Here is a 57,671-nt window from a genome sequence, read left to right on the forward strand (position 1 = left end):
TTCCAAAAGAAAGACAGTATCTCCTTCATGGAAATTATACTTTTCCAGAAGTACTTTAGGAATTGTAGCCCCAGCGGAATTCCCTATTGCCCGAATTGTTGTCTTTTTTACTGATGAAGCATCCATGTTATAACAATAGTAATAACTGAATAATTTTCAAGTATTTTATCTGAAAAAAATCAAAAAAGTAACTGAAATAGAAGCTTTTCGAAAAAGAACAAATGTTGTGCTCGATGTTCGGCTAACGACCAGTAATTGTCGAAGTTCCGCGAGTCCGAAGGACTTGGCGCGAGACTTGCTTTGCAAGGCGAGTGACAAAGCGGAATTTGGCGAAGCCCAAGCAAGGGTCGCAAAGCGATCCCGAAGCGCCGCGACAATTTTTAGTTATCTGCTGTGCCGCGCCCCGAATTCTAACCGGCGTAGCCAAGGAAGGCTAAGCCGGTTAGGGAACGCAGATAGAATTACGATTTTCAGATATCCAATAAGTCTTTGGGCTTAACCTTTAATCGTTTAGAAAGCTTGAAAATTGAGTTAGCAGTAAAATTAGCCCTGCCCGCTTCAATGTCTTGTAAAGTTCTTACAGGAACAGCGTAATCGCCTTCATCCATATTTTCCTGAGTAAGCCCTTTTTCCTTACGAACTTTCTGAATATTTTTTCCGACTTTTACTAAAAATTCTTCGAAATCCACACACGGTATATTGCGGCAGAGTTGACAAAAAGTGAACGCGGTATGCCGTGTGATATGTATTCTTTACACATCTCTGCTCAAAAAGGTTCTTTTATGACGAGAAAATCTAAAAACATTGCCCATAGACGGATTAAATCTAGAATTATAAGGAGAATTTCCGAAGAGGAGAAAAATGCTTTCTATCAGCAGCTAAAAGTTGCAAGAATAGAAGCAAATCTTACTCAATCCCAAGTTGCAAAGATCATCAAAAGGAGTAGGAGTCAAATCTCAAAGATAGAATCCGGTAAATGTAGGTTGTACATGGACGAGTTTTTTAAGTTCATGAAGATTTATAAGAAATCTCCTTTCTTCTTTTACTCTGTATTTACAACCAATGAAGTTATTAAATCACAGAAGAGAGCCCGAGTCAAATCTGCGAAGCAGTTTTAACGAGGGTAGCTAGAACAAGCTAAGGAAAGATTCTGCGTCCCGATCGCGAAGCGTTCGGGTGAATCGGTTCGGAAGAACCGAGACAAGCAAATGCTATCTAATAAGTAACGCTTGAAGTTTCTGCTTCTCATATTCATTTAAATCAGTCTTTTCGAAATCCAAAGCATTTAGAGCATTGATAATATTTGCCTCTGCATCGCGTTCCTTTATATATTTAACAAGTTTTCGAACGGCAGATGAAGGTACATCATAATCAAGTAGCATGGATAAATATTTAGGTAAAAAAGATGACTCTAATTCTGATGCAAAAAAACCATAATCACCAGGCTCCAAATCGTATTGCGGGAATACATATCTTTGCAGTTTATCGATGACCATTAAATACTTTGGTAACTTAAAATCGAACCAAGTTCTTGAATAATTTAGGACGTCGTAAACGATCTTATCAATTCGCTCTTGTTCGTCAGGAATTTTATTTTTCCAATAACTCTGTTCGAGTTGCTTTTTAATTAATCCAGAGATAGATTTGATACGCAAGTAATCCAGAGATACCTTTGCTAATTGAGCAGGGCTCTTTATGCTAGCATCGCTTCCTGGTAAGGTTTTGAGATACTCCCAAATTAGTTCACAAACCGAATTCAACTGTTTATATGAAGGTAATGACCTCCAAGATAATAGTTCATGGTAATAGTCTACGTTACCATCAATCTCCGTGAGAAGATTAAGTTGACCTTCAACAACTATTCCTGAATTTTCTTTTATTATGCTTTTGAGTTCTTCTGGCAATGAAGAATAATCTTTAAGTTTGTCACGAGACTTTTCATCCATTTCTTCCTGATCAACTTGGATTAACAATTCTTCCGGCGCATCTTCGAGAGTGATGATCGGAATATCTAAATCTAATTCATATTGATCTGGCTCGGGATTAAACTTATAAACGTTTCCCGTATAATGTACTTTCATTCTTCCTGATCGACCTGCTATGTTTCTATAGTCAAAGTAATCAATTGGTTTGGGTCCTTTTTTTCTATCAAAAAGTACAATATTTTTCGCGACTGTATTTACGCCTTCAATCAATGTTGATGTGCAAAATAAATATTTAATATTTTCCTCATTAAATCCATCAACAATTGAACTACCCAAATGGCGCGGCAATGCCCCGTGATGAAATGCTATTGAATATTCCAGCAAATGACTTAAACTCCAAGAAGTATGCATATTCTCTTTAACCCATGATATCATTGGATTATTACCATCTGTCTTCAATTGCTGAGATTTTTTTTCTTTGATAACCTCCAAAAATTCACTAGCCAAAGAAGTTGCCCTTTGAGGAGAAGAACAGTAGATTAGCGTAGATTCTTCCTGATCCAAAAGTAATTCGTACAAAATTACTCTCTTTTCTTTATCATTTTTTCTATAAGCTTCCTTTATATCAATTTCATTAACGGCTACAGTTGAATAGTTAGTATGAATCCAATTAAAGGATAAAGATTCGTGAACTTTCTTTGGGATGCTTCTTACAACAGGCCCGAGTAGATAGAATTTTTTTGTCAGCTTTAGAAGTTTGTAAAAAGCGTGGTTTAAAGCAATTGATCGTTCATCATCACGCAATAGACTTAATTTATAGAATTCATCTATAACAAAGAAATCTATATCTGGAAAATCTTTATATTCAACAACCCTTTCTGCTGTAAATAGGAAAAGATTAGATCTATTTTCAATAGGCTTTTGACTAGTTGATACAATGGAATCGTATGTTTCTGAATACTTTCGCAACTTCTTTCTTGTCTCGTCCAGAAGGGCTAAGGTAGGTTGAATTATGACTATGTTTTTATATATCTTACTAGCAACGATTTCTTCTATCAGTATACTTTTCCCGAAACTAGTTGGAGCGCTAATTATTACACTTTCTTTTGATAAAAGTTTTTGCGAAATTTGCAACTGCTCTTCATGCAAGAAGACATTCGGTATATGTCTTGACTTGTGAAATTCATGGCGTAATTGGCTACTCCCAAGAATTTCAAAATCGGATAGATAAGGATACAATCCAGCAACATCCAACAAATCATACCAAATTGCTGATGTAGCCGTGTTCACTTTTTTGAATTTATCGAAAATTCTAATAAGAATTTCTCTGCCTTCACTTTCTTTACCAGGAGTTAATAATTGCTCCGAGCAAAATTTTGCGAGCGAGAAACTATCTTCAAAACTGTATTCTTCTTTTTGATTAATATAATCTAATGCGTTAGAATAATTTTCAAAACTCATATTCCTTGCATCCTTTTTAATCTGGTATCTAATTCTTGATTTAATGCATCTTTGTCCGGCACAGGAAGTAACATTAAAATTAATTCGAAATTGCCAGCGTTTACTTTTGAGCAAAACTCTTTATGTAGGTCTTTTAATTCTCTTTTCAACTCTGTTATGTACTGAGGGGTATTATCATTATGCGACACAATAGTTGGGCTACTATAAGTGCAAACAAGGGCTAATACTATTGTAGAGAAGACAACGTCTAATCTTTGTTTTTTATCTAACAGCTGCCTCCAGTCATTTATGTCCTTGACATCTTGTGGAAGCTTCTTTGCCAGAAGAGAAAATTCAGATCTAATGTAATCGGCTTTCAGATGATATTTAACATCATTTAATAATTCATCAATACCATCTTTGCCGTTTTTATATAATTTTGATTCGCCCAGCCATAATCTTTTTTTTCCTGCTTCTTCACTAGCCTGTATGGCATCAAATCCATGTACAACAGTGTTATTCGAATCCTTAAAATATATTTTGCTAATAAGAGGAGTCGTTCCGCAAAATTCACGAAGCAAGAGGTGAAGGATTAGTTCACCAAACTCTCCTCTCCTTTGATACTTATCGGTCGTATAAACTGCGGTAGCTGCCTCTTGGATTCGATCAACAATATCTTGCATTGGAACGCCAACGCCTTCGTGATATCCGAAGGCAAATTCCGGAATTACTGCCCGAATAATATCAACCAATTCCTTTAAACGAAATTGTTTCTGATCGTATCCCACATTGAAAGCTTTAAGCCCTGTCTCATTAATTAATTCGTCGATTACTAGTTCAGATTTAAATGGTCTTCTCATGATCTTAAGTGTCTCTATGTTAGAAATTATATTTAGCCAGCCAAGGACGGCTGGCGTCTTAATGAGGGGCGCGGCATGGCAGATAACGAACAAGGCTTGACGACGTTTCGCGAGTCCGAAGGACTTGGCGCGAGACTTGCCACTGCAAGGCGAGTGACAAAGCGAAATGTGCCGAAGGCCAAGCGAGAGTTGCGAAGCAAGCTCGAAGCGATGCGTCAGAGCCGAAAGTTATACGCCGTTGTTTATTTGACCTATCTCCGGTACAAATGATATATCAAAGGTCCTTTGATTTTCCATTTCTCACGTGAATTTGCGCGAATTGAAAGAGCATGGAATAGATTAGATTCTACGAATCGATTTAGATTTAAAACTGTATATCTATAGCTAATATAGTGGCTTAGTAACAAAATTGAAAATACGGTTACAGTGATACAAATGAAATTATTATCAAACTGATACCCTCTTTCGATGTATCTTTGATAATAGCTCAAATATATCCAGGAAGTTGCCCCCGATAAAATTATGGCAATGAGTGATGATCCGTTTCCATGCATTAGATCTGTTAATGAATCATTTCTACCATTTATTCTTTCAAGCTCAGGGTCTTCCGCTCGTAATCGATGCCAAATAATATTTATGATACGCCATAGTGACTTTTCATTCAACGCAGAACTATCTCCTAACGTCTTGATAAACCGGAAAACTTTCTTCCATTGACTAAATCCATTATAATTCGGGTACTTTGTAAATTTTATGAGCCTTGCTCTTATCAGGTCCCTTACAAACTTATAATATTCTGTCCTTGGATAAAGCGGAAGATGCCAAAAACATAAATGATGAAGCATACTAATAAGAAAGCCTATGCCACCAACATACGCGATGGATATAGTTAAATCAATCTTGATGGAACCTAACATATTGTAAAAATGCCGGTTCGGCAATAATGCAGTGCTTATGAAGGAGAATGAATATCCAAGATATATAGCTACTGGGAAAATATATCTAATTATTTTATTGAATTCAGTCATACAGAAAAATGATTAAACAATGGCGTATAACGACCAAGGCTTGACGACGTTTCGCGGGTGCACAAGCACTTGGCGCGAGGCTTGCCCAGCAAGACGAGTGACAAAGCGAAATGTGCCGAAGGCCGAGCGAGAGTTGCGTAGCAATCTCGAAGCGATGCGTCAGAGCCGATAGTTAGACGCTGGCGCGGAACTTATTATTTAATCAGTTTCTGATTCGATCGCTTCAACCATCTTAACTTTTATTGTTTTAGATTTCTCAGTAAGCAATTTTCTTTTAGATAAAGCCATGCCAATACTAAGAAGAAATAGTAAACCAAAGACAATAGTTGAAACTAAATTAGAATATTTAGATATTTCCTGAATATAGGCAGTAAGAAAACCAGCCGTAGTAGAAGCAAGAATGGAAGCAATCAAGAACCAAACTTCATAATCAGCTAATGCTGCGGCATTAACCATTCTAATTTCGATCGATTCAGGAAGCGAAATAGCAATATTCATACCCTTGCTAACAGGATTTGCACCAGGATTCTTGAAATCTTTAGTGGTGGCTTCTATATGAATCTTTTTTACATTCTTTTTCATTTAGTTAGCCCGTTAATGCTATTCCACAAATCTTTCGAAAGCAAACCGTTATAATTTCCTCCCTGCATAAGTGGAGTCATAACTAAATTAACAATTTTGTTATTAGCATTATTAACTTTAACTAAGCCATCTAAAATACTGTCCCACTGAGTTTGTCCTTGAACTTTAACGATGTAGAAAGTATTCAAGGGTCTAACCCACGCATAGGGCTTGATAACTAATTTCAATTCTTCAGTAACTTTGTTATGTACCTGCTGATTGGCAGCATGAATATCCCATGAGAGCACAAAATGCATATATCAGTTTTCCTATTAAATTAAAATTTTGAGCGCTTGCGTCTAACTCCAAGTATCCGTATATTCGCCCATGAAATGCATGGGCGAATGTTCGCAAAGTCAGAGATCGTCCAAAGGACTTTTGACCTTAGAAACCATCGGGTCAACAATTCTAGCGTAGATCTCCGTGGTTTTTACGGAAACGTGGCCAAGCAATCTTTGGATCATTTTGATCGAGGTGCCTGACTCCAAGAGATGAATTGCAAACGCGTGTCTCAAGTCGTGGATTGAAACATCCTTAGTGATGCCTGCTTGTTTCTTAGCGGCGGTGAATATTTTTTCCGCGGTTCTAATACTTAGATTTTTTCCGGGGATTTGGCCTGTGAAAATCCAGGAACTTCTGCCTTGGTGTTTCAACAAGTCGCTTAGATCTTCTTTGCAACTATTGGGCAAAAGACTAAAACGGTCCTTCTTCCCTTTACCTTGTCGGATGCGAATGGACTTTTTATCCCAATCTAAATCGTATCCTTTTAACTTTACGAGTTCCCCTACTCTTAAGCCGGATCCATAACAAAGTTTCAATAGAAGTTTATGTTTAGGATTGGAAAGAGATTCTATAATGCGAACGACTTCTTTCCTGGATAAAGATTCTGGGATCTTGTTCTCTCTTTTAGGAAGAGGGTAAGAAGTTAGGAATCTACTACCTATTACAGTATTATAATAAAATTTAAAAGATTGAAGAGCTGATCTTAGAGAATTAGAAGCTAAGTTTTTTTCGTATAAAATCCGGTCCAAGTAGATCTTCAATTCGGACTCTGTAACTGTGTATGGATTTTTTTCAACGGACCTTAAGAAAGCTCGGTTATATAAAAAATAGGACTTCAGGGTTTTCTTGCTATAATTCCGTCTTAACACCTCCGTTTTAAGCGGAATAAGAAGAATATCAGGTTCCGCTTCTATCTTCTCTCGATGAGTAGAAATAAATTCGGATAGAAAAGAATCAGAGAACGGTATTTTCCAAAATTTGAGCTGATGGTTCCAAACTGCATTCGGCATTTTGGACAATTTTTGGAAGAGTTCAATGTCGTAAGAAAACGAAATGGCACTGAAGCAGTGTCCATTCTCCCAGTGTTTCCAAATTTTGACTTTTTGGGGCATAGGGAGAAGATAGAAAAATACTAAATATATGTATAGTAATTATTTTAATTTTAGAATATAGCTCCGCCTCTTCAGTCACACTGAAACAAAAAAAATCCTATTAAAAAGAAATCGTCGGACCTCATTTGACGCTTCTGGGTAGAGTTTTGCCTTTTTTATTCGCGTTTCGACTTATTGCCAGCAAATTCCGAAATTCCAGGAAGGTTACCAGAAAAATATCCGTTATGCGCCCCTTACGGACAATTTTACTGATTAAAAAATGAAAAATTATTAAGAGTGGTCCGGCAGCAGAGAAAGATCGTCTAACATACTTTGTTGGAAGATTTTCTAGAAGTATACTTAAGTGATCCCATCACTCAAAGGACAATTCTGGAATGACAAAACTTCCATAGTTCTTTAAAAACGGAATGGATTCTAATGGAACTTTTTAGGAAATTAGATATTCTATTTTATCCGTATTCTTTAATTTTGAAATGAATTCGTTTATTTTCGGATCTTTCATTTCTATATTAGGCAAACCAGATGGATCATTCTTCTTCCAGCCCTGATTTTCGTCTTCTTTTCGAGAAGGTTCCAGGTTTGTATCTGGTACTTTCTCCCGAGCTTAAAATTATAGCAGTAAGCGATGGATACTGCAAAGCCACTCTAACTGAAAGAGAGAAAATCCTAGGCAGAGGGATTTTCGAAGTTTTTCCAGACAATCCAGACGATCCAGAAGCAACAGGAGTGAGCAATCTTCGCAGTTCCCTTCTCCGTGTTTTGGAAACGAAAGCAATGGATACGATGGCGGTTCAAAAATATGATATCCAACTTCCAGAGGAAGAAGGCGGAGGTTTTACCGTTAAATATTGGAGTCCTTTAAATTCTCCTGTTTTGGATAAAAAAGGAAAGGTAATTTGCATCATCCATAAAGCGGAAGATGTTACAGAATTTGTTCTCCTAAAAGAAAGAGGAGAAAAACAATCAGAGATGACTGAAGCACTTCGTTCCCGTACGGAAGAGATGGAAACAGAGATCATTCGTCGCTCTCAGGAATTGCAGTCCGCGAATAAAAGTTTAAGAGAAACCGAAAAAATTAAAAACGAATTTTTTGCAAATGTCTCTCACGAACTTAGAACCCCCCTTAGTTTGATTTTAGCTCCAGTGGAATCCATTCTTACGGATAAAAAGTCCAATCTCTCTTCCAATAATACCCAAATGTTGGAAACGGTTCACAATAATTCGATCAGACTTCTTCAAATGGTGAACAGTTTATTAGATTTTTCTAAATTTGAAGCAGGAAAAATGAAGGTGGAACTTGAATCCACGAATATAAGTAATTTGATCCAGGCCATTTTGAAAGATTTCGAGCCGAGCGCTTCGGAGAAGAACATACAAATCCAAAAAGAAATACCTCCTTCCGATTTGTATGTTCTGATTGATCGTTATTTATTCGAAAGGATCTTCTTTAATCTTCTTTCTAATGCATTAAAATTCACTCCTAAGGGTGGGGAAGTCTCAGTTACCCTAACTTATTCGGATGATCAACTTTTTCTTACCGTTCAAGATTCCGGGATCGGGATATCGGATGCAGACCAAAAAATTATTTTTAAAAAGTTCCAGCAGGCAGAAGGTTCTTCTACCAGAAAGTACGGTGGTACTGGAATAGGTCTTGCTATGGTAAAAGATTTTTCGGAACTTTTAGGCGGTTCTGTAGAAGTTACTAGCAAACTGGATTCAGGAAGCAAATTTAGCGTCAAAATTCCGGCTGAAAAAGCGGACTCTGATGAAAGGGACCCTTCTTCCAAAATTTTTTCCCATTCTCCTCAATATTCTAGTTTAGAGATCCCTAATAAAGAAGATACGAATCTTTCGGATAAGCCTAAAGTTCTGATCTGTGAGGATAATGAAGATCTTTCTAGTTATATCTATTCACTTCTCTCTCCTTTATACCAGGTCAAGTCTGCTCAGAATGGAAAAGAAGGATTAAAATTAGTCTATCTCTGGGAGCCGGACCTGGTTCTTTCGGATGTGATGATGCCGGAGATGGACGGCGTCGAACTCTGCAAAGAGATCAAAGCAGATCCTAAAATTTCCAAAACAATCGTCGTTCTTCTTACAGCCCTAACCCATAGAGAAGCTATGTTAAAAGGTTGGGAAGCGAAGGCGGATGAGTATTTATGCAAACCTTTCCATCCGGAAGAATTGATCGTAAGAGTGAAGTCTCTTCTTGCAATTGCAGAAGATAGGAAAAAGAATTTAGAAAAATTAGAACAAAAAAACTTCGAACTGGAATTTGCAAATTCTGAGTTAGAAGCATTCTCCTATTCGGTCTCCCATGACTTGAGAGCACCATTGAGAGCAATCCAGGGCTACACTCAAATGATCCTAGAAGATCATAGCTCCGTTTTGGACGCTGACGGGATACGTTTCTTAAATGTGCTGATCGACTCCACAAAAAGAATGGAGAATCTGATCGATAATTTATTAGAATTCTCTAAAGTAGGGAAAAAAGAGCTCAAGGATTCCACTTTCGATCTTACTGAAGTCGCCGAAAATGTAGTAAGTCAGATCAAGGACCAAACAGAACATAACGCTGAAATTATTATTCACCCACTCGCAAACGTAACTACGGATCGAGATATGATGTCTTACGTATTCCAGAACCTGATTTCCAACGCGGTAAAATATTCCGCCAAAAAAGAAAAACCTAAGGTAGAGATCGGAGTTACGAATACAGAAAAAGGTAAAACATTCTTCGTAAAAGATAACGGGGCCGGTTTCGATATGAAATATTATAATCGACTATTCGGTGTTTTCCAAAGATTGCATAGACAAGATGAATTTTCGGGCACAGGAGTCGGTCTCGCAATCGTTCACAGGATCGTCACAAGATACAAGGGTTCGGTTTGGGCAGAAGGTAAAATAGGAGAAGGTGCATCCTTCTTCTTTACCTTGGGAGAAAGAGCAGGAACCGCGGTCGGTTTCCGCAATTGAATAGGCATTTAACTCTATAATTTCTTTACTTAAGAGATAGATTTATCCTCTGAAGATTGAATAGATCCAACTAATACGTCTTATATTTTCAGCTCAGAAACTTTCTCCTTGAGCCGAAGGAGTGGCTTTCGATATTAGTTTGCATGGGAACGGAAGTCCAATCTTTAGCCTGGTTCAAATGGACACCCTACGCAATCCTTCCTTTAATCAGTCTCTCTCTATCTATTCTATCTCTTAAAATAGGATTCAAAAGTAGACAAACTTCCGGCGCTCCGGAATTCATCTTAGTATGCCTTGGAATCATTCTTTATAGTTTCGGTTATTTTTGGGAGATAGTCAGCATAAGACCTGAGAACATTATTTTTTGGGATAATTTCCAATTTATAGGTCCTGATCTTCTGATTGCTTCTCTTCTTTTCCTCTGTTTAAGGGTAGCTAACTTAAATAGATTCATTCACCCAATTAGTGTACTTCTTTTTTCAATCATTCCTATCTGCACCGAAATTGCAGTTTGGTTCGGGCCGGCAGAATGGATCCGCCCTTCTTTCCGATTCGACCCCTCTGCTCCTTGGCTTGCTCTAATCTATGAATATGGGCCTTGGATGCAGGTCTATGTAATCAATTCAATCTCCATATTCACCCTATGTATTATAATTTTAATATACGGCGCCTGGTCTCAAAGAGCGTTCCATAGGATCAGATGTTTGGTATTTATGATCGGGATCTCTCTTCCCTTCGGAAGTCAAGTAATGACTGCCGGAGGTTTTATTCCTTTCGTCCATCCTAAATTGGATATCTTTCCGTTAGCGGCAAGCTTTGCATTGATCGTCTGGATGTACGGTCTTTTCTATTTCAGGATCTTAAACCTGATCCCCTTAGCAAGAAACCAAGTTTTCGAATATATACAAGATGCAGTTTTTGTAATGAATTCTTCCGGCTTTCTTTTGGACTGTAATGTTTCCGCCCTACATCTGCTTGGAACAGCAAGGCTCAAACAAAATTCCAAACTTTCTGAATTTCTTCCCGACCTAGATGTTCTTGTAGAAGAATGTCACACCAACCGAAAGGCGAATACGGAATGGAAAACGAATCACGGAAAATATTATGACGTTTCCGTTCGCTCCCAAAGAGCAGAAGGTTCTCAATTCGCAATTATAGTTTTGAGAGATGTGACCCAAAGGGCAATTTCCGAAAGAAAACTTTCGGAAAGAAGGGATATTCTCCAGAGTATTCTAGATTCCACTAGTATCTTATTTTTGGTTTTAGACGGAGATGGTAAATTAATTTTATTGAATAGAGCCTGTTTAGAGACCACAGGATTCGACCTAATGGAGTTGGAAGGAAAAGTTTTTTGGGAAACGGAACTATTTGCGGAAGAAAGTAAGACAATTGCAAAAGTTTTCGAACAACGTTTTGCAAAGAAAAGGTTCCCAAAACACACAAGTGTACTTCTAAGGACCAAAGATGGAAAATCCAGAAGGACTCTTTGGGAGCATAAAGAAGTTAGAGATAGAAACGGCCATTTACAATATGTGATCTCGACCGGAACTGATGCAACAGGTTTAAAAGAAGCAGAATTCAGAATAGAAACATTACAAAGAGCCAATGAAGAAATTCTTTCCCAAAAGGAAATCATCGAATCCCAAAAATTCAATCTGGAAGATGCTCTTCAAAGCCTAAAAAGAACGCAAGCAAAACTGATCCAAGCTTCCAAACTTGCAGACCTAGGACAATTAGCCGCAGGGATTGCTCATGAGATCAACAATCCCATAGGCGCGATCCAAGCTGCAGGTTTTAATATTCTCTCTTATTTAGAAAGGATAAGAACGGACTTACGTTCTATTCTTCCACTTCTCTCTTCCTTATCTGACAAGGACTGGAATTCATATAAAGAACTTATCTCTTTAGGAGTTTCTTCCAAAGAGATACTGATCGGTTTAGAAAGAAGAAGAATACTTGCAGAGATTAAAACTGAAATGAAATCCGCAAATATTCTCCTTCCCGAAGAAACTGCCGAATTTTTCGTGGATTTCGGAATTTCATCTTCCTGGAAAAATTTTGAAAGAATATTAAAAAATCAGAATACTAGGGAGCTACTTCCCTTCTTCTTAAATCTTTTGGGTCCGGAACAATGTGTGGATACGATCAAAACCGCAGTAGAACGTTCCGCAAAAATTGTATATGCGCTTAGAAGTTTTGCACATTTTGAGTCTTCTCATAAGAAAAGAAAATTTTCCTTAAAAGAAAATATAGATACTGTTCTTACATTGTATCAAAATCTGTTCAAACATGGCGTTGAAGTTTCGACTAACTTGGATGGGATCCCGGAATTTTTAGGTTTTCCGGATGATTTAATGCATCTATGGACAAATTTGATCATGAATTCCGTCCAAGCAATGTCTTATAAAGGTTCGATCGGAATAAACGCTGTCTTGCAAGAAAAGGAAGTAATAGTTTCCATCCAAGATAAGGGGCCCGGAATCCCTGCGGAAGTGAAAGACCAAGTATTCGACGTATTCTTTACCACCAAACCTTTGGGAGAAGGTTCCGGTTTAGGTTTGGATATAGCAAAGCGGATTGTAGAAAAACATAAAGGAAGGATCTGGTTTGAATCTTCTCCTGGAAATACTATATTTTATGTGGGGCTTCCTTTCGAGGTCTGAGTTTTTGTGATCGCATTTTTAGATAATTTTTTCATTTATGATTCTTCCGTAAAACTTCTTACGGCTACGTACAATCCTTGGCTGGTAGTTCTTTCGGTTTTGATGGCGATATTTGCATCTTATATCGCTCTTCAGATTGTAGGACAGAAGGTTCCGGAATCTTCTCCACCAATTACAAAGTATTTAATTTCTTCCGCAGCAAGCTTGGCCTTAGGTTGTGGAGTTTGGTCCATGCACTTTATCGGAATGCTTTCCTTTGAACTATGCACGACCGTTCAATATGATAAAAGCCTAACAATCTTATCTATATTTCCTAGCCTTCTTGCTTCTACCGTCGCGCTTTCTTTCGTGAACAGACCTAAAATTTCAAGCACCGAACTAATATTAGGCGGAGTACTTGTAGGCTCTGGGATTGGAGCAATGCATTATACTGGTATGGGCGCGGTAGAAACCGCCCCATACTTACGTTATGATCCTTGGTTCTTCGCATTGTCCATTATAGTGGCAGTGGTACTTGCAATTTTATCTCTTTGGGTAAGATTCGGTTTAGAAAATTTGAAATTAGGGACTCTCTGGCCTTCTATTATTTCTTCAGTAACCATGGGATCTGCTATTTCTGGAATGCATTATACTGGAATGGCAGCTGCTAGATTTATTGGAGAAGAGACCACCCCCACTCCTCAAACCGCGGATTCTACCTTTCTTGCACTTTCAGTTTCTTTGATAACGATTGCATTCACTCTATTCGCATTCGCGGTTAACTGGTTCTTAAGATATCGTGACCTAGTAAACGATTTAAGGATAAGTGAATCCAGACTTAGGACGATAATCACCACCGCAGTGGATGGTGTAATCACAATGGACTCTCAAGGTAGGATCAGAGAATTCAACCGCTCCGCAGAACTGATTTTCGGCTACACAAACAAAGAAGTGATCGGAAAAAATATCAGAGAGTTGATGCCTGATCCGTATTACACAGTAAGAGATAAAAATTCAGAGACCATGTTAAGTGCAGGTTTTGCTAAAATTATCGGAAGCAGTAGAGAAGTTATAGGTATCAGAAAAGATGGTTCCGACTTCCCAATACGTCTGGCAATTGGACATGGGAAACTCGCTGGCGAAGATCTATTCGTTGGTTTTGTTACTGATATCAGTGACAGAAAAATGATAGAGAACGCTTTAAAACAGAGTGAACAGCAAGTGCGCTCCTTGATTGAAAATATTCCTGGGATCACTTATAGATGTCTTCCAAATAATGACTGGAATATGTTATTCATGAGTGATGCTTCCGAATCAATCACCGGTTATCCTGTCCAAGATTTTATAAGCGCAGAATCTGTACGATCTTTCAAAGATATTGTGCATCCTGAAGATATTAAAATGGTAGAGTCCATAGTTGATTCTGCAGTTGCAGGAAAAAGAGCATTTACTTTAGAGTATAGAATTATCCACCAAAATGGAGAGACCCGATGGCTTTGGGATAATGGATGCGGAGTTTATGGTGGAAATGGAGAAGCAATCTTTATCGACGGAGTTATTCTAGATATCACTGAAAGAAGAATGATAGAAGAAGCATTACGCAAAGAGAAAGAAAAAGCAGAACTTGCTGCGATCACTAAAACTTCTTTCTTAGCGAATATGAGTCATGAGATCAGAACTCCAATGAACGCTATCTTAGGATTTACTGAAGTTCTTCTTTCCGACGAATTAGAAAAAAATCATAGAACCCATTTAGAAACCGTAAAAAGTTCAGCAAAATCTTTATTAAGACTTTTGAATGATATCTTAAACACCGCTAAATTAGAAAAAGGAGCGGTTGAATTAGAAGAAATGGACTTCTCCCTTTTCAAATTGATCGCAGAATTAAAATCCACTTTGGGTATCAGCACTCGAAAGAAAAATTTAGAATTTGAAGTGATACAAGGTCCAGATCTTCCTGAATTTTATAAGGGAGATTCTTTACGGATTAGACAGATATTGATGAACTTAATCGGCAATGCGGTCAAATTCACGGATAATGGAAAGGTTAGTTTAAAAGTTACCAGAGAAGATGGAAAACTTCATTTTGCAGTCCAAGATACTGGGATAGGGATCCAAGCGGATCGACTTGAGAAAATTTTCGAACCATTCACGCAGGCGGATATTTCTACAACAAGACGTTTTGGTGGAACAGGATTAGGAACCACAATCTGTAAACAATTAACAGAATTGATGGGAGGAAAGATCTGGGCGGAGAGTACGCTCAGAAAAGGAAGTACGTTCCATGTTCTTCTTCCTTTAGAACTAGGAAAACCTAGACAAGAAAACCAAATAAAAACAGGGATCAAACTTCCGGCTTTAAAGATCCTAGTTGTGGATGATGTAGAAAAAAATACGGAACTAGTAAGTCTTCTTCTCCAAAACCTTGGGCATCAGGTAGAATCGTCGTATAACGGTGAAGACGCGGTAAAAAAAGTCACGACCGGATCTTTCGATTTGGTTCTAATGGATATACAAATGCCCGGATTGGATGGTCGCCAAGCTACTAGGGTGATCCGAATGCATGAGATGCAAGAAAATGTTTCCAGGACCCCTATTTTAGCATTGACCGCAAGCGTTTTTGAAGAAGATAAAAATGCGGCGACTGCGGCCGGGATGGATGGATTCGTCTCTAAACCTGTGGAGATGGATCAGATGATAGCTGAGATCGCAAGAGTAATCGGTCATTTTGAAATGATCGAAAATCCGGAAATTGATCCTTCCGGACAAGAAGAAGTAGAATGGGATCCTAAAAAAGCCTCCCTTCTAGCAAAAGAACTATCCGACTCTTTCCAAAGAGGTTCGATAGAAGAAGACTACTTAGAAGAATTTTCGGATCTGATCCGAACAAAAGTGGAAAATTCCGATTTTAAATCTTTTCGTTCTAAAATAGAACAATTCGAATTCGAAGAGGCATATACTCTTCTCAAAAAATTCATTACCCAACTCGAATTATAAACGGATTTCGGAAAATAGAATGAGCCATCTACTTGATGATAGACCTAAAATTTTGGTCGTAGACGATGAAGCAGCAAACCTGCAAGTACTCAAACAAATATTACAAGAAGATTATAGACTTTTTTTCGCAAAAGACGGGATCAAGGCCCTAGAATTAGCGATTTCCGAAAAGCCGAATCTTATTCTTTTAGATGTGATGATGCCTGGAATGACTGGGCATGAAACCTGTAAAAAACTCAGAACCGAAACTTCCACTTCAAGAATACCTGTGATTTTCGTGACAGCAATGGCGGAAGAAGAAGATGAGGCAGACGGTTTCGAAGCCGGGGCCGTGGATTATATTACGAAACCTGTAAGTCCTGCAATCGTTAAAGCGAGAGTGAAAACGCATCTTTCTTTGGTTAGAAACGAAGAGCTAAAAGAAACCAGATTACAGATCATCCAAAGATTGGGACTGGCAGCGGAATATAAGGACAACGAAACCGGCCTTCATGTGATCAGAATGAGCCATTATTCTCGAACCTTAGCGAAGGCCTTAGGTTATTCTCAGGATACTGCGGATAAAATTTTGCATGCCTCGCCTATGCACGATATTGGTAAAATAGGGATCCCGGATAGTATATTACAAAAACCTGGTAAACTAGATCCGGAAGAATGGGATATCATGAAAACCCATCCCACTATAGGAGCGGAGATCATCGGAGATCATGATTCTTCTCTTTTGCAAATGGCAAAAAGTATCGCTTTGAACCACCACGAAAAATGGGATGGAAGCGGTTATCCAAACGGGATCAAAGGAGACGACATTCCGGTCGAAGCAAGGATAGTAACGATCGCTGATGTATTTGATGCACTTACCACGGAAAGACCGTATAAAAAAGCCTGGAGTATAGAGGACGCAGTTAATCATATTAGAAAAGGTGCCGGATCTCATTTTGATCCAGGACTTGTTCCGGTTTTCTTAAATCTGATGCCTGACCTTTTAGCGATCAGAGAACGCTGGGCGGAAACCTAGATTCAAAGCACACCCTTAGGTGGAAGAAAAAGTATCTCGTCTTGGTTGAAACTTGCAGGAAGAGAGTATAAATTTTCTAGAAAGATCGCAGCATCCGTCGCCGGTATCATATCTTCTCTTTTAAATCCTTCTCTGCCATCCCAGATTGGAGTGTCAATTGCTCCTGCGTATACTGTAGTCACTCTTATCCCACGATCCTTTACCTCTTCTCGGATTGCTTTTGCGAAACCGGCCAAACCATGTTTAGAAGCACAATAAGGAGAAGATTCAGGAAATCCAAACTTCCCTGCAGTAGAAGAAATATAACATAGAAACGATCCATTTTTCATAGAAGGCAGAAGTTTAGAAGTTAGTAAAATAGGAGCGCTTAAATTTAGGGTAAGATGTTTTTGGAGATCTTCCCATTCTAGATCTTCTATCTTTAAGAATAACCCGTCCCCGGAAGCAAAATAGATTGCATGGATCTCTTTCCAATACTGCAAAAGTGAAGACGTAAATTTGAGGATCTGGTTCTGTTCTCCCAGATCACAGAGATAATTTAGCCCTTTTTCTAAACCTTTTTCCAAAGGGACTCCGCGTCTGGAGATCCCGATCGGAAAATATCCAGGATTTGCATTCAGTTTTTCTAATAAAGATTTGCCGATCCCGGATCCGGCCCCGACTACCAGGATGTTTTTGGGTTCCATGTTCTTACTTGGACATCGCCCGCACTTTTAATAAAAAATCCGCAGCTTCCAGATGACGATTTGCCTGGATCAGATCTTTTCCCCAAACAGTGATCCCATGTTTTTCTATAACGCAGAATGGAACTCTGGGTTTTGCCTGGGTGAGATGTTGTTCCAAATGATCTGAGATATCCTGCACTTTCGGATAATTGTATAGAACAGGAACGGAAACGTTAGGGTTCTCATCCCAAATACCGAATGCTTTTATGATCTCTAAAGGAAGAAGTGGAAGATCCTCGATTGGATTCTCTTTAGAAACCCCTATCTCGATCAGATTGGATTCAGGAGTATGGACATGAAGAGAACATCCCATTTCAGGAAATGCTTTATAAACTGCTCTGTGAATAGAAGTTTCGGCAGAAGGTTTCAGACCTTCTCTTCCTTTCCAACCTTCTAATACTTTTCCGGATTCTATTTCTACAGGAAGAAAATCTTTTCGAGTCAGTTTGTTTTTATCCAAACCGCTTCCACTTACCCAGAATATATTAGGATTTTTTTCGTCTTTGATGGAAAGATTTCCGGCAGTTCCAGGCATCCATCCTTTAGAATGATATAGTACTCCTGACTCCGCAAGGCGGGTCAGGATCTTTTTCTGGGACATTTTTTAAACTAGAGCCGTAGTTTCTTCTACGTAATTAGGGACCCAGCCACTCATGTCTTGGAAATAACGGACTGCTTTGATCCTTTTATTCTCGTCTAGAGTGAACCAGTGATTTGTATTCTTAGGAACGGAGATGAAGTCATCCTTCTCTACTCTTACTAGAAACTTTTCGCCTGCAAGTGCAAATCCGAAAATACCGGAGCCGTCCACGATATAACGAACTTCGTCGTCAGTATGATAATGTACTTTATCAAATTTGGCTAACATCTCGTTCAAGCCGGGAACTTGCGGATGAAGAACGATCAGGTCTCTAGATTGATAACCTTCTTTCTCTTTTAATGTCTCGAAACGATTGTCTAAATTTTTGAGAAGAGCTTCTTTCTCATCATCTACAAGAGTTAATTTATCCGTAAGAGAATTAGAGGCGTTAGGAACCGGCCAATGATCGTACTCGATCCCTCTTTTATTTAGAAAAGATTTAACTTCAGTGTTGTCTTTGATTTCCGGTAGTCCCGGTTTTTGGATAATAGTCGCCATTCGCGTCCTCCTTTAGGTGGTGTCCCTTTTTTTAGCTCCGCACCCTCAAGCGGCAGTCGCGGCCCTTTATGTTTGGAAGGCCGCTTTATAAAACCTTATTTATTGACCCTCTCCACATAGGTAAGATCTCTCAAGTCGATCCGGATAGAATCACCTTGTTTGATAAAAATAGGTACGTTAATCTCTCCGCCAGTTTCTACAGTTACTCTTTTGAGAGCGGTTCCAGAGGTATCACCTTTGAGACCTTCTTCTGCATAAGTTACTTGGAGGATTGCAAAGTTTGGAGGAGTCACTCCGATTGGTTTACCTTCATAGAAAGAAACTTCCATAGCAGTTTCCTCTTTTAAGAATGGTAGGATATCCTCTAAGTATTCTTTGGAAACCGGAAGTTGCTCGAAATCGTTAGTGTCCATGAAGATGATATCATCACCCTCGGAGTAACAGATAGTCATCTGTCTCTTTTCCAATTCTACGGACTCTAATTTTTCCGCAGCCTTGAAGGTCCTTTCGATAGAGCTACTGCGGACCAAGTTCTTTAATTTTGTGCGGATAAAGGCAGAACCTTTTCCCGGATTCACGAATTCGCTTTTTACAACGGAATAAAGTTCTCCTTCTACTTTGAGAACCATTCCTTTTCTAACTTCAGTGATGCCTAAGTTCATAAACGACCTAAATAAAAAATACGCTACTTCTATATCCTTGCGGGAAGGCCGGGTGTCAAGCGATGTACTCCGGCTCTCTCGTTAATTGTAATATTTCAGGACCAAAATCCGTTCGACTTTTACCCTTATAAGAGGAGAATCCCCTTTTGGAAAAGATTTCCGGAGAACCAAAGACTCGATGAAACAAAAATTAACGCTCTTACTCCTTCTGTTTACCGTCCTAACGGTTGCCAATTGTAAAAAAGAACCCTTACTGATTACAGGCTCCGAAACCATGCACACTTTGCTGAACGTGGTAGCAGCTGGATATGCTAAGAAGAATTCTAATGTAGAAGTGACCGTCCAAGGAGGAGGTTCCTTTGAAGGGATTGAAAAATTATTCGATGGCAAGACGGATATAGCCGCTTCTTCCAGACCATTAACTCCGGAAGAACAAACCCAGTTCGAAAGAAAAGGGAGATTCGAAAATGTGCTGATCGGTTATGATGGGATCGCTGTAGTAGTGAATCCAGCAAACTCTGTTTCTAAACTTACCTTAGAACAGATCTCCAAAATATTCTCCGGAGATATAAAAGATTGGTCTCAAGTAGGCGGAAAGCCCGGACCGATCCATGTAGTCCTTCGAAATGATAAGAGCGGAACTGCGGCTTACTTCGAAACTCACATTTTAAGACAGAGAGACTTGGGAGAAAAAGAATACCAAACTTTTAAGAAGAAAGAATTTACGAATGATTCCAAGGTAGTTGCGGATAATGATGAAATGGCAGATCTGATCGAGAAAGATATTGCCTCCGTCGGATTTATGGGAATGGGAAGCGCGCAGATCCAGAACAAAGGAAAAGTAAAAGCGGTTCCTTATTCCAAAACCGGAAAAGATCCTTTTGTGGAGCCGAGCATCCAAAACGTTTCCGAAAGAAAATACAAACTCTCTAGAGGATTGTACCTATTTTATCTCTCCGACAGAGGTAAAAAAATTGATGAGTTCATTACTTATATCACTTCGGAAGAAGGACAGACTATGGTGCTGAAAAGTGGCTATTTAAGAAGTACTTTAAGTACAGTAGAAGTAGAAGCGACCAAGCCATAAATTCCGATTTTCTTTCCGAAAAAAGGTTGCGAAAGCCGTTTTGTTCCGTCTAAGTTTAGATAGATATGAAGCGGCTTTGGCTTTTACCTCTGATCTTATTCATGGTACTCGCCCTCTTCAGTGAGGTCGTGGCCAGAGATTATAGTACCGCCAAAAGTTATTCCTTCCAAAAAAAATCAAGAACCCAATCTTTTAGAGATGGTGATGACCAAGGACTTCCTTCCTTATTCTCAATGAGTGCAGATGATGCAGTCATAGGATTAATCACCAAATTCTCTCAGACAGCATCCGGATCAAAAAGTAGTCTTCTTCCGAATGATTCAGGTCGCAATTTTTACTTTCACGCCCTAGCATATCGTTATCTTTTCCTTCCCCCTCCGGTCTGACCGGTTTTCATTCTGTAAGTCCTCGGGAGAACTTTTCCCCGTAAAAAGCATGAAGTGCGGTTTCGGGCAAAAATTCCGCTTCGGCAAAAATAGAAAACGGGAAATCTAGCTCATCCTTCTCCTAAGTCTCCAACTTTAATAGATGGGCATTCTCCTCGAGGTTATATAAATAAACGACTCGAATGGAAACCTATGTTTGGTTTCCTTCTTTTTTATACGGATACTCGGTTGACTGGAATTGCAGGCATGAGAATCCATCAGTAAGAGGGCTTCTTGGAACTCGTTTCCTCACATTTAAAACAAAAGACTGTTTCCGAGCCGGAATGGTTGGATTGGAAATGGCAAATCCAAAATCGGATCAAAGATGGATCCGAACTGGGAAATTATATCCACATAAGTTCCGAGGAAAAAGAAGCATTGCTCGCTTGCTCAGAAGTGTTCAGCTTCTCCGCTACTCCTTATTATTTGAATCTCGCAGATCCTGAAGATCCAAACTGCCCTATCAGATTACAGGTCTTACCAAGAAAGGAAGAGCTACATACTAGAGCCTGGGATAGAAGAGATCCGTTGGCAGAAGAATCCTATATGCCGGTTAAAGGAGTAACACATCGTTATCCGGATAGAGCACTTTGGTATTTATCTCATGTATGTGCAGTCTATTGTAGATTCTGCACTAGAAAAAGAAAGGTATCTCAATCTGCGGGAACTCCAGGTATTGAAGACTGGAAAGATGCATTACGTTATTTTCGAGAACATACAGAAATTAAAGAAGTGATCCTCTCAGGAGGAGATCCTTTAAATCTTTCTGATTCCAAACTGGATTATCTACTAGGCGAATTAAAATCTATTCCACATATCAATCAGGTTCGTATTCATACGAGATACCCTGTTACACTTCCTATGAGGATTACGTCGGAACTCTGTCAGGTGCTCAAAAAACATTTTCCGATCTATCTGGTAACACATTTCAATCATTCCAAAGAGCTTACTGAGCTGGTAAAAGAAAGGATCGGGATGCTCGTGAAAGAAGGTGCAGTTACTGTCCTAAACCAGGCTGTACTTTTGAAAGGGATCAATAATTCTGTAGAAGCTTTGACAGATTTATTCTACGGACTGACCAAAATCGGGATCAAACCGTATTATTTGCACCAATGCGACGAGGTATTCGGATCTTCTCATTTTAGGGTCCCTATAGAAGAAGGTGTGGAACTCATGAAACAGATCCGGGGAAGTATCAGCGGACTAAGTGTTCCACTATATGTAGTGGATCTAACTGGTGGAGGAGGAAAAGTACCTCTACCTGCGAACTATTTGGAAGAGACCAAAACTTCTTCTTATGTATTCCGAAATTATAAAGGAGATCTGTATGAGATCGGTTTTTAGAATTGCCATTCTACTCTTAGCCACCTTGGCCATCTCAGAATGCAAAAGCCATCAGGAAAATCCGACCTCGGTCGTAGCTGAAAATCCGTCGGCACTTCGACTCAATTACGATGTAGTATATTATACAGGCGGACATTCCGTTTTACTTAACTCAGGAAGATTATTCGCCAGGGGACTATTTTACGAATGTAAAATATCCGACACGAATTCCAGTTTCGAAAGTTTCCGGGCCTCTTCTTACACTGAGGATAATTCCAACGATTTCAGACAATTGGTATCCGAAACAGACCAGTCAAAATTCAATTCCAGACAATTCCAATATTTCCCAATCGGGGAAAATTCCAGGGCCACGGTATTTTCAGGCTGCGTCAAAGGATCCGGAGCGGAAAAATGTTACGTCCGTTGGGAGTGGCAAAAAGAAGCGTTTATATTCGTGTTTGAAACCCAGTTGGAAAACAAAAAAGGACTAGGCACCGCGGAATTAGGAAAAGAATTCCACGAATTCGTAAGCCGGGGAATAAAAGCGTTTTAAAAGTGTATTTTCTTGACCGATTTTGATCCGGAAAGTATGTTATCCGGCGGGGAGAAGAGATCCCGAGGATAAGATAGAATGTGGTTAAAATTGGGGGATACCGAGGTCATTAATCTAGACTATATCTCCTCCATCAAAAAGAACATGGCGGCAAACTCGATAGAGATCACCTACCATGACTTCAATCACGTAAAATCGCTTCCCTTCGGAGATCCGGAAGATAGAGATCGGGCCTACAAAGCCATTTTGGAAAACCTTTCCAGGATGCGTTTGTTTTTCGAATAGTATATCTTCTAATAGTCCTAAGAGCAGAGACCAAAGCGATTCAAAAGCCATGGAACGAATTAAAGAAAATCTATCCAGCGTCTCCTCCCTAAAACCATTCGAACTCATATTTTTCGGTTCCAGACAAAGAGGAGAAGGAGACGAATCCTCCGACTTCAACTTCCTGGTACTTGCAGATCCTTCCGATCAACTCAAAGGAAATTTTATCCGAGAGATCAATCGAGCAATGGAGCCTCTCCAAAGCCAGGGACAGGTAAACTTACTGGCTGCAGACTGGGACGGGTTCCGTACTAGGATGCGAAGTTACGACCCAGGAGCTATCCATATCTGCGAATTGGGCGAACCATACTTCGGTTCAGAATATTTTCCAGTCATCAAAGAAGAATGGGATAAACTTAAATCAGAGCCTATCGACGGAAACACCGCAAGCAAATATTTAAGAAAACGTTATAGATTCTATAAAGGTATTGTTCCTCGCAATACTAAGGAAGACGTAGTCCGGATGGAAAGACTACTAACAGTCTATCTCCAAAATTGGATGTTCCGACATATCGAAGATCTTGGGATCGCAGAGATAGTAAACTCGGATATCCCTTCCAGAATCGGGCCAATGTTTCGTGCGCTTTATTCAAAAGAAGCCAAAGGAAACACTTTGGAACTGCTCGAACTATATGAAGAAGTTCTAAAATTGAAAAAGGAACTACGTTCTCCAGAATCCCCTTTCTCCGTGGAAAGATTCAACCAACTCAAAGAAACTCTCCGCTTCGAAGAAAAAGAGATCCGAATTCTAAAACTGAACTATTGAGATCTGGTTGTTTTTGAAAAACCGCCCCCACCCTGCTTTGGGAGGGGGGAGTGGCCCGTGGGACCGTCCGGGATCTCTAATATCACAAAAACATTATTCTTACAATCGATATTCTTCGGATAATCTTGTAGGAGCTCCTACAAATTTTTCTTAGAAAAATTCTTTACGGCAACAGCCAAGATCGAGTCTGCAATTTCTTCACCCCAAATAGAACAACCTTCTATGGAAGGATGAAATCCATCCGAACAAAAGATCCCTTCCGGAGCAATGGATCCGATCTTTCTCATCGGAATATGAAATACATTTTCTAATTTCGTGGAAAGATAGGAAGAAGCCTGGTCCAAAAGCCTAGCCTTCCAACCTAAAACAAATCTCATAGTCTTAGGCAAGGCTGGGAAAATACCAAGTGGTGGAACTCCTGCAATAAATACTGGAGTGTTCGGATATTTTGCCCTACAAAGATCAATCATATCCTGTAGATCGGAAGACCATTTTTTCTGGGAGTTCAATTTTACTACATCATTCGCACCTAAAGCAAGAACGATCGCATCCGGAAAAGATTCAGGCAAACGAGATCCAAACTTCTCCTTTGCCTCTTCTAAAGTGATCCCACTTTGTCCGATCGCTTTCCAAAAGATCTTTCTTCCACTCTTGTTTTTAAGAGCAGAAGCAATTTGGCCAGTCAGAGAACTTTTATAATCTGGAATTCCTACACCTGCAACGGTAGATTCTCCCAAAACCAAAAGATAGAATGGGTTAGAACCAGGAAATTCCCCGAAGTCAGGGCCAGAAGCTTCCGGCAAACGAGGGATCGTTTTACGAGCCTTCAACCCCTGCCATAAAAGCAGAGGCGATAAGAGAAGGCTCGTAGTATAAAATGGGACCTCTTTCATTAGAATTTTCTAATTTCTTAATTCTCTCAGTAGATTTGCGTTGCCGGTCACTGCCAGAGCAGCGGCTAAGCCTCCCATCATCGCACCCGCAATTCCCGGAGAAGCAGCATCCGCACCGGTTAAATATAAACCTTCAACCGGAGTTCTTACGTCAAACCAAGGACTTTTTTCCTTCTTATATCTTTCCGGCACACAGGCCAAACCATAGATTGCACCGTCCGGGTGAGAAGTAAAATGTTCATTCGTGATCGGAGTAGAAAGTTCCGCAAATTCGACTAACTTAGTAAGACCTGGAAATCTGGACTCCAATGTGGTCAGGATTCGATTAATGATCCTTTCCTTGAAATCTTTATATTCTTCTCCCCTCTTCTTCCAAGGTTCGTCTTTCCATTCTGCAAAATTAGCATAATCTGTGAATGTGATCACATCCATAGTATGAGACTTAGCTTCCGGATTTTTTAAACTCGGGAAAGAAAGATATAGATTCGGTATCTCATCACTTTCAGAAAGCCAATCATTTCTTTCGGAAAAATTCTTATCATGATCAGGAGAAGAGAAGATCCAATAGTTTTCCCCACTAAATCCGAATTTTGCAGGGCTCTCGGAAAGGCCAAGATAGAGGCAAATGCTTGTAGTCATTTTTTCTCTATTATAAAAATCTTTTAAATCCTTTCTGAAAGATATCGGAAATGAATCAGGGATCAATTTTGTATAAGTAGGATAAGCTCCCGCGCATGAGATCACCACCGGAGCGAAAAAGTCCCGCTCATGCCCTTCTCCTCTTAGCGCTTTCGCCTTAACCCCTATTGCCTTTCCATCCTTGATCAGGATTTCTTTTGCTTCAACAGAAGATAGGACAGCACCACCATTTTCTTGAAGGATCGGTTCTATCGTATCGAAAATTTTACCGGCGCCACCTACCGGATAATAGCCTCCGTTAATATAATGCTGCACGAGTGTAGCATGCATCGCAAAAGCAACTTTAGAAGGAGGAAGACCATAATCTCCCCATTGGGCGGCTAAAATCCCCTTCAAGTCTTCGCTCTTGAAATTTTTATCGAAATAATCCTTGAGAGTTACTACATTTCCTTCTCCCAAGATTCCAATAAGAGAATCCAAAGGAGGAGGAGAAAGTCTCATCATGATTGCTTTTCCGAAAAGAACCGAAATTTTTCTAATATCCTTTAAATATCTTTCGATTGCTTCCTCTTCTTCAGGAAATGCATTGATTAGATCCGATCTGAACTTTTCCGGATCTCCATAGATATCGAATTTTCGGGAAGGAAAAACCAAACGTTCGAAAGGATCTGGCATTCTTTTCCAAACGAGTTGGCCGCGAGTGATCTTATCCGAGATCTTCTTACAAAGTCCACCTTCGTGCATATCACCTACATAGTGAATTCCCACATCCCAATGGTATTTTCCCTGCTTTCTTTGAAATTCATGAGTAAAGCCGCCCGGTTGAAAATGTTTTTCCAAAACCAGAACTTTCTTACCGGCAGATTGGGCCAAAAGACTTGCTGTGGTTAGGCTCCCCATTCCGGAACCTATAAATATAATATCGAATTCGTTTCCTACTTGATCAATATTCATTGACAAAACCTCTTATTCGCATTCAATGTGAACACTGAACACATTCAGTTTTATAATTTCACCCTTTAATGTAATACATGTCAACATGAAAAATCCCCAAGAAAAAAATTCATACCACCACGGAGACCTAAAAAGAGCCTTATTGGATGCCTCCATAAAGATCTTAAAAGAAGAAGGTTATAAGGCCTTAAGCCTCAGAAAAGCCGCGACCTTGGCAGGAGTCAGCCAATCCGCACCTTATAGACATTATCCAGATTTAGAATCCTTATACGCTGATATCGCAGAGGAAGGATTTAAAATTTTAGCGGAAAGACAAAAGAGACTGAGAGCAAAATATAAAAAGAAACCTTTGCTTTTATTTAGGGAATCTGGGGTTTCTTATGTGGAATTTGCATTAGAAAATCCTGATCTATTTCGGATCATGTATGGAAACCAGATAGAAAGCCATCTCAAATACGATTCTCTGATCGAAACAGAAGACGAAACGTTTCAGATCATCGTGGATATCATCAAGGATTGCCAAAAAGCAGGATTGATCCCTGAAGGAAATGCAGAAAAAGCAGCCACCTCTGCTTGGACTATGGCTCATGGAGTCGCAGTACTATTGTCAGGTCAACAGATGATGTTTAGATCTATCGAGACAAAACAGGCAAGAAAGATCACTAAGGATTTAATCCAGTTCTTATACACCGGATTGAAAGCTTAATTCGAGGATTATCTCCTTGAGCCTGTGCAACCAACCTATAAGGGAAAATTCAGATCTACAATTCTTCTTATCTTTTATCGAAAAGATAATGTGAGACAATCCATTCTTCCCCTTTTTTGTATTTCCAAAGTTCTGCACATGCCATGAAAAAAGTTTTCCAATAAATAAACCATTTCACTGCTTGTTCTTTACCGTAGGTCTCTCCCAAAATTTGTAAGACTTCCTTTTTATTCTTATACATATTGGAAAGCCAAGCTTCTGACGTAAGAGCGTAATTATTACCGTTTACAACCCATTGATTACGGATCTGAAAATCCTTTTGGAAATATAAGAAGAGATCGTGAGAAGGCATCTGCCCACCCGTAAAAAAATATTTTGCCATCCAATCCGTATCATCAACAATATCAAAAGGATAAGCGAATTTTTTATGTGTGAATATATGTACGAAAAATTTTCCTTTCGGTTTTAAAAAACTCGCCAACTTTCCGAATAAAACTTCGTAGTTTTTCATATGCTCTAACATTTCAATAGAGATGATACGATCGAACTTAAGATTCGTCTTAAATACGTTCATATCGGCGGTTATAATATTCAGGTTTTTTAAACCTCTTTTCTTTGCCTCTGAATCTATGAACTTCTTTTGGCTTTTGGAGTTGGAAACCCCTGTTACTTTGCATTTCGGATACTTCTCCGCTACATAAAGAGAAAGAGATCCCCAGCCGCAGCCCAAGTCTAAAACATTCATCCCGTTTTCTAGTTCAGCTCTTTTGCAAGTCAAATCCAACATTGCCCTTTCAGATTCGTCTATTCCAACTTCGGGAGAAGTCCAGTAACCCGAACTGTACTTCATATATTTTCCCATCACCAATTTGAAAAAAGAAGAAGGGACTTCATAATGTTGCTCATTTGCAGCATGAGTATCAATTGCAATGGGAGATAGTTTTAAGGAATTTACATATTGGATCAGATGTTCCTGATTTTTTTCCAAATTGCCTTTATCTTCCGTGCGAAGTCTGAGACGCAAAAGCTGGCGTATTCTGAATCGAATTAACCAATCCGGGAAAACATCTTTTTCCATTAGAGTATAGATCAGGCTCATTTTTAAGTTTTCCTATATTCTATTTTAGAACTACTTTTTGGGAAACCAAGGGAAGAAGGCACTAGTCCTGGATTTATATTCCAAATATAGATTTCCTTTGGACTTTAATTGCCCTATCTCATTCAAGGGAATACCGGTGATCTTAGTTAAGAGAATAAACATAACTAATGGAGAGATAAGGCCAATCCATCCCCAAGGAGAGGCAAGAGAAACCAAACCGAAAGAAATCCAAATCACCCATTCAAAAAAATAATTTGGATGTCTACTATATTTCCATAGTCCAGCATCACAAACTTTTCCTTTATTCGCCGGATCTAATTTGAATTCCGCTAATTGAAAATCTGCAACTGATTCCCCCCAAAGTCCAATTGCGAAAACGCAAAGACCTATCACTTCCAATGGATGTGTTTGGATAGAAGGATTCAGAGCAGGAAAAAGAAAAGGAAGACTTAAGATCGTTCCAAGAACTCCTTGGAATTGAAATACATTGGTGAAAAATTTTCGATCTACCTGATCCCCGTATTCTTTACGAAATTCAGTATATCTTGCATCCTCATGTCCTGTTAAAACTCTAGTAGTGAATATAAAATAAGAAAGTCTCCATCCCCAAACCGTTGCCATAAAAGCGAAGATAGCTTTTCGTACCGAAAAAGCATCGCCCAATATAAAATATACGATCGCAACCGTGGAAATACAAAGCCCCCATCCCACATCTACGATCGAATAGTTTTTGATCAACTTCCCAATCAACCAAAGAAGACTCATCAAAAAGAATATGACCACCCAGGCGCTGAACATTAAAGACACGGCCTTTTCGTACATTAGAATGCTCCGATATATATGGATTTATTTGTGAACGATCTGGTTTGCTTTTTTAACCAGGATTAATAATAGAAAATAGGAAATTCCCGCAGGGATAGGTACCATACAGGTCCAACCAAGAACGGCATATCCTGCGGAATGAGAAAGACCGTCCCATACTTGAGAACTATCTCCTTCTACAAGTTTATACGCCCAAGTCAGATCAAGTTCCTTATCCAACAAATAGGCACCTAATTTTAAAAAAGGAATAATTAGAAAAACTTGAAATGGATACATTGCATAATTTGCGATCTGTATGGAGACAGGGTTCAGCCTTAAGACAAAACCTAAGAAAGCACATAATGCCATTGTAGTCCCGATCAAGGGGAAAATCCCGATTGCTCCACCAATCGCTAAGGATAATGCAATCTTTTCAGGACTGGTCCCGGTTTTTAATTCTTCTAAGATCCTTTCTTTAGTTTTAGCTAAAAAGGAAGGTTTTGATTCTTGGTTTTCTAATTTTGTCACTGGGAGTCCAATCCGAGATTATTCGGCCTGGTATACACTACCTGCACCACGCTGATATTTCTCATATGGAAGGCTGCAGCGCAATACGAAAAATAATATCTCCACTTGCGTAAAAAGGATTCATCATAACCCATACTTCTGATGGCTGAAAGATTTTCTTCGAACCCCTTATGCCAAGACATGAGAGTTTGATCGTAATATTGGCCTATATCTTCCAGCTCGTGTAAAAACATATCACCTGTCTTATTAATCGCCTCATTGATCCTTGCAATAGAAGGCAAAAGTGATCCAGGAAAAATATGTTTTTGGATAAAATCCACCCCCTTTCTAAAAGACTCATATCTAGAATCCGGGCAAGTAATGATCTGGTGAGCCATAAGCCCGTCCTTTTTCAAAACTCTATGACACATTTCAAAGAAGTCCTCGAAGTATTCGTGGCCGACTGCTTCTAACATTTCCACAGTCACTATTTTATCATAAGTGCCCTGCACTTTTCTGTAATCTTCCAGTCGGACCTCTATCTTATCCTCTAAGCCCATATCGGAAATTTTCGCTTTTGCAAATTTATATTGTTCTTCCGAGATCGTGTAAGAAGTCACCTTGCATCCGTAGTTTTTAGCCGCATAGGTAGAAAATGCACCCCAGCCTGTTCCTATCTCCAAAAGATGATCAGAAGCCTTGAGTTTCAATTTTTTACAAAGATTTTCTATCTTTGCAATCTGCGCATCTTCCAAAGATTTTGACTTATCAGTAAAGTAGGCACAAGAATAAGTCATCGTAGGATCTAAGAATTTTTTATAAAAATCATTTCCTAGATCGTAATGTTCGGAAATATTCTTTTTACTTCCTCGTACTGAATTATTTCTGAACAAATGTAGAAGTCGATTTCCTAAATTCATTAGCGTAAGATGAATGAAATTTTTGCTAGAGCCGCTAACAGAAGGAGTACTTTCTATATTTAGCAAGAACCAACAGATGATCGCACGAATATCGTCCGTGTCCCAGTCGCCGTCCATATACGATTCTGCAAGCCCAAGATCGCCGTACAATACAAGCTTTTTGAAAAACTTTCTGTCTTTCACTTGTAAAATCGCGTGATGAAATTCCGCAGGATCGGAAGAATTCGGATTTCCTAAATATCTTTGCCCTCCGTCCGGAAAAAGGATCCGTAAAGATCCCCTTTGCATTCCTGATAATGCAGAGAAGAAGATCCTTTCATAAAAACCTAAAGTTCCGATCTCGGAACCTGCACTTTCCAACGGTTCTACTTTTGCAATATTATCGCCTTCCAAGATGCAATCCTCTTTGTTTGTCTAATCCTTCGTTCTTTCGAATGAAAGGAAGTTTTTTCAGGTAAAGAAGTAAGGCCTGCCAATGGATGAGTCCGATCACCCTTAATGTTACAAAAGGATATTTTACAAACATCCAGATTAGATTTAGATCAGTAAGATCCGAAACCTTTCCGGTATAAGTTGTCACCATGACCCTTTCTCCATTTTCGAAAGCGTCTATCCTTAAGTTTATCCTTCCACCTTGGGGAGGATTTAAATGAAATTCGAACTCTGAGTCCAAACTGACAAATGGAGAAACATAGAAGAACTTCCCTTCTTTCTTTTTAAATCCTTTTTGATCAAAGGATCCTTTTCCAAGGAAGTATAACTTCATTTCTCCGAATGTATTCCCAACCTCCGCAACGGCACATATTGGATTTCCGCCCTTATCCTCGGCAAAATAAAATGATACCGGGTTAAAAACGTAGCCGAATACTCTTAGGTTGGTGATTAGCGTTACCTTTTCTACCTTCTCTTTGACTCCTTCCTGTTTTAAGTACTCTAAAAAATTTTCTTTTATACCTTCTTTTCCGAAGTTTAAATGATCCTTATCTTTAAAAGAAAATACGCGAAACTTATTATTTCCAACCATCCATAAACGATCGTTTACTAAATCAAGTTCGTCTAGGTCGAGTTGGAATGTAAAAATCCCGTAATTAAACCTATTCGGTTTAGGAATTTTACGATCATGCATTACCCTGGCTTCGACTATTTTGGAATTTAGTCCCATACCTTCCTTCCGAGTAAGGTCTCTGATAATTCTTTAGCGGACCAAAAAGCATCCTCATGGAATCCATATCTAAAATAACTGCCGCAGAAATAGATAGGTCCCTTTTGATTCAGTTCGGATAATCTTCCTTGGGCTTTTAAAGAACCAACGTGAAAAAGAGGATGTTCGTATTTGATCCTTTTCAAGATCTTTTTAGGATCCACAAGCCCAGGGTCTCCTATAGATAGAAAATAATCCTTCTTCTTGGACACTCCTTGCAAACTGTTCATCCAATAAATCGTGTGAGGCCGGATCTGACCTTGGATCCGGTCCATTCTATAATTCCAAGAAGACCAAGTAGTTTTTGTATTCGGCATTACGGAATCGTCCGTATGCAAAGTAGCTATGTTCTCTTGGTATTCAAACTGAGATAATAATTCTTTCTGTAGAGATGTAGGCTTTTTTAAGATTGATAAGGAACTGTCTGCGTGGCAGGCAAGTATGACCTTATCGAATATTTCGGACCTTCTTCCTTTGAAGATAAGTTTGGCTTTTCCAGTTGGAGTAACTTCCACACCTAATACTGGTGAGCTAGTTTGAAATCTATCTTTATTAGGCGACAGCAGCCTTTTAACATATTCAATAGAGCCACCATCGACGGTATACCATTGGTGCTGGGTGTTTAGTCCCAAAAATCCGTGATTTAAGAAAAAACGAACCAAGGAATAAGCTGGGAACTCCAACATCAGATCTTCCGGAGTAGACCAAACTGCAGAACTCATTGGCACAAGATAGTATGTCAAAAGATCAGTATGATACCCTTCTTCTTTTATATATCTATGCAGAGAATAGTCTTTATACTTTGGATCTTGTAATATCTTAGGTGACTCATCATTGAAACGATTTATATTCAAGAGCAAACGTAGAAAACGAAAATTGAATATATTCTTTCTTTGAGCAAATAGGCCGTTCAATCCTGAACCACAAAATTCTAGTTTATCCGGAACATGTTGTACACTGAATGACATGCTGGTCTTTTTTGTAGGCACATTCAATTTTTCGAAAAAACGTTTTAAATTCGGATAAGTGACATGATTGAATACTATAAATCCGGTATCTATAGGGATCTTTTTGTCTTCTTCCGGTACGAATACTGTGTTTGTATGACCACCAACGTAGTCTGCTTTTTCAAAAACAGTAATATCATATTGGTCCCGTAAAAAATAAGAGCAGCCCATTCCTGCAACGCCAGAACCTACGATCGCAAGTTTTTCCTTTTTTCGGTTAGAGGTCTTTGGGGACTTCTTCTTGAGGGGAGAATTCTTTTTCAAAAACTTCCTTCTTCCTTTCTGATTTATATTGTTGGAATTCCCTCTTATAGATAGGTCTCAAGAAGGCTTTTCTATAGACTTGGCTTATACCTTTTGAGTTTGGAAAAATTTTTCCAAAGCTCGGCCATTAAAAGGGAATTGGTAGTTTTAGTAAAACAAATTAGCCGAATCCGAACGCAAGAGCCAGATATCTTAAGATCCTAAGTGAGAATACCACCAAGGCAAAGATCCAAAACTTCTGGCGGAAAAAACCGGAGAGTACAGTGATCGGGTCTCCTATAAATGGTAGAAACGAAAATCCCAGTGCCCAATATCCCCATCTGGACATTCTTTCCGCCCAGCCTGAGTAGGTTTTGGATTCGGTGATCCTTGCCTCTATTTTTTTCCCGAACCAATAGCCTAACGAGTAGTTGAATGCGCAGGCAGCACAGTTTCCGATCGAAGCCCAAAACACCGCCTCACCTGGAGAAAGTCCGGACCAGATCGCTCCCATAAGTGCCGCCTCTGAACTGAAAGGAAGCAGTGTAGCTGCCCCGAAAGAAATCAGGGCCAAACCGGGACCGGCATAGGCCTGTAGGAGTTCAGACAAAAATTTTGAAAGTTCCAACAAGCTCTCCCAATCTCAGTTTTTTTTCAGTATAAATCCAATTTCAAATGACCCTGTTAGGCCTTAGATCGGATATGTAATGTAAGACGATTTTAATACAAGAGCGCCTAACCTTGAAAAAAATAATATCCCTATTTGTAGTTTGTATCTCCTCCCTTATTCCATTTTCTTTATTTGCAGAACCTTTTACTCTAATTGGACAAGGCACTCAAATCTCACCTTTCACAGCAAAGATAGGAATCGGAGCAGGACAGGCAGAATACCAATACGGCCTTGCAGGTAGATCTGAAACTTATAGAGCGGGATTCGAATACAATCCAAGAAACTTTGGCTTCGAAATCGGAGTCAATCGCAGCAGTTATTTTATTCCTCCGGACCGCTCTACGGAAATGTCCTCTGCAATGATACTTTCCGCTCCAACTTTCGATAATTTCGGATATTACTTTGCCGGAGCGTCAATGATCGATAAGATTACATTTTCCAAAACATTCTTAGATTTAGGGCCAACATTCCATTTTCGTCCTGGGTCTAAATTCGATCCCTATATCGGCGCAGGATTTGGTATCGCAGACATAGGCGCAAAACAATCTACATTAAGAGCCTACGGTAAACTCGGTGTCCGGATGAATTTCGAGCGTAGTTTTTTATTTTTAGAATTAGAAGGAGCCTCTATCAACCGCCATTTCCTAGGAGAAAAGTATATCTACGGGGAAGGTTCCGGGATCTTCGGATTCGGCTATTATTTCGGATCTGCTTCCTCTTCGGATAACAAACAAGTAGCTCCCGTAAAACAGAAAGAAGAAGAGCCTGCCCCTAAACAGGAAGAGGTAAAAAAAGAAGAACCTAATCCTTCTAAAACAGAAGAAGTTCAACCTACAGAAGATAAACCTTAAGACAGATTTAGAATTCTTCTTATATTTTATGGGAAAACGACTTAATTTTTCGTTTTACCCTAGACAAAGACCCAAAAACAATACGAAGCAAGCAATGATCGCTTGCTTCGTATGGACATCTTTCAGTTTTCCTACCATTCTATCGGTTATATTTCAGGGACAATTTTCACCGTTTTCCTGATAGTCTCTTTATTAAAATTAAAAAGTAAAACAAGACATGCCTGGATACTAATAGCTTATCTATTGTTTGTTTTGGCTTTGAATTTCGGATTTCTGATCCGGACTTCTTTATTCCTTCCTTCTCTATCCAAACCTGCTTGTTTCCTGATCGCGCTATATACTTCATTCTCCAACTTAGGACTTTTATATTTTGTATATTCCTTTTTTGGAATAGATCGTAAAAAAGAATCTAGAATTACATTACTAGCGATATTTCTCGCGGGAATGTTCGGATTTTTATTCTATGTATTCAAGAATATCAACTCTGAAGTTTCTTATAACTTCAGTATCCAAATGTTCGAATTTCAAGAACCTGAGTCCACGGCTCCGATGGGCTCGATCCATTTTTTAACGTTTATTTGGATATTGATCGTTATCCTAAGACGAAATATACACTTAAGAAGGGAAATTTCTCTCGAGCCAAATACAAATTCAATAGTTGAGAAAAAAAGAGAATTGAGAATGTCACGTAATTTCGGACTGGCCATTCTCCTTCATGCATTATTCTCTCTTACCTATACTTTTTATGGATGGGGTTATCTTTCTTTTTCCAATTTTCAACTTATATTGACTTCCGTCACAAGTTTACAACTTTTCTTCTATACGGTCCTGTATTTAAATTATTTCCCGGAACCTTCTTCTTTTATGATCAAGATACTCGGAGTCTCTTTAGCTACTGTGCTAATCCTATTTTGTGTGGTTGCTCGGATCAGCTTTGTGCTGATCGAGAGTCATTATGATGAAACAAGAAAAACAGAAATAGAGAACCTAAGAGAAAATTTAAAATTAGGCAAAGATCATATTCTACCAAAGGATGTGTTATATCTAATCTCCAGCTTAGATCAAAACAACACTTCTCGGTCGGATTCTTCGGATAGAGACGATCTATTTCCTATTTCTAAAAGAATGTACAGAGTACTTTCTCTTCCGGAAAATAAACCTGTATATATTATTTGGTACACATTCTATTCGGAAGGAAGGATCTACGAAATAGGTTATCCTTATGAATCTTATAGTAGGATGATCCATTCCATTGTTTCAGTCATTGCTTTAATCTTAATTTCATCTTCCATCTTTTTGATTCTTCTACTTCCCTATTTGATCCACAAAGGATTAAGAGATTTGCAAACATATCGAAGTATTCTATAATTCCGAAACGGATCTCAAGCTAGCAGCTTTTTCATTTTCTCAGAGACGGAAGCTGCTGCTTTTCCTGCTGCTTCTGCAAAATCGGCGCGGGAAGAAGAGAAAATAATACTTCTGGATGAATTGATAAGCGAATTTTTTCCGCAGACTGCGATTACTTCTTCTAAAGAAGCACCTTGGGCCCCGTAACCTGGGATCAAGAAGATACGATCCGGATGAGCTTTACGGATTTCTAATAATTCTTTTGGATGAGTGGCTCCTACAACAAGTCCCACATTTTTTGCAGGGAATTTTTCACTCAAAGCAGCAACTTCTCTATATAAGGTCCTACCAGTTTCGGAGAATGTTTTTTGTTGGAGCTCCGCAGAATCCGGGTTGGAGGTCAAACAAAGCAGGAATACCATCCTGGAATCATCCTCAATAAACGGTTTGATCGTATCCGATCCCATGTAGGGAGAAAGAGTAAGTGAATCCACTCCCAATTCTTTAAAAAAGAACTTAGCGTACTGTCTTGCGGTATTATCTAAGTCTCCCCGTTTTGCATCTGCTACGATCGGGATCTCAGGATGATTTGTTTTGATATGAGAAATTAACTTTTCGAACTGCTCTATTCCTTTGGAACCGAACGCTTCGAAGAACGCAATATTCGGTTTATATGCTACTGCATACTCTGCAGTAGCATCCACGATCTCTTTGGAGAATACGTAGAGTTTGTCCGGGACTTTTTCTAAGGAAGGAGGAAGTTTAGAAACATCAGGATCGATTCCAACGCAAAGAAGGGAGTTTAGTTTCTCCCTTCTTTTTACGAATTTGGAATAGAAATCCATTATTTCCTTACGATGTACTCTTGCGCGAACGGAGGAAGAGTAAACGCAGCCTTATGAATTTCGGCAGAGTAATATTTTAATCCTTTAGGAACTCGATTCGGATCTGGTTGGACCTTATAAGGATCCGGACCTTTAGAACAATAAGTGAATCCGATGATCCCGGAAGGATATGTAGGAACTACTGTGAAATAATATCCACAATGATCGAATACCTGAGGAATGAATTGGAATAATTCCTTAATTATCTTTCCGTGATAGTAAAAACTTTCCGCCTGACTTGTGCAGATACCACCTTGTTTTAAGGAAGCAGCCATTGTCTCATAGAAAGGTCTTTTGAATAAAACTTCTGCAGGGCCAACAGGATCGGAAGAGTCAACGCAGATCACGTCAAAGTATTCTTTATAATCCTGAACGTATTTTGCTCCATCTTCGTACGCATGAACGACTCTCGGGTCTTTCATCGCATTTGCGATCTCAGGGAAATATTCGTAACATACGTCTACGACTCCCTTATCGATCTCACAAAGATGTACTTCTTTTACGGAAGGATGTTTGAGAATCTCACGAACAGTTCCACCGTCTCCACCACCAATCACGAGAACTTTCTCAGGATTCGGGTGGCTCATCATAGGAACATGAGCGATCATTTCATGATACGCAAACTCGTCCGCCTCGGTCATCATGACCACTCCGTCCAGAGTGAACATTCTGCCGAAACTTTGAGATTCGAATACGTCTATTTTTTGGAAAGGAGTCTTACGAGAATGTAAGAACTCCTTCACTCTAATCTTGAGAGCCCTTCCGTTAGGTAACTCGAGGGTCTCGTCCAGCCAAAGTTCCAATATGACCTCTTAGAAGCGGTTTGTTACTGTAAGACGCATTGCAGCGCCTTTGAAAAATTTGCGAGTAAACTCAGCCGCAACTTTAGGATCGTATCCTTTACAAGAGAAGATATCGATATAAGAAGTATTGGTATCGTTTGCGAAGTGAGCGGAAATACAAGAAGTCTCGATCAACTGCACCATGGAATATCCAGCTACACGATCGTCTTCTCCGAAGTAAACTACTTGGGTCTCACCGAAACGTTTCATCTCGATCAGATCACAAAGCTCGATCACGTATTGTTTGATAGCGTCCGCGTCGCGGATTAAGCCAGCATCACAATTTTCCAGGTCGATAGAAGTTAAAAGTCCCCAAGCTCCATCTTTGAAAGGCTCGTATACTTTCAATTCAGGATCGGATTCGATCTTGGATTGGATATAAGTAGGGAAACTTCCATTAAAACGTTTGCGAACGATCTCAGCTTCTTCGTTGCGAGCCCATGCAAGTTCTGGGTTTTTCATCGCAGGATGATAAGTGATCTCTTGGCCAGCTTCGATATCACGAAGTGCAACCAGAGTAATATCCCCCTGAAAACCACAGTTTGCATCCGCAGATTGGCGGATATAATGAACAGAGTCGATTCCATCATCATGCAAAGGAGAAACTAAGTAGAAGTCCTTATGCACTCTATGAGGAGAAGAAAGTCCGGAAAGTCCTGCGAGTTCATTCTTATGAACTGCTTTTCCTCCCCAAACTGCTACAACCTCTCCGGCAGAGATAGTTTCCTTAGTGAAAAGGAAAGCTTCGCCCTTGTCGGTAGTAGCGATTTCGATACTGTTTCTTAGATAAGAAAAACGATTAACTATTTTAAGTTGGTCTTGGATCTTTAGGCTCATACTCTGATACCTCTCCTTAAAGTTTGAAAATAAGTGTAGTCGCCCTTTCCTCCCGGAGAGGGGAACTCGTCTTTATCAATTAGGGTGTTTCCGGCTCTGCCGGAGAGAAGATACTTATTTCCCAACTGGTTTGTGAGGTAGGTCTACGCCAAGTTTCAACAAACCGCGCTTCATTTCCACTACGGAGATGCTCTTTGAGCCGAAGCGTTCCTTGAGATATTCCAAAGCTGCCTGATTGTCGATTAGGTCTCCGCAAGTGAAGACATCGATCGCACAATAACCGTATTCGGGCCAGGTATGTATGGCGAAATGGGATTCGCTCACGACAACCACACCGCTCACACCAAACGGGCTAAATCTATGAAAAACAGATTTAACTGTGGTGGCACCGGAGAGGTCGACTGCCTTCAACATGATATCTTCTACCAATTCGTGATTGTTGATGGTCTCGTAATCACACTCATAAAACTCTGCAATTACGTGCTTTCCCAATGCGTTCATCTACTGCCTGACACCTCCGAACCGATTCTGGTTAGTAACCGAGCATGCGTATGACTATGTTTTTTTGTCAACTCTCTACGTAAATTTATATTTATTTTTTCTGTGCAGCTTTTTCTAAGATCGGAAGATCCTACAAAGAGATAAGATCAGAATTTTCCGACGAATAGAGTGAAGAAATCAAATGAGAAGTAAGAACATCAAAGACATACGAATTCAAAAATGGGTCCTTTTGAGCTTTTTCGGGGTTTTTTGGGTTATTTTAGGTACGCTGATTTACATTAACAAAGAGAAGTTTGGCTTCTTAAAAACTTCTTCTTTTGTTTTTCATTCCAAACAAGAAGCGATCGCGAACGCAGAGAAGAATGAAAAAAAAGGAATCATACTTATCTTAACTCCTAAATCTTGCGGAGACTGTGGCGTAAGTACCACACTCCTCGAGGAATTAAATTCTTTAGGTTGGAGTATTCTAAGATTGGAAGAAGAAGATCCTGACTACGAAACGATCCTCTCTGACGATAGATTCTCGGAGATCCTGCCAGCAATACAAGAATCCAAGCCAGCTTGGGGAGTTTTCAATTTAGGAGAAGAACTTTTAATCGCAAAGCCCGGGTTGCCAAGTAAATCCGATCTAGAAACGATTTTGTAATATTAAGAAGAAGCCGGTAAGGCTTCTTCCTTTGTTCAATCTCCCTTTTTCAGGAATTCGGAGATGGAGTTTTTATCCTTCTCCAAAGAATGTCTATGGATCTCTTCGATGACTGTTTCAATCACTGAGCCCATTAAGAATACTCCGGAGCTTACTTTTACTTCGTAACTTCTCTCTGACTCCAAAGGGCTGATCTCCTTGTATACGGAGAATCCCTTGATAGTGACAATCGAATCGTTTCCTGGAGGAGCGATCGTAAACTCATGGGTGTTTGTAGAGATATCGAAAACTGAATCTTCTAAAAGAGAAGGATCCGAAAGAAGTGTAGCGAGCACCTTTGGCAGGGATTCGGCTAACTTTACCTTTCTTTTTTGGTAAACTTTGTTTCCCTCTTTTCTTTCCTCCAATAATTCCACGTTTTTCAACTCGGGGAATCTATCTAAATATTTGTATCTATCTTCTCTCGCTCTGAGTAGATCTTGGAGGGGAACTGGGAAAGTTTGTACTACTTTATATTGTTTCATCCGGGGATCCTGAGGATTTGTTTAGCCGTTTCCCGGGCAGTCTGTTTGTATTTCCCCACTCGGGAAACCCTTTTTTCCTTCCTGTCGAAAGGAAAAATCCGAATGACAGGCTGGCCGTAAAAGGGGCTCATGACTAGAGATCTCACGCTAATTTCAAAGAATGAAAGATAGAACTTGGATAGAACTTTCCAGAGCAGCGATCTCAGCGAACCTGAAAAATTTTCGCGCACTTCTCTCCCCTAAGACCTTACTCACTGCAGTCATCAAATCAAATGCATATGGTCATGGACTTTTAGAAACTGCTGAGCTTGCTCACAAAGCAGGAGCAGATCTTTTCGGGGTAAACTCCTTGGAAGAAGCAAAACTTCTCCGCGAAAAATATCCTGAGTTCAAAATTTTGATCATGGGAGAAATTCCCGGCCTAACGGAAAGAATTTCCGAAGTTTCGGACCCAAATTTTTGGATCATAGTATCTCGAACGGAAGAAGTAAGAATTTTAACAAATTGTAAACCTTCTCCTAAGATCCATTTGAAGGTGGATACTGGAATGGCTCGTTTGGGATTTTTCGGTGCTGATTTAGAAAGAACACTTTCCGAAATCAAATCAGAAGACTTAAGGATAGATGGAATCGCGACCCATTTTGCAAGCACTGAAGATGTGTTGGAACAAAAGTATTCCAAAGAACAAATGAAGTCTTTTTCGGAAGCCATACTTCTCGCAGAAAAACTCGGATTCAAAAATTTAGTGAAACATGCATGTGCTTCCGCTTCTACAATGTTGTTTCCGGAAGCTCATTACGATCTAGTTCGAGTGGGGATCTCTCTTTATGGTCTCTGGCCTAGCTTGCAAACTAGACTTTCTTTACATCTAAGTGGCAAAAAAGATTTTAATCTCTCTCCTGTTCTTTCTTGGAAAACAAGAATCGTTCATATCAAAACTGTTCCGGAAGATAGTTTTGTAGGTTATGGTTCTACTTACCAAACAAGCGCGCCTACCAGGATTGCTGTTGTGCCGGTCGGTTATTACGAAGGCCTGGACCGTAAACTTTCCAATAATGGAGTCATGCTCGTAAAAGGAAAAAGAGCTAAGATCCTAGGAAGGATCTGTATGAATATGACAATGTTGGATATCACACATATTCATGATGCGGAGATAGGAGACGTGGTTACTATCTTAGGCAAAGAAGGAGAAGAAGAAATTTCCGCAGATGATCATGCAAACTGGACTTATACGATTAATTACGAAGTTACCACTCGGATCAGCGAGTCGGTCCCTAAAAAAATAGCAGAATAAGAATAGAAGAGGAACTGGATGGATCCGATCACAGAAAAAGAAACTCCAAAACAAGTTCAGCCGGTATATACGACTAAAACCTATAGTTTTATGATCAAGATCGTATTCAAAGTAAGAGGGATACTATTCGATGGCTTCGAAGAACATTTTCCTGCAAGTAATCCAAATAAAATTTTAGAGGCGCCCTATCCTTCTATCTTAATGGCCAACCATGTTTGGGAAGGAGATGTTCCTGCTCTCGCAGCTGTTTACCCCCACGTACATCCTTCTATAAAATTCGCAATCCCTGCTAGAGAAGATATATTAGGAGAAGATTTTTTAGTGAAGGAGTTTAAACCGAAAGGACTTCTGAAACTTATCTTCTTACTTATAGATAAATCAGGGATTATTCCTAAGTATATGGATTATATCGGTTGTGTTCCGATTAAAAGACCATTCAGAGACAATGCGAGAGAACTTCTGAAAAAAGGACTCTTGAGAGAGATGGTAGACCAAGAATGGGGGTATCTTTCCGACAGGATCTCAGAAGGAAGAAACCTTTTCCTTTTTCCGGAAGGAGTTTTTAACCAGGACGGATATATGGCTCAGGTCAAAAAAGGAGTCTATTTCCTCAGAACTAAATTCAAAAATTTGAATTTTACATCCTTCACTTTGACCTATGATTATTTTTCTTCTAAAAAATCAGAACTTCATATAGGTTATGGAGGACAATTCCCTATTCCGGAGAATGCAGATGCGGATCAAGTTTCCGGAATAGTAAAAGAAAGATTAGGCAGTGGATATACGATCACGGCAGGAAATTTGGCTTCTTATATGGTTCTAAAATTTGAAGGAAAGGCTAAAGAAAGTAAGGAAAAATTATTTTCACTTCTTTTATCTTTAGCGGAGAAGATCAAAAGTAACCATCCCGAAATTTATATTTCCGAAAAATTCAAAACAAACGCAGTAAAACACGCATTCGATTCTTTTTTAGAGAAAGCCAAAAAAGGTGGATTCCTAAAATTAGAAGGAAACGATATAGTTTTCTTAGAGAAATTATTCCAGATTCCGAAAGATCTTCATAATTTAAAAAAGAAAAATTTGGTCTTATATCATAAAAACCAACTCACGTATCATCTTCCTAAATTGGATACGGTTTGGTCCACGATCAAAGCCTGAGGAGTAATATTTGGCATTTTGGAAAAGATTTGTTTCCCGTAAGGCTAGGGTAGAGAACTGGATCACTAAACCCGGCGTTCTGGAAAACAGCATACGTAAAAGTTTACATTTTTTATTCGGATCCAGCTTAGAGGAAATTTTCCCGGAAGATCTTTCAATCTCCCCTTCCGCGTTAGGACTGGTTCGTCTTCCGGAAGAAAAACTAAAGGTTTTAGCGGAAGAATTTCCAATAGAGAAAGCATTCCCCTACACTTCTGCGGATGAATTTCTTTCCGAAGAATCTATGAACTCTATTGTGGAGTTTATAGCAGGAACTCAAGCTGCTCCTTCTAAAAATCTGATCTTAGGGATCTTAAATCAGCCGGAAGTACAGGCAATCTTCTCCCAAGGTTTGGAGAAGGTACTAAGCGAATTTCATAAAAAAATAAATCCTTTGCATGGAGTTTTCCAAGCAGCAGGTTTAGAAAAACAGATCTCTCAATTTTTATCTTCTTTATTGCCTACTTTTACTGAAAGGATCGCTGACTTTGTTTCCATAGGTTCCGGAACACAAGAGATCCAGACAGTGATCCGAAATACTTTGAAAATCCTTCTTCAAACAGGTTTTAATGATCTGGGAAGATTAGATACTTCCAGATTCGGTGCTGGAACGGATAGGATCAGAAGAGCAATTGCAAGCGATGAAAAAGTCCGCAAAGCGATGGAAAATTTATACTCAGTAAGCAGAGATACATTGCTGAATCATTATCGAAAAGAAACCTTGAAAGAGTTTATAGGTCTTTCAGAGCCCGAGCTGGATCTATGGATCGGAAAAATCTCGGAGGATGCAGCGTCTAATATCAGAAAGGTCCACGCTAAAAGATCACTTTCTCCTTTGGTTCTGGATCTACTCTCGGATATTTTAGGATGAAGAAGGTAATCTCCACCATCCAAAACGCATTAGAATACCTGGATAAACTAGGGCCTCAAAAATCCTTCCAGTTATTCCGTAATCTAGGTTACGAGGCGTTGTTTTCCATTTCGGAAAAGGTGGATCATAAAAAACTTTTATTCTTAAGCCAAAATCTAAGCGAACAAGAAATAGTAACTCTTTTACAATCCATCCAAGAGACAACTCTTGTGGACCTGATCCAGAATACAGTCCCATCCGATCTAGTATATTATGTAAAACATCTAGGCCTAAAAGATCTGAAATTTTTAGCGGAGTCCATTTCTCCTTTAGATGTTTCCAAGATCAATTATACGATAGGTTCTAAAACGATCGTAGAGATCTTAATGAATATCGGTCCTGATTCTTCAATTGCTTATTTGAATGCAATAGGCATTGATTCTTTTCTGGAACTAACAAAAGCATTACCTGTAAAAGATTTTGTTCCTTTAACCAAGGCTTTAACTCCGGAAGAATGCGCGGAATGGATCCGTAAAAGATCCATCTCGGAAATTCCAGCCTTACTCAAAGGTTTAGGAACTAAAAATGCAGTGAATCTATTACAACAGGTAGGTTTTCAAAAGGTAATTTCTATTTTATCCGTTTTGAATCCGGAAGAGCTTGTGAATCTAATTCATACTCTTAACAAAATGAAATTACCTTCTTCTAAAAAACCTGCTGCAAAGAAGACAAAAGTTCCTCAAGACAAAAGAAGTTCTAAAAGGAAACGTAAAAGTATTTAGATCAGTTCCCATTTTGGGCGGAGATAACTTCTTCCCTACTCTTAGAAATCCCATCCAATCTTTCCTTTATAAGTTTCTCATATTCCGGATTGGCGTTTTTTGGATTTTCTCCCACTAATTTTTGGTAATTCTCCATTCCATATTTCAGGATCTCCAGCATATCATCTGATCGTTTTAGTTTTGCATTTAGATAGAACGACATTTCTTCCTTAGCCACGTCTTTCCTTTCTAAAATTTCTCTTTGAATCCTATAATAATGATCTTCATTCTCTTTCTTCTTAGCCATTTCTTCTTCAGAAAGTTTTTTAGGAATAAGAGAATTGTTCGGGAATTTTTCTGTGAGAGGTTTGAACTTCTCATAAAGTTGATCGTATAATTTAGCCCTTTCTTCCGGACTTAAACTTTCTAAATAAGATTTTGTTCTGCTTGGTTTAGAACTCGGCTCTTCTGCAACTGCAATCGGTCCTGAGACTGTCTCTTCTACATGTCCTGAAAAGTCCAAGAATGATCCTCCTTCGAATAAGGAGTTTTCCTGCCGAGTTAGGGTCTCCTCAGAGAGTCCACCTTGGTAGCTTGGATTTTCTTTTGTAGAAGTTCCCGGGAATAGAAGATAAAAAATCCCGATTAAGGAAACGATGAGCAAGGATAAGATTAAAAACGTTCTTTTTTGATTCATTCAGAATACAAAGGTAAAATCACCTTAAAAATGCTGCCACCCTTTTGGTTCGGCTCTACGATGACTTCTCCTCCCATTTTATTAATTAAGGTCCGACTAATAGAAAGCCCGAGTCCAGTACCACCCACAGTTCTGTTTCTTTGGTCCGGTATTCTAAAAAATCTTTCAAAGATCAGTTCTTTATATTTAGGATCTATACCTATCCCTGTGTCTGTAAATCGAACCTCTATTTTTTTATCTGCGATCTTTTTAAGAGAAACATCGATCCCACCTTTTTCGGTATATTTTATCGCGTTCACAAAAAAATTCGTTATGATCTGAGAGAATTCGAATCTTACTCCCTTAAGTTTTAGATTTTCGGAAAGATTGGTAGTCACAGTCAGTCCGCTTTCGGATGCGGAAGGAGAATTAATATAAAGGACTTCTTCGATCACGGTTAACGGATCGAAAATTTCGTACATTTCTTCAGAAGTTTGTGAATCCTTCTTCTCCAATTGTAAAAGGTTATCTATTAGAAAGTTCAACCTCCTCACATTTTTACGGATCACATCCGTCATTCCCTTCTGATCTTCATTTAAAGGAAGTTGTTCGTCCACAAACAGAAGGTCGAAATACCCTTGGATATTCGTCATAGGAGATCTAAGTTCATGAGATATATTGGATATAAACTCATGTTTGATCTTCTCTGATTCTAAAATTAATGCATTATCATTTACTTGGATCTGATAAAATCTTTTAGTTTCCGCACTAAAACCTGTAACACTTAAGCCCACTGAAAATTTTGTACCATCTTTTAAGATTAGGCCTGCTTCCGGAATGAAAGTCATATTTTGATCCTTTCCACCGGGAGATTTCAATTCTGTTTGTTCCAAAATATCGGGAAGAACTCTTGCGAGTCTGATATTTTTGATCTCGGAAGTTTGGTAGCCTGAAACTTCTCTGAATCTTCTGTTTGCATCCACGATCATTCTTGTGTCCGCGTTTACAATGATCATCGCATCAGTCGCAAACTCGAACATATAACGGTATCTTTCTTCAGTAGTTTGGCGTTTTAGGTCGCTTATATCCAATCTAGTTTCTAATAGATAATTATCCTCGGAAAGCCTTTTGTTCTTCTCTTCTATATCCCTGATCTCTTGATTCAAATAATCTAATATTGCGTTCACTGTGGAACGTATAAAAAGGTAAGGGCTTTTAGGAAGTTGTGTGTCCAATGAAACTTCTCTTCTTCCTAAAAAGAGAGAAAGAGCCAATTCTTTCATTTCAGAAACTAAACTTCTGAGAGGAGAGATATCTTTTACGATATTTCCGAACTTGGATTTTCCATTTGAATAATAATTATTATAAAATTTGGAATTTGTCTGTTTAATCGAAGAAGGAAATTTAGGAAAAGGGTTATCTGCGACTGAATGAGCCAAATTTTCTAAAATTTTCTTTCCTCCATCCAAACCGGGGAAAGTTTTTCCATACATTTCCATCACGAAACGTACATCTTCTAATGCAGGCATTCCGGACAAAATTTTTCCAAGCTCAGGGACAGGCCTTCTATAAAATCCATCCAGTTCTCCCGGTTTCCAAGGACAAGGACCTACCCAATCCGCTACAAAAGAATCTCCTTCATAAGCCACATGATTCGCCAGGTCTTCCATTGCCTTTTTGATCGCTCTGGAAACTCTATTTGCTTCTTCCGGAAACTTAGAAGCGAATCTTCCTGTGAATACGAGCATATTCGTAGGCAAGTAATAAGGAGGGATTTCGTTTTCCACAGTGAGGCAGTAACCCTTCTCCCCAAAAAATGGATATTCCTGGAGAGAAGCGGCCGCACCCAAACACTCCGCACGAATGAATTCATGGGCGAGTAATGTAGGTCTTGTGGTAAGATAAGGTACAGGTTTTCTACGATGATAGTTTTCGGAGCGAAAAAATTCCTCTGCTACGAATCTATCTAAGGAATACGGATGTAATATAGGTAAAAAACTGTGATAAGAATCTCGGATGGACTCGGCTTCCATATAAGAAGCGGAATAAAATCCATGCACCAAACAAGATAAAACGACTCCTCTATAAAAAGTCCAATGAGGAGAAGTTTTTTTGAGTTGTTGGTGAGCCCATGCAGTGAAAGGAATTTCTCCTGCTTCTGCCCTACCTTCTCTCAAATGAGCAAGTACTGCCTCGTAACTTTTGAGTGCTCTAACTCTGACGAGTACATCTTCTTCTTCAAAGTATCCTCGGCTGAAAGCCAGGAAGACCGGGAAAGCCGTGAGCCTTGGTGTTGTGACTATTTCTATTTCTATCACGCGGTCTATCGTTCTCAGGCACCGGGTTTTTTCAAGAAACCCTTGGATTTCCTTTCTAAAACCTGCAAAAAAGACTCAGGAGATAGATAATTTCAGCCGAGAGACATAATAAGGGTGTAAAGATTAGCCATTTCGGCTTAGGTAGGAACTCCAAGAAGGCCTGTATGAAGTTAGATGATCTAGAATCTTATCGCAGAATTGTCTCGAGAATGGAAGAAATCCAGGGAATCACCGAGAGATTTCAGCCGAAACCCCCCGCTCAGGACGGAGATCCTACACCTAAAAAGATAGAATCAGAATTCTCCCAGGAGTTGGACTCCAAAATGAAGGGAATTTTCTCCCAAGAGAACGATCCGACTCCCAAAGATCTAAGCAGTATTATAGAAAGAGAATCTTATAAAAATCATTTAGATCCGAACTTGGTCAAATCTGTGATCAAAGCGGAGTCCAATTTTAAACCTAATGCGGTTTCTTCAAAAGGTGCAATCGGCTTAATGCAACTTATGCCAGGGACAGCTGATATTTTAGGTGTGGAGAATCCATTTGATCCGGAAGAAAATATCGCAGGCGGGACCAAATTCCTTGCGGATATGATGAAAAAATTCGGAAATTCCGATATGGCAATCGCTGCTTATAACGCCGGTTCGGGTGCAGTCCAAAAATACGACGGAATTCCTCCTTATAAAGAAACGAAAGATTACGTTAAAAAGGTAAATCGTTTCTGGAAAGGAGAGTATTAAGAAAGTTTTAATAATACTTTTTTAATTCTCCAAATAGACACGAAGTTAATTCGGAACAACTTGCCATCTTCTCCGGTTGGAGACATACCTGCATCTTATCGAAATGTTTTCTGCAACCTCTTAAGCAGGAATTTTCCACCTTATACAATTGATCTTCAGAAGTTTGGGGTAATTCTTTTTTTGTACATTTCGCAAGATTATCACAATAATCCAGGCAAATCTCTTTTCCTTCCCACTCCATACCGGACTGAACCACAGTCCCTCTGGAATATTTAAAGGCGATAAATGTGCCCACGGCCAAGCCCAAGACAAAAATGGGAAGATAAGGGAAAATTTTTCTAAAAGGGATTGGGCTCATCGACTCTCCAATTCGGAATTCTTACTCCGAGAAGGCTCATAAAAGTATACGTATTCTTTCCCCTGAGTTGGGCTCAGGAGTTCCTTCAGGGTAACATCTCTTTTCCAAACAGTTTGTGTTTGTAGAAGTTGATATCCAGACGGGATAGGGATCGGTTCCTGGAAGAAGACCAAATGTCTAACACCATCCACACAATTTCGATCTGCACCCGGAACAGAATGAATGATCTCAGCACCTGGAAGTGCATTTCTAAAAGTAAGTGCGGTCCAAGGGTTTTCCGAAACTATGCAAATCTGTTTTGCACTCGTGAATGGCCCATTTTCCGGAACCTCACTTAGATTCACTCTGGGAAGAATGGAAAATTGGATATAAGAGAGTAAACCGGCCGCGAGTACTAGGTTTAATGTAGTGGTGGAAGGAACTCCTGACTTTTGAGCTCGGATCCTTCTACCCCATATAAAAACCAAAATTAAAAATGTTGTGAATAGCAATTCCGCCCAGATATTTTTACCCAGAAGAATTTCAAAACCCCACATCGCGGCCAAAACCAAGGCACTGACCCCGAAACAGAAGAGATAGTTTAAAGAGAGAAGTTTCGAGAATTGAACTTCCTTTTTTCGAATGAAGAATAATCCGATTCCCAAGAAAGCCAACGGAATCAAAGGAAGAAGATAGTAAAAATCCTTACGATTCGGCGCCAAATGGACCAAGCAGATGGTAAGGATGGCCCAAAGGTAGGAACTCCCGACAACTTCCCTCAAAGACTTTGGCTTTTGGAATAATTTAGAATAAAATCCTGAAAAAATCGCAAGACTGAAAGGGAAACTATAGAGTAAAAACCCGATCGGGATAATCCATTCAGATTGATTAGCTGTGGCTCCGGAGAATTTTCCGAGGTTTTCTGTAAATAGGAAGATCGTTAGGAATTCTTTTCCCAATTCTGAATAGGAAAGAAGTACCAGGATCCAAATCACTGGAACAATCAAAGAAGAAAAATGGAAAACGATATGGGAAAGGAGTTCCTTCCCTATTCTTTTTTTGCCTGCCCATCCCCCATTTGAGTGAAGAAGGAATATTCCAATAATGGAATAAGATCCTAAGATGATCCCACTATACACCTGGAATACAGGACCTTTGATTAAAATTGCGATTCCTGAAAAGAGGCCACCTAAAAATAACCAGATCCGGTTTTTAGAGAGCCTGAACTCTAAGATAGTGACTGAGACCAAGATAATGAAGAAGGTCAATAAAGATTCCATCATCACCAAACGAGAGAATTTGAATACTCCCAAGGTCAAAGTATAAGCAGAAGAAATTGTGAACGCTAGTTTAGAACTCCCGCCTGCTCTTCTAATTCCTAGGTAAATTAGAACAGAGGATCCAAAAAAGAGTAAAAAGGAAGGAAACCGTTCCGCAAAAAAGCTGACACCAAAAAGACTATCCGAAAAAATTCCGAGCCAAAACAGAGCTGGCGGCTTGTAGAGATTTAAAACGCCTTCAAATTTTGGGAAAAGATAGGAAGAAGAAGCTAAACTTTCTCGGATTGTAGCGATATGCATCGCTTCATCCCCTTGGGTTAAAATAGCGTTCCCTCCGGATCCGGGAAGAAGAAGGAATACGTTTAACAAAACGAGCAGAGAAACGAATATTCTATCTCCATTTAGGCCTTTTTTAAAAAACGAATTCCAAACCATAAATTTGAAGAAAGTTCCCTTTTTTACTGAGTCCCGATCCGAACAGATCGAAAAACCCATATGTAATCATTTACTTACTTATCACCATATTGTAAAAATAAACGGAACGAGCAAGAGTAAAGTGGATCAAAAAGTAAAAATGCGCTTGGCTGATTAGTCGAAGGTCGGGATACATCCCATATAGGCAGTTAGATGGTTCGAACCCCTAAGAAGAAGGTCAAAAAAAGTAAGGTATCCAAAGCGGGTGCCCACGGTTCTAATAAAGGGCCGAAAAAAAGAGACCGAAAGGCAACTGAGACCGCTTTGATGAAGGCGGGGATACAAGTTTTTGCCAAAAAAGGATATGATGCGGCGACTACCAAGGATATCGCCAAGACTGCGGGAGCCAACGAGGCTCTTATCATGCGTTATTTCGGCGGAAAAAAGGGACTCTTAGAAGCAATCCTAACTAGAACAGACGACCTGGGCGATTCAGCTGCAGGCGATGAGACCAAACAACTTCATTTGGATGAGGCTTTGGTCGAGTCCATTACGGAAAGATGTTCCGATTTCAAACATTATTCAGACTTTATGAAAGTCGCAGTCAGCAGGATCATCTTAGATCCCGACGTTAGTAGAATTATCCAGACCAAAATTTATACAAAGGCTCTTCCTGAAATGATCCATGAGTTGGAAAAATTTAAAAAGGGAGGAGAGATTGATCCTAAAGCAGATCTGAAATCAGTTGCGTTTGGGATTTCTTCTTTGACGTTTGCGTTAGGATTTATGGCTCAGGTAGTTTATAAAATTCCAGAATCGGAAATCAAAGCTACTATCAAGGAAATGGTGAGGATCTTACAGAAGGGTCTAAAACCGGACTCCAAATAAAAAGCCGAGACCATTATTAAGGCCTCGGCTTTCTTCGCAAAAGTTTTACTTTTTGCCGCCGATCAAATTCAAAGCGCTTCCTGCTTTAAACCATTCAATCTGCTGAGCATTATAAGTGTGGTTTACTTGAAATTCGTCCTTACTTCCATCTTTATGATGTAAAGCTAATGTAAGAGGAGTTCCTTCTTTAAAACCAGTAAGCCCGATAATATCAATCTTATCGTCCTCTTTGATCTTGTCATAATCCGCCTTATCCGCAAATGTCAAAGCAAGCATACCTTGCTTTTTCAGGTTTGTTTCATGGATACGAGCAAATGATTTTACAAGAACCGCTCTAACTCCCAAAAATCTCGGCTCCATAGCAGCATGTTCTCTAGAAGAACCTTCTCCATAGTTTTCGTCACCGATTACGATGGAACCGATCCCTTGCGCTTTATACTGGCGTTGAACTTTAGGAACCTCATCATAAGATCCGTCCAATTGGTTCTTCACACTATTGATCTTCTCATTGAAGATGTTTGTAGCTCCAATCAGAAGGTTATTGGAAATATTATCCAAATGCCCTCTGAATTTTAACCAAGGACCCGCCATAGAGATATGGTCAGTCGTACATTTTCCTTTTACTTTGATGAGAAGGTTCAGCCCTTTTAGATCAGTACCTTCCCATTTAATGAATGGAGCGAGCAATTGTAGGCGATTGGATTTAGGATCCACAACGACTTGCACACCAGAACCGTCAGCCGCAGGAGCTTGGTAACCGGCATCTTTTACATCGAATCCTTTTTTAGGAAGTTCGTCTCCGTTTGGAGGATCCAATTTAACCTTCTCCCCTTTTTCATTGGTAAGAGTGTCTGTGTTCGGATCGAAAGTAAGATCTCCTGCAATCGCCAAGGCTGTTACAAGCTCTGGAGAACCCACGAATGCAAATGTGTTCGGGTTCCCATCGTTCCTGGATTGGAAGTTACGGTTGAAAGAGTGAACGATTGTGTTCTTCTCTTTTTTATCCGCTCCTACCCTGGACCACATTCCGATACAAGGGCCGCAAGCGTTCGCAAAAACTTTTGCTCCGATCTTTTCGAAAACTTTAATGAACCCATCTCTTTCTATAGTAAAACGAACTAACTCAGAACCAGGAGTGATTGTAAACTCTGCCTTTGGCTTTAAAGATTTTTCCGCAGCCTGATTTGCAAGAGAAGCTGCGCGAGCTATGTCTTCATAAGAAGAGTTTGTGCAAGAACCAATCAGACCTACTTCTACTTTTGTAGGCCATCCATTCTTCTGAGCTTCTTCTTTCATTTTAGAGATAGGAGTAGCTAAGTCAGGAGTAAAAGGTCCGTTCAGATGAGGCTCTAACTCGGAAAGATTGATCTCGATCACTTGGTCGAAAAATTTGTCAGGATTTGCATAAACTTCTGGGTCTGCGGTGAGGTGTTCCTTCACTCCATTTGCTAAATCAGCGATATCGGCTCTATTAGTGGAGCGAAGATATCTTTCCATAGACTCGTCATAAGAGAATGTAGAAGTAGTTGCCCCGATCTCAGCTCCCATATTGGCTATGGTTCCTTTTCCTGTACAGGAAAGAGAAGAAGATCCTTCGCCAAAATATTCTACAATCGCACCTGTTCCACCTTTTACAGTAAGAATTCCAGCTACTTTTAAAATAACGTCTTTCGCAGAAGTCCAACCATTCAACTTCCCAGTTAATTTCACTCCAATCAGTTTCGGCCATTTAAGCTCCCAAGGGAGGCCTGCCATAACATCACAAGCGTCTGCTCCACCGACTCCGATCGCAACCATTCCTAATCCACCTGCGTTCACGGTGTGAGAATCGGTTCCGATCATCATTCCTCCAGGGAATGCGTAATTTTCTAATACTACTTGGTGGATGATTCCGGCTCCGGGTTTCCAAAATCCAATTCCATATTTGTTGGAAACAGAAGAAAGAAAGTCGTATACTTCTTTGTTTTCGGTAGAGGCGGTTGCTAAGTCTGTAGAAGAACCAGTTTTTGCAGTGATTAAGTGATCGCAGTGTACGGTGGAAGGAACTGCTACCTTACTTCTGCCTGCGGACATAAATTGTAATAAGGCCATCTGCGCAGTTGCGTCCTGCATTGCAACGCGGTCCGGTGCAAAATCAACGTAAGATTTTCCTCTTTCAAAATTGGAGGAAGGAGTTCCTTCCCAAAGGTGAGAATAAAGGATTTTTTCGGTCAGAGTGAGAGGTCTACCGACCACTTCTCTGGCTTTTTTAACCAGGTTCCCGAGTTTTTCATACCGGGCACGAATCATATCTATATCAAATGCCATTGTCATCTCCGATGATGGTTTCATCGTCTCTTAGGGTCGGGGTGCTTGTATAGGATTTTTCCGCCAAAAGGACAATTTTAAGAATACGGAATATCCGTTTACTATTAGATTAGACGAAAGAATGTGGAGAAGTATCTGGAGTTCCTACCAGAAATAAAAAGAAAGAAGAAAAGGGAAATAATTCCCCCCTTCACTTGACGATTTGGATATCCACTCGTCTATTTTTTTCCTGGCTTTGCCCCTTCCCCTGAGGAGAAGAAACTATTTGAGATCCTTTCGCTTCCAAAATGAAACGAGAAGTTTCCAAACCATTCCCCAATAAATAATCTCTGACCATCTCGGCTCTAAGTTGGGAAACTTTCAGATTCACCTCTTCGGTTCCTTCAGAAGAAGCATGTCCGATTAGAACGGCCTTAATATCCGAATGTTTTTTGAGAAGAAGTGTAAGGGTATCTAAAACTCTTCTTTGGGATTGAGGAATTTTTATATCATTCTTATCAAAGAGAATCGGAGAAGATTGAATTTTAGAAGCAAGCTCTGCGTCTTTTCCAGAAAAAACCGCGGATTCATGCTTTTGAGAGAAGAAACCGAAAATACTCCCCTTTTCCGAAGAGGAGGAAGTCTCCTTCTTCTCTTCCGCCACTTGCTTAGGCTTACTTTCTTTAACTTCTTCCGTATGATTAACGGATTTTTTCCCGTTGTTTCGGAATGCATAATAGATCCCCACTCCGAAACCACCAAGAATGATAAGAGATAGGACCAGGACAGGAATGCTATTTTGCTTTTTCGCCTGTCCCGCAGAAGGAGTCGGGATATAACCTCTATAAGGTTCAGAATGTTGAGAACTCATAAGACTAATCGCTTCATCGTGAGAAGTATATTCCTCTTGTGGAGAAGATTTAGTGTGAGCATGAGAAGATTTTTCAGCAGCCCATTTGCGAATTTCAGTACGAAACCACTCGTCCGCTTTTGTAGTGAATTGAAAATTCTCACGGACATATTCCATTGTTTTCTTTTCGATATCCGTATAAGTATTATTATCTTTAACGGCATTGAGAAGTTTTTTTGCGTCTGCGATTGAAATACGGCCGTCTTTTTTACCCGAGGTAGCCTTCTCAGCCAACTCGATCAGGCCTCGATCATATTTTTTGCCTTTTATAGTGACGTAATAATTCTGCTTCTTAGTCATATTCTCCGTCCGCACTAAAGGCCAGGATTTCTTTGATCGAAGAACCCTTTTCAGGGTAAATCAAATCTTAAGTTAAATTGATAGATGATCCGTGCAACAAAAGTTTTGCGAGGCCTATATTCATTATCGAACCCTCCATGATGCTTTCTTAATTCTAAATGAAGTCAGAAGAGAATAAAATCCACTGTTTTCAAATTTCTCGCCAATACGGGCTAACTTCTGATAGGGAGTTCCTTCCCAAAAGTACCATTAGAAGACGATCCAATCCAATCGAAATTCCGGAACATTCTGGAATACCTCTTTCTAATGCTTGAAGGAACTCCTCGTGAACTGGAAAAACTTCTTTCCCTAACTTTCTTCTCAATGCTTGCTCTTTTTCAAAACGAGCTCTCTGTTCTATCGGGTCCAAAAGTTCGTAAAATGCGTTAGCTAATTCTATTTTTCCGAAATATAATTCGAACCTTTTCGCTGCTCCATTCTCGATTCTAGAAAGAGCCGCCATTTCTGGAGGATAGTCATAGATGAATTGAAATTCCTGAGTGAAGTTTGGCTCTAATAAGTTTAAGAATATTAAAAAAAAGCAGTCTTCATATTCCATGGAATTGAATGGAATACTTGTCATAGATAGTTCAGTGATTTTTTGTTCTAGGGAGCGCCTATCCCAATCTATATCTGCCCAACTTGAGAGGAGTTCCTGCACAGATTTTCTTTGGAATGATTTTTCCGGAAGTGGAAGGCTAAGCTTTTGGCAAATCCATCGAATCAATTCTTCAAGAAGGTCCATTGCCTGGTGTAAATTAATGCCAGTTTGATAAAATTCCAGCATAAGGAACTCTGCAGTATGGTAGGAACTCCCCTTTTCCCCTGAACGAAATGTATGTGCAATTTCGTATACCTTTTCCGCGCCTAAAGATAAAGCCTGTTTGAGAGAATATTCAGGAGAGGTAATCAGATATCCTTTCTCTGTCTCCGAAGGAGATCCTACCATAAATGGATCTAGATATGGCTCCATCCCTGGGATTTTTTTTAATGCTGGCGTATCAACCTCGAGGAATCCTTTTTCATGAAAAAAAGTTCTCGTAGCATGCAAAAATCTGGATCGAAATGACAATATTTCTAAGTTATTCAGCTTCATCTTTGAATATGAACGCTCAAAATGGCAAACTAATCCTTTAGAAAGGGAAACTACCGTGGAGTATAGCCGAAAATACAGTTACTTTGAAATAAGAAAAAAACCCAAGGCCGTAGAAATTGAACCTCTTCTTTATGAAGTAAACGATCAAGTCTTGGGGGAGTTAAACTCTGTTTTAGCAATGGCTTTCTATGAAACAAATCGGCATGTAAAATTAGAAATATCGAAATTCGAGACCTTGCCATTCCCAGTAATAGAAAAATTAATCAAATACGCCTTAGATCTGCGAGAAAAGAACCGAGTACTAATTCTTTCCAAGCCGAGACCACCGATCCGAAAATACATTAAAACCTTTTCTTTAGAGGAATTAATTCTGATCCTCTGACCTTCTCCTTCTTTCCGGAATATTCCATGCGTGAAAGGACAATTTCAATCCAAGATTCCCGAGTAACAAAAGAGTTCTAGCGCTTAGTGCAGTTTCTTCTAAATTACCATTATTGAATTCAACAGAACAATAAAGTACGACATTATGTTTTTCGCAAAAACTTTGGAATTCTTTACGACGAGGGGCTATTTTCTCCAATAATTCTTGGATATGATCTTCTAAGGGGGAGCTCGCGTCTCTTTTCGAGTGAATCTGCCATAAGGAAGAAGTCACCGATTTTCCGGAGATGGCAGGAACTCCTTTATTCACCGATAAGTCAGGTCGGATTCCAAGAGTCCTGGTTACTTCGTGAACATCCAATCCAGGCTCCGAAACTGCAATAAGAGCCCAACTCCGGGGGAAGGAAGGATTACTGTATTTCATAAATTACCCAAAACCAGATTTTTCACATTAAGAAATAAGAATTCTCCGGAAATACCATTAAAGACAAACAGCAAAACCTTCAAAAATGCCAAACATATAGCATTTTTCGAATTTTTGTTTTCCAATCAATACATTTAAAATCCTATTTTTTGCTATGTTACAATTTTGGTGGGAATAATATGTTGTAATGAGGTTAAATTTAACATCCAATACACCTGAGGCGCTTATGAAGAATATTCTGGTAATTGAAGATGATCCGGACATCGGGAATTTAATACGAAAGTCATTGGATTCAGCTCATTACCGAACCACAATTCAAACTTCTGGCGAAGAGGGCCTTAAATACTATAAGGCAAACCACCCCGACCTTTTAATTTTAGATCTTTCCTTACCGGATATTGACGGAATGGATGTATGTAGAACAGTCCGAAGATCTGATGAGAATACACCGATTTTCATCGTTACCGCTCGAAATGAAGAAATAGATCGAATTATGGGACTCGAGTTAGGTGCAGATGATTATATCACAAAGCCTTTCTCCGTAAGAGAATTAAAAACCAGAGTAGATGTATTCTTCCGCAGATGGGATAAAAAGGCGGGTATTAAGCCGAACATAGGAAGCGGCGGAGAAATTATCAGAGGATCTTTGAAAATCGATCCTGTTCGACGTAGGGTTACTTTGAAAGATCAAGTAATCAATATTTCTCGAAAAGAATTTGATATTCTACAACTTATGGCAACTTCTCCTGGCAAAGTGTTCTCAAGAGAAATGATCTTAGAAGCCGTTTGGGGAATGGAATGGGATGGATTTGAAAGAATGATCGACTCCCATATCAAGAGAATTCGTTCAAAGTTGGAAAAAAATTCAGCTCAGCCTGAATGGATTGAAACAATCTGGGGTATTGGTTATAGATTTACTGATAATTATGAAGGAATCGTAATTATAGATTAAGTCTTTCATCTTCAGATTAATGAAAGTCCGTTCTTAAATTACCTTAAGGACGGACTCCTAAGGAGTTCCTTCCTAAAATAAATTCCGTTGTTCAAATAGATCGCAATTTTTCTGCAAAAAATACGCTCCATTTTTTCATTTCGAGACCTGTCTCTTCAATGGAAAAAATAAAACGCACCTATCACCGCTCCTTCTCCCAGAATATAGCTTTAGGAAATATAATTAGGAAGAAACGTAATGTCTCAACCCTTCTCATTCCTCCACATTTGGGAAAATATGTTCATAAACATGGCATCAACTATTTACTAAGAAAGGCACTTTCGAATCGGCGAAGAAGTTTTCATTCAAATAAACGTATTAATTCTGAATCTATATATACTAAATACCAGAACACTCGAGGAAGATCGAAGGAAAATAGATATATAAAGTTCAACTTCAGACCAAGATCAGAAGATTGGACTCAACTTAGAAGTCTCGCTATTAGTCATGGAGTTTCCATGTGTTACTTATTTGTGCTATTATTGGAAGATTATAAATCTAAAGGCTTTTCAAATT

Annotated in this window: 57 protein-coding genes (1 of these 57 running past the window's edge); 23 read left to right on the top strand and 34 right to left on the bottom strand. The window is 39.4% G+C overall.

All coding sequences use genetic code 11. The features are described 5' to 3' along the window. Both CH377_RS17210 and CH377_RS17215 read right to left on the bottom strand, forming a co-directional pair. Positions 1–126, bottom strand: a 126-nt coding sequence (locus CH377_RS17210; protein WP_425268737.1) for an AbrB/MazE/SpoVT family DNA-binding domain-containing protein, incomplete at its 3' end; no start/stop codon positions are given. A 344-nt stretch (positions 127–470) separates the two neighbouring features. Then, entirely contained in the window at positions 471–689 is a 219-nt protein-coding gene (locus CH377_RS17215) for a helix-turn-helix domain-containing protein (protein WP_010572344.1), read from the bottom strand. A gap of 93 nt (positions 690–782) precedes the next feature. Here CH377_RS17215 and CH377_RS17220 point away from each other — a divergent pair, with 93 nt between their 5' ends. Beyond that, positions 783–1,118: a helix-turn-helix transcriptional regulator gene (locus tag CH377_RS17220; RefSeq protein WP_100725046.1), complete on the top strand. Its 336-nt coding sequence runs from the start codon at positions 783–785 to the stop codon at positions 1,116–1,118. A 93-nt stretch (positions 1,119–1,211) separates the two neighbouring features. Here the strand turns inward: CH377_RS17220 and CH377_RS17225 are convergent, their stop codons facing one another. The 6 genes from CH377_RS17225 to CH377_RS17255 form a co-directional block, all read right to left on the bottom strand. After that, positions 1,212–3,386 (bottom strand): DEAD/DEAH box helicase, encoded by a 2,175-nt coding sequence (locus tag CH377_RS17225; protein WP_100724987.1) that lies wholly within the window; start codon positions 3,384–3,386, stop codon positions 1,212–1,214. Further along, positions 3,383–4,225 (bottom strand): HamA C-terminal domain-containing protein, encoded by an 843-nt coding sequence (locus CH377_RS17230; RefSeq protein ID WP_100725047.1) that lies wholly within the window; start codon positions 4,223–4,225, stop codon positions 3,383–3,385. The genes CH377_RS17225 and CH377_RS17230 overlap by 4 nt, the downstream gene beginning before the upstream one ends. A 251-nt stretch (positions 4,226–4,476) precedes the next feature. Continuing rightward, complete coding sequence (locus CH377_RS19995) at positions 4,477–5,253, bottom strand: BA5345 family protein (RefSeq protein WP_476737694.1); 777 nt, start codon at positions 5,251–5,253, stop codon at positions 4,477–4,479. A 198-nt stretch (positions 5,254–5,451) separates the two neighbouring features. After that, on the bottom strand, positions 5,452–5,835 hold the full coding sequence (locus CH377_RS17245) for a hypothetical protein (protein WP_100724989.1): 384 nt from the start codon (positions 5,833–5,835) through the stop codon (positions 5,452–5,454). Beyond that, a complete protein-coding gene (locus tag CH377_RS17250) occupies positions 5,832–6,131 on the bottom strand; it encodes a hypothetical protein (RefSeq protein WP_100724990.1) in 300 nt (99 codons plus the stop codon). Before CH377_RS17250 ends, CH377_RS17245 begins: the two co-directional genes overlap by 4 nt. A 99-nt stretch (positions 6,132–6,230) precedes the next feature. Beyond that, positions 6,231–7,268: a tyrosine-type recombinase/integrase gene (locus tag CH377_RS17255; protein WP_100724991.1), complete on the bottom strand. Its 1,038-nt coding sequence runs from the start codon at positions 7,266–7,268 to the stop codon at positions 6,231–6,233. 522 nt (positions 7,269–7,790) lie between these two features. Between CH377_RS17255 and CH377_RS17260 the strand changes: the two genes are divergently transcribed. The 4 genes from CH377_RS17260 (at position 7,791) to CH377_RS17275 (ending at position 16,898) form a co-directional block, all read left to right on the top strand. Then, complete coding sequence (locus tag CH377_RS17260; protein WP_100724992.1) at positions 7,791–10,244, top strand: hybrid sensor histidine kinase/response regulator; 2,454 nt, start codon at positions 7,791–7,793, stop codon at positions 10,242–10,244. A 143-nt stretch (positions 10,245–10,387) separates the two neighbouring features. After that, on the top strand, positions 10,388–12,907 hold the full coding sequence (locus CH377_RS17265; RefSeq protein WP_100724993.1) for a histidine kinase N-terminal 7TM domain-containing protein: 2,520 nt from the start codon (positions 10,388–10,390) through the stop codon (positions 12,905–12,907). Positions 12,908–12,913: 6 nt separating this feature from the next. After that, complete coding sequence (locus CH377_RS17270) at positions 12,914–15,883, top strand: MHYT domain-containing protein (RefSeq protein WP_100724994.1); 2,970 nt, start codon at positions 12,914–12,916, stop codon at positions 15,881–15,883. 19 nt (positions 15,884–15,902) lie between these two features. Beyond that, a complete protein-coding gene (locus CH377_RS17275; RefSeq protein WP_100724995.1) occupies positions 15,903–16,898 on the top strand; it encodes an HD domain-containing phosphohydrolase in 996 nt (331 codons plus the stop codon). Between the two features lie 2 nt (positions 16,899–16,900). Here CH377_RS17275 and CH377_RS17280 read toward each other — a convergent pair whose 3' ends face one another. The 4 genes from CH377_RS17280 to efp all read right to left on the bottom strand — a co-directional run bounded on the left by CH377_RS17280 (position 16,901) and on the right by efp (position 19,423). After that, positions 16,901–17,584 (bottom strand): SDR family NAD(P)-dependent oxidoreductase, encoded by a 684-nt coding sequence (locus tag CH377_RS17280; RefSeq protein WP_100724996.1) that lies wholly within the window; start codon positions 17,582–17,584, stop codon positions 16,901–16,903. Between the two features lie 4 nt (positions 17,585–17,588). Next, positions 17,589–18,224, bottom strand: a complete 636-nt coding sequence (mtnB, locus tag CH377_RS17285; protein ID WP_100724997.1) for a methylthioribulose 1-phosphate dehydratase — start codon at positions 18,222–18,224, stop codon at positions 17,589–17,591. A 3-nt stretch (positions 18,225–18,227) separates the two neighbouring features. Next, entirely contained in the window at positions 18,228–18,761 is a 534-nt protein-coding gene (locus CH377_RS17290; protein WP_100724998.1) for a 1,2-dihydroxy-3-keto-5-methylthiopentene dioxygenase, read from the bottom strand. A gap of 95 nt (positions 18,762–18,856) precedes the next feature. After that, positions 18,857–19,423 carry an elongation factor P gene (gene efp, locus CH377_RS17295; protein ID WP_086445659.1) on the bottom strand — a complete coding sequence of 189 codons (567 nt, stop codon included), beginning with the start codon at positions 19,421–19,423 and terminating at the stop codon, positions 18,857–18,859. 178 nt (positions 19,424–19,601) lie between these two features. Between efp and CH377_RS17300 the strand changes: the two genes are divergently transcribed. The 6 genes from CH377_RS17300 (at position 19,602) to CH377_RS17325 (ending at position 23,901) form a co-directional block, all read left to right on the top strand. Then, positions 19,602–20,510 (top strand): phosphate ABC transporter substrate-binding protein, encoded by a 909-nt coding sequence (locus tag CH377_RS17300; protein WP_100724999.1) that lies wholly within the window; start codon positions 19,602–19,604, stop codon positions 20,508–20,510. Between the two features lie 65 nt (positions 20,511–20,575). After that, the gene (locus CH377_RS17305) at positions 20,576–20,896 is read left to right on the top strand and encodes a hypothetical protein (protein ID WP_100725000.1); all 321 of its coding nucleotides are present in this window, start codon (positions 20,576–20,578) and stop codon (positions 20,894–20,896) included. A 273-nt stretch (positions 20,897–21,169) separates the two neighbouring features. Further along, positions 21,170–22,279: a KamA family radical SAM protein gene (locus CH377_RS17310; protein ID WP_100725001.1), complete on the top strand. Its 1,110-nt coding sequence runs from the start codon at positions 21,170–21,172 to the stop codon at positions 22,277–22,279. Beyond that, on the top strand, positions 22,263–22,811 hold the full coding sequence (locus CH377_RS17315; protein ID WP_100725002.1) for a hypothetical protein: 549 nt from the start codon (positions 22,263–22,265) through the stop codon (positions 22,809–22,811). Before CH377_RS17310 ends, CH377_RS17315 begins: the two co-directional genes overlap by 17 nt. Before the next feature lie 78 nt (positions 22,812–22,889). After that, complete coding sequence (locus CH377_RS17320; protein ID WP_008589214.1) at positions 22,890–23,096, top strand: hypothetical protein; 207 nt, start codon at positions 22,890–22,892, stop codon at positions 23,094–23,096. Positions 23,097–23,145: 49 nt separating this feature from the next. Then, positions 23,146–23,901 (top strand): hypothetical protein, encoded by a 756-nt coding sequence (locus tag CH377_RS17325; RefSeq protein ID WP_100725003.1) that lies wholly within the window; start codon positions 23,146–23,148, stop codon positions 23,899–23,901. Positions 23,902–24,038: 137 nt separating this feature from the next. On the opposite strand, the gene CH377_RS17330 is transcribed toward CH377_RS17325, so the two are convergent. Next, a complete protein-coding gene (locus CH377_RS17330; protein ID WP_100725004.1) occupies positions 24,039–24,794 on the bottom strand; it encodes an SGNH/GDSL hydrolase family protein in 756 nt (251 codons plus the stop codon). A 9-nt stretch (positions 24,795–24,803) separates the two neighbouring features. Next, complete coding sequence (locus CH377_RS17335) at positions 24,804–26,387, bottom strand: phytoene desaturase family protein (RefSeq protein WP_100725005.1); 1,584 nt, start codon at positions 26,385–26,387, stop codon at positions 24,804–24,806. Positions 26,388–26,472: 85 nt separating this feature from the next. Here CH377_RS17335 and CH377_RS17340 point away from each other — a divergent pair, with 85 nt between their 5' ends. Then, positions 26,473–27,093 carry a TetR/AcrR family transcriptional regulator gene (locus CH377_RS17340; protein ID WP_100725006.1) on the top strand — a complete coding sequence of 207 codons (621 nt, stop codon included), beginning with the start codon at positions 26,473–26,475 and terminating at the stop codon, positions 27,091–27,093. A gap of 67 nt (positions 27,094–27,160) precedes the next feature. Here CH377_RS17340 and CH377_RS17345 read toward each other — a convergent pair whose 3' ends face one another. The 7 genes from CH377_RS17345 to CH377_RS17375 all read right to left on the bottom strand — a co-directional run bounded on the left by CH377_RS17345 (position 27,161) and on the right by CH377_RS17375 (position 33,499). Continuing rightward, positions 27,161–28,192 (bottom strand): SAM-dependent methyltransferase, encoded by a 1,032-nt coding sequence (locus CH377_RS17345; protein ID WP_100725007.1) that lies wholly within the window; start codon positions 28,190–28,192, stop codon positions 27,161–27,163. 30 nt (positions 28,193–28,222) lie between these two features. After that, complete coding sequence (locus CH377_RS17350; RefSeq protein WP_100725008.1) at positions 28,223–29,014, bottom strand: DUF1295 domain-containing protein; 792 nt, start codon at positions 29,012–29,014, stop codon at positions 28,223–28,225. 24 nt (positions 29,015–29,038) lie between these two features. Next, positions 29,039–29,521 carry a DUF2062 domain-containing protein gene (locus CH377_RS17355; RefSeq protein ID WP_100725009.1) on the bottom strand — a complete coding sequence of 161 codons (483 nt, stop codon included), beginning with the start codon at positions 29,519–29,521 and terminating at the stop codon, positions 29,039–29,041. Then, the gene (locus CH377_RS17360; protein ID WP_100725010.1) at positions 29,518–30,813 is read right to left on the bottom strand and encodes an SAM-dependent methyltransferase; all 1,296 of its coding nucleotides are present in this window, start codon (positions 30,811–30,813) and stop codon (positions 29,518–29,520) included. The genes CH377_RS17355 and CH377_RS17360 overlap by 4 nt, the downstream gene beginning before the upstream one ends. Further along, positions 30,800–31,582, bottom strand: coding sequence for a DUF1365 domain-containing protein (locus CH377_RS17365; protein WP_100725011.1), 783 nt, complete (start codon positions 31,580–31,582; stop codon positions 30,800–30,802). The genes CH377_RS17360 and CH377_RS17365 overlap by 14 nt, the downstream gene beginning before the upstream one ends. Further along, on the bottom strand, positions 31,573–32,892 hold the full coding sequence (locus CH377_RS17370; protein WP_100725012.1) for an NAD(P)/FAD-dependent oxidoreductase: 1,320 nt from the start codon (positions 32,890–32,892) through the stop codon (positions 31,573–31,575). Before CH377_RS17370 ends, CH377_RS17365 begins: the two co-directional genes overlap by 10 nt. Before the next feature lie 160 nt (positions 32,893–33,052). After that, positions 33,053–33,499 carry a YqaA family protein gene (locus CH377_RS17375; RefSeq protein ID WP_100725013.1) on the bottom strand — a complete coding sequence of 149 codons (447 nt, stop codon included), beginning with the start codon at positions 33,497–33,499 and terminating at the stop codon, positions 33,053–33,055. 113 nt (positions 33,500–33,612) lie between these two features. Between CH377_RS17375 and CH377_RS17380 the strand changes: the two genes are divergently transcribed. Further along, on the top strand, positions 33,613–34,392 hold the full coding sequence (locus CH377_RS17380) for a hypothetical protein (protein ID WP_100725014.1): 780 nt from the start codon (positions 33,613–33,615) through the stop codon (positions 34,390–34,392). 111 nt (positions 34,393–34,503) lie between these two features. After that, a complete protein-coding gene (locus CH377_RS17385) occupies positions 34,504–35,760 on the top strand; it encodes a HAMP domain-containing protein (protein ID WP_100725015.1) in 1,257 nt (418 codons plus the stop codon). Between the two features lie 14 nt (positions 35,761–35,774). On the opposite strand, the gene pyrF is transcribed toward CH377_RS17385, so the two are convergent. The 4 genes from pyrF to speD form a co-directional block, all read right to left on the bottom strand. Beyond that, positions 35,775–36,584, bottom strand: coding sequence for an orotidine-5'-phosphate decarboxylase (gene pyrF / locus CH377_RS17390; RefSeq protein WP_100725016.1), 810 nt, complete (start codon positions 36,582–36,584; stop codon positions 35,775–35,777). Then, positions 36,584–37,426: a polyamine aminopropyltransferase gene (speE, locus tag CH377_RS17395; RefSeq protein WP_100725017.1), complete on the bottom strand. Its 843-nt coding sequence runs from the start codon at positions 37,424–37,426 to the stop codon at positions 36,584–36,586. The genes pyrF and speE overlap by 1 nt, the downstream gene beginning before the upstream one ends. Before the next feature lie 9 nt (positions 37,427–37,435). Next, complete coding sequence (locus CH377_RS17400) at positions 37,436–38,302, bottom strand: S-adenosylmethionine decarboxylase (RefSeq protein WP_100725018.1); 867 nt, start codon at positions 38,300–38,302, stop codon at positions 37,436–37,438. A gap of 114 nt (positions 38,303–38,416) precedes the next feature. Further along, positions 38,417–38,803 carry an adenosylmethionine decarboxylase gene (gene speD, locus CH377_RS17405; RefSeq protein WP_008596834.1) on the bottom strand — a complete coding sequence of 129 codons (387 nt, stop codon included), beginning with the start codon at positions 38,801–38,803 and terminating at the stop codon, positions 38,417–38,419. Positions 38,804–38,984: 181 nt separating this feature from the next. On the opposite strand from speD, the gene CH377_RS17410 reads away from it, so the two are divergent. Then, entirely contained in the window at positions 38,985–39,449 is a 465-nt protein-coding gene (locus CH377_RS17410) for a hypothetical protein (RefSeq protein ID WP_243402021.1), read from the top strand. Between the two features lie 35 nt (positions 39,450–39,484). Here CH377_RS17410 and CH377_RS17415 read toward each other — a convergent pair whose 3' ends face one another. Beyond that, on the bottom strand, positions 39,485–39,973 hold the full coding sequence (locus tag CH377_RS17415) for a DUF2505 family protein (protein ID WP_100710655.1): 489 nt from the start codon (positions 39,971–39,973) through the stop codon (positions 39,485–39,487). A gap of 160 nt (positions 39,974–40,133) precedes the next feature. Between CH377_RS17415 and alr the strand changes: the two genes are divergently transcribed. The 4 genes from alr to CH377_RS17435 are packed head-to-tail and all read left to right on the top strand — an operon-like array spanning position 40,134 to position 44,096. Continuing rightward, on the top strand, positions 40,134–41,267 hold the full coding sequence (gene alr, locus CH377_RS17420; RefSeq protein WP_100725019.1) for an alanine racemase: 1,134 nt from the start codon (positions 40,134–40,136) through the stop codon (positions 41,265–41,267). 18 nt (positions 41,268–41,285) lie between these two features. Continuing rightward, entirely contained in the window at positions 41,286–42,425 is a 1,140-nt protein-coding gene (locus tag CH377_RS17425) for a 1-acyl-sn-glycerol-3-phosphate acyltransferase (RefSeq protein WP_100725020.1), read from the top strand. Positions 42,426–42,435: 10 nt separating this feature from the next. Continuing rightward, positions 42,436–43,335, top strand: coding sequence for a hypothetical protein (locus tag CH377_RS17430; RefSeq protein WP_100725021.1), 900 nt, complete (start codon positions 42,436–42,438; stop codon positions 43,333–43,335). Next, positions 43,332–44,096 (top strand): hypothetical protein, encoded by a 765-nt coding sequence (locus CH377_RS17435; protein ID WP_100725022.1) that lies wholly within the window; start codon positions 43,332–43,334, stop codon positions 44,094–44,096. The genes CH377_RS17430 and CH377_RS17435 overlap by 4 nt, the downstream gene beginning before the upstream one ends. A gap of 1 nt (position 44,097) precedes the next feature. On the opposite strand, the gene CH377_RS17440 is transcribed toward CH377_RS17435, so the two are convergent. Together CH377_RS17440 and CH377_RS17445 are read right to left on the bottom strand one after the other, a co-directional pair. Continuing rightward, a complete protein-coding gene (locus CH377_RS17440) occupies positions 44,098–44,772 on the bottom strand; it encodes an LIC_20245 family lipoprotein (RefSeq protein ID WP_100725023.1) in 675 nt (224 codons plus the stop codon). Then, on the bottom strand, positions 44,769–47,069 hold the full coding sequence (locus tag CH377_RS17445; RefSeq protein WP_100725024.1) for a sensor histidine kinase: 2,301 nt from the start codon (positions 47,067–47,069) through the stop codon (positions 44,769–44,771). Before CH377_RS17445 ends, CH377_RS17440 begins: the two co-directional genes overlap by 4 nt. A 164-nt stretch (positions 47,070–47,233) precedes the next feature. Here CH377_RS17445 and CH377_RS17450 point away from each other — a divergent pair, with 164 nt between their 5' ends. Then, a complete protein-coding gene (locus CH377_RS17450; protein ID WP_100725025.1) occupies positions 47,234–47,809 on the top strand; it encodes a lytic transglycosylase domain-containing protein in 576 nt (191 codons plus the stop codon). Between the two features lie 7 nt (positions 47,810–47,816). Here CH377_RS17450 and CH377_RS17455 read toward each other — a convergent pair whose 3' ends face one another. Both CH377_RS17455 and CH377_RS17460 read right to left on the bottom strand, forming a co-directional pair. Next, on the bottom strand, positions 47,817–48,167 hold the full coding sequence (locus CH377_RS17455; RefSeq protein WP_100725026.1) for a Cys-rich protein: 351 nt from the start codon (positions 48,165–48,167) through the stop codon (positions 47,817–47,819). Then, positions 48,164–49,861, bottom strand: coding sequence for an ArnT family glycosyltransferase (locus CH377_RS17460; RefSeq protein WP_100725049.1), 1,698 nt, complete (start codon positions 49,859–49,861; stop codon positions 48,164–48,166). Before CH377_RS17460 ends, CH377_RS17455 begins: the two co-directional genes overlap by 4 nt. Before the next feature lie 192 nt (positions 49,862–50,053). On the opposite strand from CH377_RS17460, the gene CH377_RS17465 reads away from it, so the two are divergent. After that, on the top strand, positions 50,054–50,728 hold the full coding sequence (locus CH377_RS17465) for a TetR/AcrR family transcriptional regulator (protein ID WP_100725027.1): 675 nt from the start codon (positions 50,054–50,056) through the stop codon (positions 50,726–50,728). A 45-nt stretch (positions 50,729–50,773) separates the two neighbouring features. On the opposite strand, the gene CH377_RS17470 is transcribed toward CH377_RS17465, so the two are convergent. From CH377_RS17470 to CH377_RS17495, 4 genes are all read right to left on the bottom strand, one after another. Then, entirely contained in the window at positions 50,774–53,035 is a 2,262-nt protein-coding gene (locus tag CH377_RS17470; RefSeq protein ID WP_100725028.1) for an aconitate hydratase, read from the bottom strand. 190 nt (positions 53,036–53,225) lie between these two features. Then, positions 53,226–54,224 carry an OmpA family protein gene (locus tag CH377_RS17480; RefSeq protein WP_100725029.1) on the bottom strand — a complete coding sequence of 333 codons (999 nt, stop codon included), beginning with the start codon at positions 54,222–54,224 and terminating at the stop codon, positions 53,226–53,228. Positions 54,225–54,414: 190 nt separating this feature from the next. Then, complete coding sequence (gene epmA, locus CH377_RS17485; protein ID WP_100725030.1) at positions 54,415–55,359, bottom strand: EF-P lysine aminoacylase EpmA; 945 nt, start codon at positions 55,357–55,359, stop codon at positions 54,415–54,417. A 364-nt stretch (positions 55,360–55,723) separates the two neighbouring features. After that, on the bottom strand, positions 55,724–56,164 hold the full coding sequence (locus CH377_RS17495) for a DUF4279 domain-containing protein (protein WP_100725032.1): 441 nt from the start codon (positions 56,162–56,164) through the stop codon (positions 55,724–55,726). Between the two features lie 226 nt (positions 56,165–56,390). On the opposite strand from CH377_RS17495, the gene CH377_RS17505 reads away from it, so the two are divergent. Then, positions 56,391–57,116: a response regulator transcription factor gene (locus CH377_RS17505; protein ID WP_008588853.1), complete on the top strand. Its 726-nt coding sequence runs from the start codon at positions 56,391–56,393 to the stop codon at positions 57,114–57,116. Positions 57,117–57,274: 158 nt separating this feature from the next. Then, positions 57,275–57,671, top strand: the 5' portion of a protein-coding gene (locus tag CH377_RS17510) for a DUF1564 family protein (RefSeq protein ID WP_100725034.1). The gene runs 152 nt beyond the window's last position; only the first 397 of its 549 coding nucleotides appear in the window; its start codon is at positions 57,275–57,277; its stop codon lies beyond the right edge, outside the window.

Origin of the sequence: Leptospira haakeii, assembly GCF_002812045.1 — a bacterium.
GTDB lineage: Bacteria > Spirochaetota > Leptospiria > Leptospirales > Leptospiraceae > Leptospira_B > Leptospira_B haakeii.

Coding starts and splice junctions, on each gene's coding strand:
- CH377_RS17220 (WP_100725046.1), top strand. CDS start 783: ATGACGAGAAAATCTAAAAACATTGCCCATAGACGGATTAAATCTAGA.
- CH377_RS17225 (WP_100724987.1), bottom strand. CDS start 3,386: ATGAGTTTTGAAAATTATTCTAACGCATTAGATTATATTAATCAAAAA.
- CH377_RS17230 (WP_100725047.1), bottom strand. CDS start 4,225: ATGAGAAGACCATTTAAATCTGAACTAGTAATCGACGAATTAATTAAT.
- CH377_RS19995 (WP_476737694.1), bottom strand. CDS start 5,253: ATGACTGAATTCAATAAAATAATTAGATATATTTTCCCAGTAGCTATA.
- CH377_RS17245 (WP_100724989.1), bottom strand. CDS start 5,835: ATGAAAAAGAATGTAAAAAAGATTCATATAGAAGCCACCACTAAAGAT.
- CH377_RS17250 (WP_100724990.1), bottom strand. CDS start 6,131: ATGCATTTTGTGCTCTCATGGGATATTCATGCTGCCAATCAGCAGGTA.
- CH377_RS17255 (WP_100724991.1), bottom strand. CDS start 7,268: ATGCCCCAAAAAGTCAAAATTTGGAAACACTGGGAGAATGGACACTGC.
- CH377_RS17260 (WP_100724992.1), top strand. CDS start 7,791: ATGGATCATTCTTCTTCCAGCCCTGATTTTCGTCTTCTTTTCGAGAAG.
- CH377_RS17265 (WP_100724993.1), top strand. CDS start 10,388: ATGGGAACGGAAGTCCAATCTTTAGCCTGGTTCAAATGGACACCCTAC.
- CH377_RS17275 (WP_100724995.1), top strand. CDS start 15,903: ATGAGCCATCTACTTGATGATAGACCTAAAATTTTGGTCGTAGACGAT.
- CH377_RS17280 (WP_100724996.1), bottom strand. CDS start 17,584: ATGGAACCCAAAAACATCCTGGTAGTCGGGGCCGGATCCGGGATCGGC.
- mtnB (WP_100724997.1), bottom strand. CDS start 18,224: ATGTCCCAGAAAAAGATCCTGACCCGCCTTGCGGAGTCAGGAGTACTA.
- CH377_RS17290 (WP_100724998.1), bottom strand. CDS start 18,761: ATGGCGACTATTATCCAAAAACCGGGACTACCGGAAATCAAAGACAAC.
- efp (WP_086445659.1), bottom strand. CDS start 19,423: ATGAACTTAGGCATCACTGAAGTTAGAAAAGGAATGGTTCTCAAAGTA.
- CH377_RS17300 (WP_100724999.1), top strand. CDS start 19,602: ATGAAACAAAAATTAACGCTCTTACTCCTTCTGTTTACCGTCCTAACG.
- CH377_RS17305 (WP_100725000.1), top strand. CDS start 20,576: ATGAAGCGGCTTTGGCTTTTACCTCTGATCTTATTCATGGTACTCGCC.
- CH377_RS17315 (WP_100725002.1), top strand. CDS start 22,263: ATGAGATCGGTTTTTAGAATTGCCATTCTACTCTTAGCCACCTTGGCC.
- CH377_RS17320 (WP_008589214.1), top strand. CDS start 22,890: ATGTGGTTAAAATTGGGGGATACCGAGGTCATTAATCTAGACTATATC.
- CH377_RS17325 (WP_100725003.1), top strand. CDS start 23,146: ATGGAACGAATTAAAGAAAATCTATCCAGCGTCTCCTCCCTAAAACCA.
- CH377_RS17330 (WP_100725004.1), bottom strand. CDS start 24,794: ATGAAAGAGGTCCCATTTTATACTACGAGCCTTCTCTTATCGCCTCTG.
- CH377_RS17335 (WP_100725005.1), bottom strand. CDS start 26,387: ATGAATATTGATCAAGTAGGAAACGAATTCGATATTATATTTATAGGT.
- CH377_RS17340 (WP_100725006.1), top strand. CDS start 26,473: ATGAAAAATCCCCAAGAAAAAAATTCATACCACCACGGAGACCTAAAA.
- CH377_RS17345 (WP_100725007.1), bottom strand. CDS start 28,192: ATGAGCCTGATCTATACTCTAATGGAAAAAGATGTTTTCCCGGATTGG.
- CH377_RS17350 (WP_100725008.1), bottom strand. CDS start 29,014: ATGTACGAAAAGGCCGTGTCTTTAATGTTCAGCGCCTGGGTGGTCATA.
- CH377_RS17365 (WP_100725011.1), bottom strand. CDS start 31,582: ATGGGACTAAATTCCAAAATAGTCGAAGCCAGGGTAATGCATGATCGT.
- CH377_RS17385 (WP_100725015.1), top strand. CDS start 34,504: ATGGACATCTTTCAGTTTTCCTACCATTCTATCGGTTATATTTCAGGG.
- pyrF (WP_100725016.1), bottom strand. CDS start 36,584: ATGGATTTCTATTCCAAATTCGTAAAAAGAAGGGAGAAACTAAACTCC.
- CH377_RS17400 (WP_100725018.1), bottom strand. CDS start 38,302: ATGAGCCTAAAGATCCAAGACCAACTTAAAATAGTTAATCGTTTTTCT.
- speD (WP_008596834.1), bottom strand. CDS start 38,803: ATGAACGCATTGGGAAAGCACGTAATTGCAGAGTTTTATGAGTGTGAT.
- CH377_RS17410 (WP_243402021.1), top strand. CDS start 38,985: ATGAGAAGTAAGAACATCAAAGACATACGAATTCAAAAATGGGTCCTT.
- CH377_RS17415 (WP_100710655.1), bottom strand. CDS start 39,973: ATGAAACAATATAAAGTAGTACAAACTTTCCCAGTTCCCCTCCAAGAT.
- alr (WP_100725019.1), top strand. CDS start 40,134: ATGAAAGATAGAACTTGGATAGAACTTTCCAGAGCAGCGATCTCAGCG.
- CH377_RS17425 (WP_100725020.1), top strand. CDS start 41,286: ATGGATCCGATCACAGAAAAAGAAACTCCAAAACAAGTTCAGCCGGTA.
- CH377_RS17435 (WP_100725022.1), top strand. CDS start 43,332: ATGAAGAAGGTAATCTCCACCATCCAAAACGCATTAGAATACCTGGAT.
- CH377_RS17440 (WP_100725023.1), bottom strand. CDS start 44,772: ATGAATCAAAAAAGAACGTTTTTAATCTTATCCTTGCTCATCGTTTCC.
- CH377_RS17450 (WP_100725025.1), top strand. CDS start 47,234: ATGAAGTTAGATGATCTAGAATCTTATCGCAGAATTGTCTCGAGAATG.
- CH377_RS17455 (WP_100725026.1), bottom strand. CDS start 48,167: ATGAGCCCAATCCCTTTTAGAAAAATTTTCCCTTATCTTCCCATTTTT.
- CH377_RS17460 (WP_100725049.1), bottom strand. CDS start 49,861: ATGGTTTGGAATTCGTTTTTTAAAAAAGGCCTAAATGGAGATAGAATA.
- CH377_RS17465 (WP_100725027.1), top strand. CDS start 50,054: ATGGTTCGAACCCCTAAGAAGAAGGTCAAAAAAAGTAAGGTATCCAAA.
- CH377_RS17470 (WP_100725028.1), bottom strand. CDS start 53,035: ATGGCATTTGATATAGATATGATTCGTGCCCGGTATGAAAAACTCGGG.
- CH377_RS17480 (WP_100725029.1), bottom strand. CDS start 54,224: ATGACTAAGAAGCAGAATTATTACGTCACTATAAAAGGCAAAAAATAT.
- epmA (WP_100725030.1), bottom strand. CDS start 55,359: ATGAAGCTGAATAACTTAGAAATATTGTCATTTCGATCCAGATTTTTG.
- CH377_RS17495 (WP_100725032.1), bottom strand. CDS start 56,164: ATGAAATACAGTAATCCTTCCTTCCCCCGGAGTTGGGCTCTTATTGCA.
- CH377_RS17505 (WP_008588853.1), top strand. CDS start 56,391: ATGAAGAATATTCTGGTAATTGAAGATGATCCGGACATCGGGAATTTA.